General features: G+C 40.5%; 50 protein-coding genes (2 of these 50 cut by a window edge). 31 read left to right on the top strand and 19 right to left on the bottom strand.

The features are described from left to right. The 4 genes from M2448_RS04050 to M2448_RS04035 all read left to right on the top strand — a co-directional run. Nucleotides 1–2,015, top strand: partial view of a SusC/RagA family TonB-linked outer membrane protein gene (locus M2448_RS04050; RefSeq protein WP_280645011.1) — the 3' portion only. Its footprint begins 1,165 nt before the window's first position; the window shows 2,015 of its 3,180 coding nt (coding positions 1,166–3,180); the start codon falls outside the window, past its left edge; its stop codon occupies nucleotides 2,013–2,015. A gap of 13 nt (nucleotides 2,016–2,028) precedes the next feature. Further along, complete coding sequence (locus M2448_RS04045; RefSeq protein WP_280645010.1) at nucleotides 2,029–3,654, top strand: SusD/RagB family nutrient-binding outer membrane lipoprotein; 1,626 nt, start codon at nucleotides 2,029–2,031, stop codon at nucleotides 3,652–3,654. Nucleotides 3,655–3,931: 277 nt separating this feature from the next. Next, a complete protein-coding gene (locus M2448_RS04040) occupies nucleotides 3,932–5,917 on the top strand; it encodes a DUF3857 domain-containing protein (protein ID WP_280645009.1) in 1,986 nt (661 codons plus the stop codon). A 20-nt stretch (nucleotides 5,918–5,937) separates the two neighbouring features. Beyond that, entirely contained in the window at nucleotides 5,938–7,827 is a 1,890-nt protein-coding gene (locus M2448_RS04035) for a DUF3857 domain-containing protein (protein WP_280645008.1), read from the top strand. 11 nt (nucleotides 7,828–7,838) lie between these two features. Here M2448_RS04035 and M2448_RS04030 read toward each other — a convergent pair whose 3' ends face one another. Further along, nucleotides 7,839–9,842 carry a copper-translocating P-type ATPase gene (locus tag M2448_RS04030; protein WP_280645007.1) on the bottom strand — a complete coding sequence of 668 codons (2,004 nt, stop codon included), beginning with the start codon at nucleotides 9,840–9,842 and terminating at the stop codon, nucleotides 7,839–7,841. 295 nt (nucleotides 9,843–10,137) lie between these two features. Here M2448_RS04030 and M2448_RS04025 point away from each other — a divergent pair, with 295 nt between their 5' ends. The 6 genes from M2448_RS04025 to M2448_RS04000 all read left to right on the top strand — a co-directional run bounded on the left by M2448_RS04025 (nucleotide 10,138) and on the right by M2448_RS04000 (nucleotide 14,705). Next, nucleotides 10,138–10,716: a DUF177 domain-containing protein gene (locus M2448_RS04025; RefSeq protein WP_280645006.1), complete on the top strand. Its 579-nt coding sequence runs from the start codon at nucleotides 10,138–10,140 to the stop codon at nucleotides 10,714–10,716. Nucleotides 10,717–10,785: 69 nt separating this feature from the next. Further along, the gene (rpmF, locus tag M2448_RS04020) at nucleotides 10,786–10,971 is read left to right on the top strand and encodes a 50S ribosomal protein L32 (RefSeq protein WP_006842407.1); all 186 of its coding nucleotides are present in this window, start codon (nucleotides 10,786–10,788) and stop codon (nucleotides 10,969–10,971) included. Between the two features lie 73 nt (nucleotides 10,972–11,044). After that, the gene (locus M2448_RS04015) at nucleotides 11,045–12,025 is read left to right on the top strand and encodes a beta-ketoacyl-ACP synthase III (protein ID WP_280645005.1); all 981 of its coding nucleotides are present in this window, start codon (nucleotides 11,045–11,047) and stop codon (nucleotides 12,023–12,025) included. A gap of 165 nt (nucleotides 12,026–12,190) precedes the next feature. Next, a complete protein-coding gene (locus tag M2448_RS04010) occupies nucleotides 12,191–12,778 on the top strand; it encodes a hypothetical protein (RefSeq protein WP_280645004.1) in 588 nt (195 codons plus the stop codon). A gap of 604 nt (nucleotides 12,779–13,382) precedes the next feature. Continuing rightward, nucleotides 13,383–14,183, top strand: coding sequence for a threonine/serine exporter family protein (locus tag M2448_RS04005; RefSeq protein WP_280645003.1), 801 nt, complete (start codon nucleotides 13,383–13,385; stop codon nucleotides 14,181–14,183). A gap of 12 nt (nucleotides 14,184–14,195) precedes the next feature. Then, on the top strand, nucleotides 14,196–14,705 hold the full coding sequence (locus M2448_RS04000; RefSeq protein WP_280645002.1) for a threonine/serine exporter family protein: 510 nt from the start codon (nucleotides 14,196–14,198) through the stop codon (nucleotides 14,703–14,705). On the opposite strand, the gene M2448_RS03995 is transcribed toward M2448_RS04000, so the two are convergent. From M2448_RS03995 to der, 7 genes are all read right to left on the bottom strand, one after another. After that, on the bottom strand, nucleotides 14,702–15,538 hold the full coding sequence (locus M2448_RS03995) for a metal ABC transporter permease (RefSeq protein ID WP_280645001.1): 837 nt from the start codon (nucleotides 15,536–15,538) through the stop codon (nucleotides 14,702–14,704). The genes M2448_RS04000 and M2448_RS03995 overlap by 4 nt on opposite strands. Before the next feature lies 1 nt (nucleotide 15,539). Further along, complete coding sequence (gene metH, locus M2448_RS03990; RefSeq protein WP_280645000.1) at nucleotides 15,540–19,232, bottom strand: methionine synthase; 3,693 nt, start codon at nucleotides 19,230–19,232, stop codon at nucleotides 15,540–15,542. 8 nt (nucleotides 19,233–19,240) lie between these two features. Further along, complete coding sequence (locus M2448_RS03985) at nucleotides 19,241–20,626, bottom strand: DUF6056 family protein (protein WP_280644998.1); 1,386 nt, start codon at nucleotides 20,624–20,626, stop codon at nucleotides 19,241–19,243. Continuing rightward, nucleotides 20,623–22,014 (bottom strand): DUF6056 family protein, encoded by a 1,392-nt coding sequence (locus M2448_RS03980; RefSeq protein WP_280644997.1) that lies wholly within the window; start codon nucleotides 22,012–22,014, stop codon nucleotides 20,623–20,625. The genes M2448_RS03985 and M2448_RS03980 overlap by 4 nt, the downstream gene beginning before the upstream one ends. 11 nt (nucleotides 22,015–22,025) lie before the next feature. Beyond that, a complete protein-coding gene (locus tag M2448_RS03975) occupies nucleotides 22,026–23,429 on the bottom strand; it encodes a DUF6056 family protein (RefSeq protein WP_280644996.1) in 1,404 nt (467 codons plus the stop codon). A gap of 3 nt (nucleotides 23,430–23,432) precedes the next feature. Then, nucleotides 23,433–23,888, bottom strand: a complete 456-nt coding sequence (smpB, locus tag M2448_RS03970; RefSeq protein WP_280644995.1) for an SsrA-binding protein SmpB — start codon at nucleotides 23,886–23,888, stop codon at nucleotides 23,433–23,435. Between the two features lie 154 nt (nucleotides 23,889–24,042). After that, on the bottom strand, nucleotides 24,043–25,356 hold the full coding sequence (gene der, locus M2448_RS03965; RefSeq protein ID WP_280644994.1) for a ribosome biogenesis GTPase Der: 1,314 nt from the start codon (nucleotides 25,354–25,356) through the stop codon (nucleotides 24,043–24,045). Between the two features lie 937 nt (nucleotides 25,357–26,293). Between der and M2448_RS03960 the strand changes: the two genes are divergently transcribed. The 5 genes from M2448_RS03960 (at nucleotide 26,294) to M2448_RS03940 (ending at nucleotide 34,699) form a co-directional block, all read left to right on the top strand. Further along, nucleotides 26,294–28,960 carry a 4-alpha-glucanotransferase gene (locus M2448_RS03960; protein WP_280644992.1) on the top strand — a complete coding sequence of 889 codons (2,667 nt, stop codon included), beginning with the start codon at nucleotides 26,294–26,296 and terminating at the stop codon, nucleotides 28,958–28,960. An 83-nt stretch (nucleotides 28,961–29,043) separates the two neighbouring features. After that, entirely contained in the window at nucleotides 29,044–30,888 is a 1,845-nt protein-coding gene (locus M2448_RS03955; protein ID WP_280644991.1) for a glycoside hydrolase family 13 protein, read from the top strand. Nucleotides 30,889–30,920: 32 nt separating this feature from the next. After that, nucleotides 30,921–31,943 (top strand): LacI family DNA-binding transcriptional regulator, encoded by a 1,023-nt coding sequence (locus M2448_RS03950; RefSeq protein ID WP_280644990.1) that lies wholly within the window; start codon nucleotides 30,921–30,923, stop codon nucleotides 31,941–31,943. Between the two features lie 32 nt (nucleotides 31,944–31,975). Beyond that, on the top strand, nucleotides 31,976–33,310 hold the full coding sequence (locus tag M2448_RS03945; protein ID WP_280644989.1) for an SLC45 family MFS transporter: 1,335 nt from the start codon (nucleotides 31,976–31,978) through the stop codon (nucleotides 33,308–33,310). 18 nt (nucleotides 33,311–33,328) lie between these two features. Next, nucleotides 33,329–34,699, top strand: a complete 1,371-nt coding sequence (locus M2448_RS03940; protein ID WP_280644988.1) for an alpha-amylase family glycosyl hydrolase — start codon at nucleotides 33,329–33,331, stop codon at nucleotides 34,697–34,699. A 74-nt stretch (nucleotides 34,700–34,773) separates the two neighbouring features. Here the strand turns inward: M2448_RS03940 and M2448_RS03935 are convergent, their stop codons facing one another. The 5 genes from M2448_RS03935 to mce all read right to left on the bottom strand — a co-directional run bounded on the left by M2448_RS03935 (nucleotide 34,774) and on the right by mce (nucleotide 38,861). Next, a complete protein-coding gene (locus M2448_RS03935) occupies nucleotides 34,774–35,370 on the bottom strand; it encodes an NAD(P)H-dependent oxidoreductase (protein WP_280644987.1) in 597 nt (198 codons plus the stop codon). A gap of 662 nt (nucleotides 35,371–36,032) precedes the next feature. Next, on the bottom strand, nucleotides 36,033–36,482 hold the full coding sequence (locus M2448_RS03930; protein WP_280644986.1) for a biotin/lipoyl-containing protein: 450 nt from the start codon (nucleotides 36,480–36,482) through the stop codon (nucleotides 36,033–36,035). 16 nt (nucleotides 36,483–36,498) lie between these two features. Then, complete coding sequence (locus M2448_RS03925; protein WP_280644985.1) at nucleotides 36,499–36,675, bottom strand: hypothetical protein; 177 nt, start codon at nucleotides 36,673–36,675, stop codon at nucleotides 36,499–36,501. Between the two features lie 92 nt (nucleotides 36,676–36,767). Further along, nucleotides 36,768–38,318: an acyl-CoA carboxylase subunit beta gene (locus M2448_RS03920; RefSeq protein WP_280644984.1), complete on the bottom strand. Its 1,551-nt coding sequence runs from the start codon at nucleotides 38,316–38,318 to the stop codon at nucleotides 36,768–36,770. Between the two features lie 129 nt (nucleotides 38,319–38,447). After that, nucleotides 38,448–38,861, bottom strand: coding sequence for a methylmalonyl-CoA epimerase (gene mce, locus M2448_RS03915; protein WP_280644983.1), 414 nt, complete (start codon nucleotides 38,859–38,861; stop codon nucleotides 38,448–38,450). Between the two features lie 352 nt (nucleotides 38,862–39,213). On the opposite strand from mce, the gene M2448_RS03910 reads away from it, so the two are divergent. Beyond that, nucleotides 39,214–39,477, top strand: a complete 264-nt coding sequence (locus tag M2448_RS03910) for a hypothetical protein (RefSeq protein ID WP_280644982.1) — start codon at nucleotides 39,214–39,216, stop codon at nucleotides 39,475–39,477. A 111-nt stretch (nucleotides 39,478–39,588) separates the two neighbouring features. Here M2448_RS03910 and M2448_RS03905 read toward each other — a convergent pair whose 3' ends face one another. The 6 genes from M2448_RS03905 to M2448_RS03880 form a co-directional block, all read right to left on the bottom strand. After that, entirely contained in the window at nucleotides 39,589–40,317 is a 729-nt protein-coding gene (locus M2448_RS03905; protein WP_280644981.1) for a DUF2807 domain-containing protein, read from the bottom strand. A 103-nt stretch (nucleotides 40,318–40,420) separates the two neighbouring features. Continuing rightward, nucleotides 40,421–41,137 (bottom strand): head GIN domain-containing protein, encoded by a 717-nt coding sequence (locus M2448_RS03900; RefSeq protein ID WP_280644980.1) that lies wholly within the window; start codon nucleotides 41,135–41,137, stop codon nucleotides 40,421–40,423. Between the two features lie 82 nt (nucleotides 41,138–41,219). Further along, entirely contained in the window at nucleotides 41,220–41,609 is a 390-nt protein-coding gene (locus M2448_RS03895; protein ID WP_280644979.1) for a DUF423 domain-containing protein, read from the bottom strand. Then, a complete protein-coding gene (locus M2448_RS03890) occupies nucleotides 41,606–42,967 on the bottom strand; it encodes a citrate synthase (protein WP_280644978.1) in 1,362 nt (453 codons plus the stop codon). Before M2448_RS03890 ends, M2448_RS03895 begins: the two co-directional genes overlap by 4 nt. Before the next feature lie 7 nt (nucleotides 42,968–42,974). Then, nucleotides 42,975–43,430 (bottom strand): GNAT family N-acetyltransferase, encoded by a 456-nt coding sequence (locus tag M2448_RS03885; RefSeq protein ID WP_280644977.1) that lies wholly within the window; start codon nucleotides 43,428–43,430, stop codon nucleotides 42,975–42,977. A gap of 223 nt (nucleotides 43,431–43,653) precedes the next feature. Further along, nucleotides 43,654–45,921, bottom strand: a complete 2,268-nt coding sequence (locus tag M2448_RS03880) for an aconitate hydratase (RefSeq protein WP_280644976.1) — start codon at nucleotides 45,919–45,921, stop codon at nucleotides 43,654–43,656. 296 nt (nucleotides 45,922–46,217) lie between these two features. On the opposite strand from M2448_RS03880, the gene M2448_RS03875 reads away from it, so the two are divergent. The 15 genes from M2448_RS03875 to M2448_RS03805 all read left to right on the top strand — a co-directional run. Continuing rightward, entirely contained in the window at nucleotides 46,218–47,681 is a 1,464-nt protein-coding gene (locus tag M2448_RS03875; protein ID WP_280644975.1) for a hypothetical protein, read from the top strand. Between the two features lie 114 nt (nucleotides 47,682–47,795). After that, on the top strand, nucleotides 47,796–48,473 hold the full coding sequence (locus M2448_RS03870; RefSeq protein ID WP_280644974.1) for a hypothetical protein: 678 nt from the start codon (nucleotides 47,796–47,798) through the stop codon (nucleotides 48,471–48,473). Nucleotides 48,474–48,577: 104 nt separating this feature from the next. Beyond that, nucleotides 48,578–49,915: a triacylglycerol lipase gene (locus tag M2448_RS03865; protein WP_280644973.1), complete on the top strand. Its 1,338-nt coding sequence runs from the start codon at nucleotides 48,578–48,580 to the stop codon at nucleotides 49,913–49,915. Nucleotides 49,916–50,146: 231 nt separating this feature from the next. Continuing rightward, nucleotides 50,147–51,187, top strand: a complete 1,041-nt coding sequence (locus M2448_RS03860) for a tetratricopeptide repeat protein (RefSeq protein ID WP_280644972.1) — start codon at nucleotides 50,147–50,149, stop codon at nucleotides 51,185–51,187. 7 nt (nucleotides 51,188–51,194) lie between these two features. After that, the gene (locus M2448_RS03855; protein WP_280644971.1) at nucleotides 51,195–51,746 is read left to right on the top strand and encodes a sigma-70 family RNA polymerase sigma factor; all 552 of its coding nucleotides are present in this window, start codon (nucleotides 51,195–51,197) and stop codon (nucleotides 51,744–51,746) included. Nucleotides 51,747–51,803: 57 nt separating this feature from the next. Then, nucleotides 51,804–52,154: a hypothetical protein gene (locus M2448_RS03850; RefSeq protein WP_280644970.1), complete on the top strand. Its 351-nt coding sequence runs from the start codon at nucleotides 51,804–51,806 to the stop codon at nucleotides 52,152–52,154. 14 nt (nucleotides 52,155–52,168) lie between these two features. Continuing rightward, nucleotides 52,169–52,639, top strand: a complete 471-nt coding sequence (locus tag M2448_RS03845) for a hypothetical protein (RefSeq protein ID WP_280644969.1) — start codon at nucleotides 52,169–52,171, stop codon at nucleotides 52,637–52,639. A gap of 225 nt (nucleotides 52,640–52,864) precedes the next feature. Further along, nucleotides 52,865–53,719: an ATP phosphoribosyltransferase gene (gene hisG, locus M2448_RS03840; protein WP_280644968.1), complete on the top strand. Its 855-nt coding sequence runs from the start codon at nucleotides 52,865–52,867 to the stop codon at nucleotides 53,717–53,719. Next, on the top strand, nucleotides 53,716–54,243 hold the full coding sequence (locus M2448_RS03835; RefSeq protein WP_280644967.1) for a GNAT family protein: 528 nt from the start codon (nucleotides 53,716–53,718) through the stop codon (nucleotides 54,241–54,243). The genes hisG and M2448_RS03835 overlap by 4 nt, the downstream gene beginning before the upstream one ends. Nucleotides 54,244–54,262: 19 nt before the next feature. Continuing rightward, on the top strand, nucleotides 54,263–55,540 hold the full coding sequence (gene hisD / locus M2448_RS03830) for a histidinol dehydrogenase (RefSeq protein ID WP_280644966.1): 1,278 nt from the start codon (nucleotides 54,263–54,265) through the stop codon (nucleotides 55,538–55,540). Continuing rightward, a complete protein-coding gene (locus M2448_RS03825) occupies nucleotides 55,540–55,977 on the top strand; it encodes a GNAT family N-acetyltransferase (RefSeq protein ID WP_280644965.1) in 438 nt (145 codons plus the stop codon). The genes hisD and M2448_RS03825 overlap by 1 nt, the downstream gene beginning before the upstream one ends. An 11-nt stretch (nucleotides 55,978–55,988) precedes the next feature. Continuing rightward, on the top strand, nucleotides 55,989–56,435 hold the full coding sequence (locus M2448_RS03820) for a cupin domain-containing protein (RefSeq protein WP_280644964.1): 447 nt from the start codon (nucleotides 55,989–55,991) through the stop codon (nucleotides 56,433–56,435). A 112-nt stretch (nucleotides 56,436–56,547) separates the two neighbouring features. After that, entirely contained in the window at nucleotides 56,548–57,126 is a 579-nt protein-coding gene (locus M2448_RS03815; protein WP_280644963.1) for a DJ-1/PfpI family protein, read from the top strand. 164 nt (nucleotides 57,127–57,290) lie between these two features. After that, nucleotides 57,291–57,647, top strand: a complete 357-nt coding sequence (locus M2448_RS03810) for a hypothetical protein (RefSeq protein ID WP_280644962.1) — start codon at nucleotides 57,291–57,293, stop codon at nucleotides 57,645–57,647. After that, on the top strand, nucleotides 57,637–57,671 hold the 5' end (the start) of the coding sequence (locus M2448_RS03805) for a tRNA(His) guanylyltransferase Thg1 family protein (RefSeq protein ID WP_280644961.1). It continues 724 nt past the right edge of the window; only the first 35 of its 759 coding nucleotides appear in the window; its start codon is at nucleotides 57,637–57,639; its stop codon lies beyond the right edge, outside the window. The genes M2448_RS03810 and M2448_RS03805 overlap by 11 nt, the downstream gene beginning before the upstream one ends.

The raw sequence follows: 57,671 nt of genomic DNA, 5'->3' as shown, positions 1-57,671 counted from the left end.
GTACGGCTAAATTAACTGATAAATTATCTTTTGATGCGAAATTGACTTATGTGAATCAGAAAACTGAAAATCGTGTGAAACTGGCATATGACCCGGATAACGTTTTCCTTAACCATCTGATGATGCCGCGATCTTTCCATTTCAGTGACTTTACTGGAACTGAGGGGTATGCTTTCCCTAAAGGAACAATCAATCCTGTATCTAAAAATCCTTTATCCGGAATCCCTGTGGCTTGGACAGACGGTATAAGCGGGATGGTACTGAACCCGTATTGGGCAACAGAAAAAGATACGAATAGCGACAGAAAACATCGTTTTATTGGTTTCGCTTCATTGAAATATGAGTTCACCGAATGGCTGAATATACAGGGACGCTATGGTATGGATTATATGTCGTCACAATATAAAGACCAGTTGGCGGCAGGTCCTACCTACTGGTATCCTACCGGAGACTTTATGATGAGCAAAGAAGACTCGTATGAAGTGAATGCTGACTTCCTTATAACATTCAACAAGAACTTAACAGAGAAATTGGGCCTGGTAGCCACTGCCGGTGGAAACATTATGTACAGACATGGTGAGGGTATGCTGGGACAAACTACAGGCTTGATCAATCCTGCTTATGGCTTCACACTCGCAAATGGTAAGAAACAGGCTGTATCTAACAGTGCTTTCCGTAAGCAAATAAATTCGTTATATGCTACAGCATCTTTTGCATGGAATAATATGGTATATCTGGATCTGACAGCACGTAACGACTGGTCTTCTACATTGAACTCAGACAACCGCTCTTATTTCTATCCTTCGGTAGGTGCAAGCTGGTTGTTTACAGAGACATTCAAGAATACAGGTCCTCTAAATTATGGTAAAATACGTTTGTCGTGGGCGCAGGTAGGTAACGATACAGAAGCTTATCAACTATTCAATTACAGAACTCTGACCACGCAGTATGTTTATAATCCTGCTACAGAGCAGATTGAGACGATAATACAGCCATTGAAGAGTGATACAAAATCATCATATGACCTGAAAAACGAAACAATCAACTCTTATGAACTAGGTTTGGAACTGAAAGCATTCAACAATCGTCTCGGGCTGGATTTTGCTTACTATAATAAAGAAGCAAAAGATCAGATATTGAAAATGAACGTGCCTTCGGCAACAGGATATAATTATAAATATGTGAATGCTGGTAATGTAAGAAACAGAGGTATAGAATTGGTGTTGTCAGGTACTCCTGTACAAACAAAAGATTTTACTTGGGACGTAGCTTTGAACTTTTCTAAAAACAGTAATAAGATATTGAAACTGGCCGATGGTATAACTCAACAACAGCTGCAACATCCGAGTCTTACCCAGTTACTGAAGATTGTAGCTACCGAAGGTGGCGCCTATGGAGATCTGCTGGGTAAAGCTTATAAAAGAGATGATAATGGAAATATTATAGTAAATGAAAAAGGTTTACCTGAATTTGCCAGTGGTGATGTGAAACTGGGTAATAACAATCCTGACTGGATGGGTGGAATTAGCAATACATTCAAATACAGAGATTTCGATTTCGGTTTCCAGATCGATATGAGATATGGCGGAGAGGTTTATATGGGATCAATCAAAACAGGAGCACAATACGGAACACTTGATCTTACTTTGGATGGACGTGAGTCAATGGTAGTAAAAGGTGTAACGGCGAGTGGTGCTGAAAATACCGTAGCAACTACAGCTCAGGCTTATTGGGCTCATTTGCAGGACGGAGCTGAACCTTGGATATATGACGCAACTAACGTAAGGTTGAGAGAAGTTAGCTTAGGTTATAAATTGCCTCGTAAGGTTTTGGCAAAAACACCTATCTATAGTGTAAAACTTTCTCTCGTAGCCAGAAACTTATGGATGATATACAGTAAGACTAAAGGTTTTGATCCAGAGGCCGGATACACAACAGGTAATGCTCAGGGCTTTGAAATGGGTTCTATGCCAACTCTAAGAAGTATAGGATTTAATCTGAATGTTGCATTTTAAATAAAAGACACAAATGAAAACAAGAAATATATTATTATCATTTATTGTAGGTATCGGACTGCTTGGAGCAAGCTGTACAAATGGTTTTGACGCAATTAACGTAGATCCGGTAAATCCGCCTGATTCATTAGACTTTTCCAAGCCCGATCTTAGCGGTGTGCTTTGGGATGGTGCGACATATAATGTCGGTGAAAATGGAGCAGCTGACCTGCACCAACGTGTGAAAGCTTTGGGTTATGACATTTTCTCTCAATATGTGTTAGGAAACTCAGTACGTAAATATACTCCGAATGATGGATATTCAGATTTGTACTGGAAATCACATTATAATAACTATCTGGCTGTACTGAATATCGTGATTTACGATGCAAGAAGATACGGAGGCCGTGAAAATTCAATGGCACTGGCACGTATATGGAGAGTATATCTGCATTCAAGATTCGTAGATTTCTTTGGACCAGCTCCGTTTCCTAAATCTCCGGAAGATACTGATTCTAAATATGAAACGTTGGAAGACCAGTTTAAATTCTTCTTCAGTGAATTAGATGAGTCTGTGAAACAGTTTGACGTAAACGAAGAATTCCTATCTGGTGAAGATCAGGTGTATTGGGGTGGAATTACAAAATGGAAACGTTTTGCAAATACCCTACGTCTGAGGCTTGCGATGCAGGTATCGGAAATAGATCCGGCATTGAGTAAACAGCAGGCAGAAGCCGCATTGAAGGCAGACGGCGGTCTGTTGCAGGCCGGAGACGATGCTCGTATCGCTATGCGTTCGGCAGGTTGGGGTAATCAGTATCCATACAGAATGTATCAGGTTTCGTGGGGAGACAGACAAAGTTTGACTACTACAATGGAAAAGATACTGAAAGGTATCGGAGGCATGCCATACACAGGTACTGCGACAGTAAATCCGGGAAATGTAGACCCTCGAGGTGAAAGAATGTTTGACCCGAGCCTTCAGGGAAAATGGGTTGGTATAATACCGGGATATGATGATAATGCAAGTGTAACAACTGCTAAAGAAAATGCAGGGACAATGAGTACGACCTGGATTATTCCGAATGATACGCGTAAGACAGATATTATGCTGTATGCTGAAGCTTGTTTCTTAGCAGCAGAGGCGCTAGAGCGTTATGGTATTGCAGATCCAACAGGAAAAACAGCCAAGACCAGATATGAGGACGGAGTTGTAGCTTCATTCGGTTACCTGGGGCTTTCTGAAAGTCAGGCCAGAACTTATTTAGCATCAGATGCAAAAAATGACTGGGGTACATCGGCAAACTATGATGATGCAACCGGTGCGGGAAATACCAAACTAGAGAAAATCATTACTCAGAAATATATTGCAGGATATCCTGATATTTCGGCTCAGGCGTGGAATGACAAACGTCGACTAAATCTGCCTGCATTCGATATACCTGAGTCCAGAGATTCCGGATCGGGAACATATCCGAGTGACGGAGATATTCAAAATCCGGCTAACTATATTTCCAGAGTGATTTATCCTCAGAGTGAAAAATTGATCAATGAAACAAATTATAACGCTGGTGTTGCCCAACTGCAAGGTGGTGACAAAACATCATCAGCTCTATGGTGGGCATCGAAAAGAAGTAATTATTGCACATCAGCAAGATAAGGAAAGGTTCTTTTAAATCAAGTTTCGGGGCTACTCTGGTTGCAGGGTAGCCCCGATTGTTTTTATGTTCTGACATTATTAAGTCTACGTGTTGCTGAATATTTAATGCTATGAAAAGAAATGTATTGTTTCAAATATGGAATCTCAAATAGCGACAACTCTATTATATATATTGATATGTTATACGGCATGTCGCCTGAATTGGTGTTTTTTAGCATTTTTTATACTTTTGTTTTTCTGTAAGGAAACTCATAAATGTCTATATACCACTATTACGATGAAAAATATCTATACTTTGTACATTTTTATGCTGATATTCATTTGTTTTACTCAAAATATTCAGCCACAGTCTAAATTCGGAAATGTGACAATGGATGAAATGAATCTGTCTGTCTGTCCACTTGATACATCGGCTTCTGCTGTAATGCTGTTAAAGGTTGGCGATACTCGTTTTGTATATAATAGTATATATGGTTTTCAATTTGAATATACGATACAGACAAAAATAAAAATTCTGAAAAGTGAAGGTCTTGAATGGGCTGATCAGGAGGTGGGTTATTATCAGGAGAGTAATAGTAGGAAAGAAGATATAAGGGGTTTATCGGGGACGACCTATAATCTGGAAAATGGAAAGATTACGAAAACGAAACTGTCGAAAGAGCATATTTTCGACGAAGAAAGTGAAAAGAAACTGAAACTGAAGAAATTTACAATGCCTGCCGCTAAAGTAGGATCTGTGATAGAATATAAATATACTATCGTCTCCGATTTCTTTTACGATCTGAGAGATTTTAATTTTCAGGCATCTATTCCGATTCTTTATACATCATATGAAATAACGATACCTGAATATTTTAGATTTAATACCAACTATCAGGGGTATGTAAGGTTGGATACGCGTAGGACCCCGGAGAATGAGTCATTCAGTATCAATTATAAGGATGGTAGCGGGAGGACGCAAACCCATACCGAAAGATGTGCGGCTGAACGGATAAGCTACGAAGCAAAAGATGTTCCTTCCATAAAGAAGGAAGTCTATTTGTGGACAATCAGAGATTATATAACCAAAGTGTCTTTTGAACTTAAATCTATACAGTATCCACACTCTCTGATGAAAACATTTGCCATATCGTGGGAAAAAATTGATGAAGATCTGTTAGAAGCAAGCTATTTTGGAGGTAATGCTAAAAAAGCCGATATGTTCAAAAATGAAGTGTCGAAAGGAGAAACTACTTTAAGCAGAGCTAAAGAAATACAGGATATGATAAAAAATAAGGTGAAATGGAATGACAAGAATACGGCTTTCCCGAGAGATATGAAAAATGCCTTGAAGAATGGTACAGGCACTAGTGCCGAAGTAAATTTCCTGTTGATAAATGCCCTTCAGGCAGGAGGATTCGATGCTTTTCCTGTATTGATGAGTACACGATCTAACGGGCGTATGCCGATCACCCACCCAAGTGTCGATGCCTTTAATTATACAATTACGGGAATACGTATAGATACAATGACTTACTTTACCGATGCGGCAGCAAAATATGGAGATTGGAACCTGTTGCCGGAAAAGTGTATGGTGCCGCAAGCCCGCATCATGAAACGGAATAATACAGAATGGGTAGACCTCACTATGCTTGCAAACAGTTCTATATTGAAAACATCGATCTTCTCGTTTACTGATTCCAAGTATGAGGGAAAGGTGACTGATACGAGGAAAGGATGTACAGCTTATAATGCAAGGGCAAGTTATTCAAATCATAAAGATGAAAAAGATTACATCGAATCCTTAAAGAAAAACTTAGCTTGTGAAATAGATGGTTTCAGTATTACAAATCTGGAAAATACAGGTGAGCCTCTTAAAATGGAATATGTACAGTCTATTGATGCAGCTTTAGGCGATGAATTTCTATATATAAGCCCTCTGCAAGACAAACTGTATTCGGAAAACCCGTTTAAAGAAGAAAAACGAGTGTTTCCTGTTCAGTTCAATTATCCGATGAATTATGTGCAGCTTATTGAAATAGATATTCCTGAAGGCTATGTAGTAGATGAACTGCCAAAAGCCGAAAGAATACTATTTAACGAGAATGAAATAAGCTTTACTTACAGAATCGCTCAATCTGGCAATAAAGTCAAACTGCATTATCAATATCAACTTAGGAAACTTCAGTTTTTACCGGATGAATACGAGTCGTTACGGGATTTCTTTGCAAAAATCGTACTTAAAAATTCAGAACAAGTAGTCTTGAAGAAAGCTGCTATATAGATCAGATAAAGAAAGAAGCAATGTTCAAGTATATATTATTTACACTTTTTTTTACGTCGACAATAGTGATGCAAGCGACCGGAATATCCATATCTGCTATTCCGGACAGTTTATCAGAAAATGCTTTTGCCGTAGTTGACAACTATGAAGCCATTTTCTCCCAGACCGATCAGAATAATGCCACATATAAAGTGAGCAAGACTGTTACCATACTGAGCCAACAGGGAGAGGTATATGGGCATTTTTTTACTTATGGAGATAAATTCAGGGAGTTGAAAGATTTTTCAGGGATAGTAAAGAATGCAGTCGGAACAGTGATAAGAAAGATAGGTAAAAAGGACTTAAAGATATCTTCTTTTTCAGAACATATGGCAACAGATAACTATTCTATTGTTTACGAGTGTAAAGTTCCCGCCTATCCCTATACTGTGGAATATACATATACAATGAGGTGGAAGAACGGTATATTGGCTTATCCTGCATTTGTCCCTTTCGACGGTTATATGCAATCGGTTGTAAAAGCGAATTATACGTTAGAATTGCCCGCTGATAAAAATCTCAGACATAAGTCTAATTTTGGTGTACTTATCAGTGATGAGGTAGTTAATAATAAGCATGTGTACACATTCTCGGCTAATAACCTGAAAGCAATGGAAAAAGAGCCGTTAGCTCCTTCATACAGGGAGATATGTCCTCGTGTACTTATCGGGACATCCGATTTCTGTTATGATTCTTCCTGCGGAAATATGGAGGATTGGAAGAGTTATGGGCTGTGGGTAAACGGGTTGCTGACAGATAGGGATGTATTGCCCGAACCGGTGATCAGCAAAATAAAAGATCAGGTAAAAGATGCAAAAACAGAGAGAGAGAAAGTAGAGATACTCTATAAATATCTTCAGGATAATTCACGCTATGTAAGCATCCAGCTTGGTATAGGTGGTTTTCAGCCGATAGAGGCCTCCTCAGTGGCTAAAAGCGGATATGGTGACTGTAAGGGTTTATCTAATCTGATGAAGGCTTATCTGAATGTAGTAGGTATTGCGTCCAATTACTGTGAAATTAGTATGAAAGAGAAAAATTTACATAAGGATTTTGCTAATGTGTCGCAAACAGACCATGCCATCTTGCTGGTTCCACTCAGGAATGATAGTATATGGCTCGAATGTACATCCCAGACTTTGCCTTTTGGATACATTCATGATGATATTTCCGGACACGATGCTTTAGTTATAACAGCCGAAGGTGGTAAAATTTGCAGGCTTCCTGTATATTCGGATACAGACAATAAAACGATTTCAAAATTAACTCTCAATATTACAGAGGACGGGGCTGCTAAAGGCAATCTTACATTAAGTGAGTATCTTCATACATACGCTTATAATGTAAGCCGGATGACATCTAAAGACAGGGATAAGGTCGTAAATTACATAAACAAGAATGTAAAATTTCCGAAAGTACAGTTAGATAATATAAATGTGACTGAAAATAAAGCTTCTCAGCCATCGTGTACACTGACGGCCGACCTGACTGTCGGAGATTTTGTGAATAAGACAGGGACACGTTTGTTTATACCGATATGTCCTCTGAAAAAGGGTCACTATGAATTATTCTCTTCAAATAAAAGGACTTATGATATTTGTCGAGATTATGGATTCTCCGAATCCGATACAATAATATATATCATACCGGATGGTTATACTTTTGAATCTATACCTAAAGATATTGATCTAAGTACACCTTATGGAAAACTGAAAACGATTATAGAGCAGAGTGAAGGAAGAATTACATATACTCAGAATATAGATGTGTTTTCGGGAATTTATAGCAAATCAGTGTACAATGATATAAAAGCCTTTTTCGGAGAAATAGCGGCGGCGACCAAAAGACGGATTGTACTGAAAAAGATATAAACGATCTGTGTTTATATCTTTCTAAACCTCAGACAATAACTGCTGATAGCTACACTTATGGTGCTCAGAACTATTACGATACCGGCAATAGTAGGGTTCAGCGAAATGTTTGTGATAGGGTAGAGGATGCCGGCCGCGACTGGTATTCCTATAATATTATATATGAAGGCAAAGAATAAGTTTCTCTTCATGGTTTGCACTGTCGCTTTTGACAGTCTGATCGTCTGGCAAAACTTATTAAGATCGGACGAGGTAATAGTCATTTGAGCAACCTCCATTGCAATGTCACTTCCCTGCCCCATAGCTACACTTACGTCGGCAGCAGCCAGTGCGCCACTGTCGTTGATTCCGTCGCCGGTCATAGCCACTATTTCACCTTTGTCTTGTAATTCTTTTATAAAAGCTGCTTTTCCTGACGGCAGAGCTCCGGCTCTTACATTGTCGGTACTTACACCTACTTGCCGGGCTATCAGGTCGGCAGCCCGCTTGTTGTCGCCTGTAAGCATATATAGTTCCAATCCCATGTGTTTCATTGTGCCTATCGCTTCTAAGGATGTCGGTTTCACCCTGTCGGTAATTGCGATAATGGCAAGTAGAGAGGTCTCTTTGGCAAACAATACAATCATGTTCGAATTATCCGTTTCTTTCTCTATCCATTCCTGTTGACTATCGGTGAATACAATATGTTGCTCTTCCAACATTCTCAGCGTTCCAACATAATATTTATCACCATCTTTTTCACCCATCAGCCCGCGTCCCGACAGAGAAGATACTTTTATATCCGGTTCTGTCTGCAATTCGTTTTTCAGGTGTGACCTTACAGCATCGGCAAGTGGATGAGCTGAATAAGTTTCGATGGCATATAAGATGCCCTTTAGTTCAGGTGTTGTCGCTGTAAACCATTCCATATTTGTTACATAAAACACGCCTTCAGTGATTGTTCCTGTCTTATCGAGAACTACGGAGGTCAGCTTGTAGGCATTTTCAAGAGCCTCAGAGCCTTTTATCAGAATGCCTTTTGTCATCCCTCTGTTGATTCCCGCCATTATAGCAGTAGGAGCAGCCAAGCCTAATGCGCATGGACAAGCTATAATCAGTATATTGATAGCAGGTAGCATTCCCTGTGTGAAACGATCGGTCTCTGATGTGATGAACCAGAAAAGGAATGCCGTTATGGCTACTATGCCAACGATGGGAATGTAGACGACACAGACTTTATCTACCATCTTTTGTATAGGGCGCCGGCGCAGCTGAGCTTCCTGCACCATCTTTATCGTTTGCGCCAAAAGGGTTTCCTTGTCAGCCTTAGATGCTATAAAGTGGAATGTATTAGCTTCATTTACTGTTCCTGCAAATATTTTCTGCCCTTCACCTTTTTCTACAGGTAGAGGTTCCCCGCTTATCATGCTTTCATTTATAAAAGAAGTCCCTTTACATATCTTTCCGTCTGCAGGAATCCGCTCACCCGGTTTTACTATTATTTCATCTCCTTCGGCTATATCTTTGACACGTATTATCTGCTGAGTATTATCTCTTATAACTGTTGCTGTACGTGGTTGCAGACCTATCAGCTTTTTAATGGCCAACTCTGTGTTTTTCTTAGCTTTTTCTTCCATATACCTTCCCAGCAGTACAAATGCAACCACGATAGCCGAGATACTGAAATATACATGTACATCGGTTGTTTTGCCATCTCTGAAAGCGGGTGGTAATGTATTGAACACACTTACCAGATATGCGGTTCCTGTACTCAGGGCTACCAGTGTATCCATATTGGTCGAAAAACGCTTTAGTTGCTGCCATGCCCTGATGTAGAATTGTCTCCCGAAAATAACGACGACAGGAGTTGCCAGTGCCCACATAATGTAGTTGGCATAGGGGATTGGACGAAAGAATAAGGCTATTGTTACCAGAGGAATGCATAGGATAAGAGACAATATGCAGTTCTTCCTTAGTTCGCTCAGATTGCTGTCGGTAACGATATCTCTGGTTTCGGATATGTTTCTGTCTTTCATGGATATTCTGATTATCAATAAACTGTTACAAGCCGTTAAAATATAGAGAATTCTGTTTGAACGTTAAAAACAAGTGAAAATTCCGATACCTGAAAACAGGCAGGAGTCTGTCTCAGTGGGCTTGAATGGAATCTAAATAACGATTTAAAGTTAAATAAAGTTTCGGCTTAAATGCTTTTTTACGAAATAAATCTTTAGCTCCTAGACATTGTTTTAAGATTAGACTTAAAATCTTTATTTATTAAAAAAAACTTTGTACCTTTGTCGCCGTTCTTTTTTCGTTAAAATACAAGACGTGGGAAAGTTTAGCTTATACAATATTCCTTTGAGAGGCTTATCTGAAGGGAAACATGAGTTCAAATATGATTTGGACAATAAGTATTTTTCGCTGATTGACGACGGTACAGCCGATGTCAAGAGAGGTAGTTTGCAGGCGATCGTGTCTTTAAAGAAGACTTCGGTTACCTTCGAACTTAATTTTGAGATAAAAGGTACGGTACACGTTCCATGCGACAGGTGTCTGGATGACATTGCAATGGATGTAGATGTTAAAAATAAGCTGATCGTAAAGTTCGGGAAAGAGTATTCCGAAGAAAGTGACGAGATTGTTATTATCCCCGAAGAAGACGGAGAGATAAATATTGCTTGGTTTTTGTACGAATTTATAGTGCTGAGTTTGCCGACAAAGAAAGTGCATCCTCCGGGTACATGCAATAAAGCAATGTCTTCTAAGTTAAATAAGCATAGAGCTAAAAGTTCGGATGATGAGTCGGACGACGATATGGGTGATGATGATATAGATACCGATGATGATTCTTCTTTCTCCGATCCACGATGGGATGGGCTTAAAGATGTATCGGTAGACGAAGATTAAAAAACTAAAAGTAGAAATATATTTTTCTAATTCAGATAAATAAAAATAACTAAATAAAGAAAACGAAAAATGGCACATCCTAAACGAAGACAGTCGAAGTCTAGAACAGCTAAGAGAAGAACTCACGATAAAGCAGTAGCACCTACATTGGCAGTATGCTCTAATTGTGGATCATGGCACGTTTTTCACACAGTTTGCCCTGAGTGCGGATACTACAGAGGAAAACTGGCTATTGAAAAAGGAGCAGCGGTTTAAATAAAAAACCGTACCTTAAAGCCCTAACACAATAGGGCATTTTTTTTATTAATTATTCACAAAACCAGAAAAGATGATTCGAGCTGCGATTACTGCTGTTGGTGCATATGTTCCGGATGAGGTATTGACTAATGATGATTTATCAAAAATAGTTGATACTACCGATGAGTGGATCATGACACGTGTAGGCATCAAAGAGCGTCGTGTACTGCCTAAGGGGCAGGGGACTTCTGTGATGGGAGCAGAGGCTGTTAAAATAGTTTTAGAGAAATCGAATACTAAGCCTGAGGAAGTAGAGGTAATTATTTTTGCCACAACTACACCTGATTATATATTTCCGTCGACTGCTGCGATGACAGCCGAAGCTTGTGGTATAAAAAATGCTTTGGGCTTTGATATTCAGGCTGCATGTTCAGGATTTATATATGCTTTGGAGATAGGATCTAATTTTATCAGATCGGGACAATATAAAAAAGTTATTGTGGTTGCCGGAGATAAAATGACTTCTATTGCAAACTATAAAGACCGTACCACTTGTCCGCTATTTGGAGATGCTGCGGGAGCGGTAATGCTTGAGCCTACAACCGAAGAGGTTGGCGTAATGGACTCTATTCTGCATGTTGATGGTACAGGTAGACCCAATCTGCATATGTATGGTGGTGGCTCTGTATATCCTGCGTCATACGAAACTGTAGATAAAGATATGCATTATGTTTATCAGGAAGGACAGGTTGTTTTCAAACATGCTGTGTCTAAGATGGCAGATGTATCTGTAGAAATAATGGAGCGTAACGGTCTTACTAAAGATACAGTAGACTGGCTTGTTCCACATCAGGCAAATATTCGTATTATCGAAGCTGTTGGTAACCGTATGGGATTATCTTCCGAAAAAGTAATGGTGAACATACAGAAATACGGAAATACAAGCGCCGGAACAATACCATTGTGCCTTTACGAATGGGAACCAAAATTGAAAAAGGGAGATAACCTTGTTTTGGCAGCATTTGGTGGTGGATTTACATGGGGTGCTGTGTATCTGAAATGGGCATATTGATCTGTCTTTAATAAAATATAGAAGAGGATGACCTGATGGTTGTCCTCTTTTTTTGTCTGAGTACGGAAAAATGTTCATGTATTGTGGAAAATAGTATCTGTAAAAAGTCTTTTTATATATGCCTGTTTTTATTTATCTTTACAACCTTAAAAAACAGAAGAAATAATGAAAAAGATAATATATCTGTTCGCTGTGATTGTATTGTTCTTTGTCGCTTGTGGTGGTGATGATAAAGAGAGCAGTGTGATGATATGGACAGGAACTAACCAACTATCGGAAGTGGAATTATATGAAGGTTCCGCTGCCGGTGGTATAAAAAAGGATTATAGTGATATAGAGAATCAAGATAGCTTGCAGACAGCTTTAGTTCGTCGTTTTTTTTCAGGGTCGTATAATAGTCAGTTGTTTAAGGGTATGTATGTAGACTTCAACGAGGATAAGGTGACCTTTGTAGATTCTATATCCTCGCGTAAAATAGTGTCGAATTATGAATTTGACGGAGATTCACTCTTTGCTATTAAAACAGACGGAGGGCGGCGGTTTATAGGTGTCGGCAATATGGATAGCTTGTATCGGGTTAAAACATTTTCCCGTTACGCCAGTCCTAAGACAGGGAAAGACACTGTTGGCATATACGATGGGGAACCTACATTGGAAAAGCTGTTGAATGACGCCGGATATGAAAATCTCGGAGCTATGACAAACAAGACCGATACACTGATATGGTTCAGTGCTAAATATATATTTAAATAGAAGGAATTCTGCAATATAACTCTGTGATGGCTTGCCTTGTGCAAGCCATTTTTCGTTAATAGCATTTTTTTAGTGAATCTTTATCTATGTATTGGTTAACAGTGATCAGTCAGCAGTAAACAACAAAAAGCGTTCTTTGAAATAACATTCAGCGGAGCTAATTGGAAAACAGAAGGTAAAAAGTAACGAGAGATAAAAACAACGTAAATCCGTTACATTGACTCCGCTTCGCTCTGTCGAACGTTGTTTCGTTACTTTTTAGTTAAAATTTAAGTTGTCTCCTGTTTTAACCGAATAGTTTTGACTAAAGTCATTTTCGGGGCGGCTCACAGCCCACGACTTAAAAGTCGTGGCAACTAAGGGAAAGTAATGAAAAGCAAAATGATGAAAATTCGTTACCTTCGTTACATTTTAGTTAAAATTTCAGTGTTATGCGTAGGGGCGAAATAGAAAAGGTACGCGGGCGAAAAATATTTTGCCCCTACAGGTGCCGGAACTCATTATATAAATTTTGATGCGTTCCCCCCCTGATAGTTAACGGGCATCATTGAAGAATACAGAAAATTCTTAATATCTTTGCGCCAAAATTGTATTGCATACAACAATGCCAGAACTTACAGACAGAGTAGTACGGGAAAAGATACCGGCACAACGTTTTGCCGATCTTATATTAGACATAGGAACATATTTACTTGCTTCGGGTGCCCATTGCGGACGCATAAACAGTAATCTGGGGCGATTGGCCTCTACTTGGGAATTTGATATAAACATGAGTCTGACTTTTAAAGGACTACTTGTCACAGTCAGAGATATTAATGACCCTTCCAACTCGGTAACCTGCTATAAGAATTCGCCACCACACAGTGTACATTTAGCTGTACTGACCGAAATATCACATCTTTCGTGGAAGGTACAGGAAGAAAATCTCTCTATAACTGAGGTGGAAAAAGAGTTTGCCGGAATAAAGGAGAAACCCAACTATAAGGATATAGTGGTAGCCGTTGCAGTAGGATTTTCCTGTGCAGGCCTGTGTCTTTTCTCTATGGGTGATGAAAAGAATGCTATGGTAGCCTTTTGTGCTGCATTTATTGGCTTTATGGTAAAAAGCTTGTTTGCTAAAAAGAAGTTCAACCCGATGATATGTATTTCTATAGCTGCATTCGTTACTACACTTATCACCGGGCTCGGGCGTATATACGGCATTGGAGAACACCCTGAAGCGGCAATGGCTACGGCGGTGCTATACCTGATACCAGGTGTTCCGCTGATAAACTGTGTGATCGATCTCATCGAGGGTTATTTGTCCTCAGCTATCAACAGGGCGCTGTTCGGAGGATTTATCTTGTTATGTATTGCTGCGGGTATGACCCTGTGTATCACCCTTATGGGAATCGGTAACTTTTAAAGAAGAAAGAAAATGGAAGAACTTACCGTACTAAATATCCTGCGCGACTTCGGTATCGCATTTGTAGTAGGATTCTGCTGGGCTATTTTGTTTGGCGCACCTAAACGGCTGCTATGGGTAGCCGGACTACTGGGAGGAATGGGGCATTGCATACGGTTCATACTGGTACAGCTCGACTTTGGGCTTATTACGGCAACTTTGGCCGGTTCAGTATTGATCGGTCTGGTAGGAATATACGCTGCGCATAAGGTAGACAGTCCACCTGTGGTATTTACCATGCCGGCCTGCATTACAATGATACCGGGTATGTTTGCCTATAAAACCATGCTTGCGGGGATAAAGATAACCGATCTGCCAACAGTGGAGCAAAATCCGCATCTGTTGATAGAGATATCTCACAATCTGATGCTGACAATGTCACTGCTGTTTACGCTGGCAATAGGTATCTGTATCGGAGCCTTATTATTCCGCAAGCCGAGCGTGAAGAATATATCGTTTAAAGATGTAATAGGGAAGGGCTAAGCGATAGTCTTCTGCCGTTCATATTCTTGTTTCAGACGAACTACCCATCGGGAAACCAAGAACACTATAATCTGTGTGAAGATAATGAACACACCCGATGGCACATCCAGCACTGCAGACAGAAATAGTCCGACAACACAGCCAAGAAAGCCGATCAGAATGGATAGCAATATCATCTTCACAAAGCTAGACGTAAACAGATTGGCTGTCATCTGAGGCACAGTAAGTATCGACATCAGCAATACAATACCGACAAGCCTGATGGAGAGAACAATGGTAATAGCTATACCCATCATCATAGCATACTTTATCAGGTTGACAGGCAGATTGCGCGTCTTCGCGAAGTCGGGATCGAAAGCGGCAAAGAGTATCTGTTGTCCGAACAGCAGGAATACAACGATAAGAATCAAAGACAGAATCGCCAGATATACGATATCGGGCGTTGTGATGGTAAGTATGTTGCCGAAAAGGTAATCGGTGAGGTTCGGTGCAAAGCCAGGTTTCAGATAGATGAATATAATACCTATCGCCATCCCTAGTGACCAGAACGAGCCAATAGCCGAGTCTTCACGCACCCCCTGACGGGATGAAAGCCATTCGATACCGAAAGCGGAGAGAATGGAGAAGATCATAGCAGAGAAGATAGGATTCCACCCGAAGTAGAAGCCCATGCCTAGTCCGCCAAGCGATGCGTGGGTTATTCCCCCGCTGATAAATACCAACCGGCGGATTACAACATACGAGCCGATGATTCCACAGGCTATACTGGCAAACAGGCTACCCAGCAAAGCATTCTGAAAGAATGTATACGATAATAGATCGAAAAACTCCATACTATACCAAATTAGCCCCTAAGAACTTACGTATCAACTCAGCATCTTCGCCGCGTCTATCTACATAAGCATTAGCCTGATCTTCAAGGATATTACCTATATTGAAATATTTTGACTGGGGGTGAGAAATGATGATGCCACTCACCGAAGCATTCGGAATCATCACACCATTTTCAGTAAGGTCTACACCTATCTCTTTCGACTGCAATAAATCATTGTTCAGCAGGAAGTTGATGGACTGATCGGGGATAGACGGATAACCTACAGCTGGACGAATTCCTTGATATTTGAGAGCAAACATCTCATTCACAGATATGTTTTCATTGGCAGCGAAGCCCCAGTATTCTCTTCTTATTTTAGCATGCAACCACTCGGTAGTAGCTTCTGCAAGACGGTCTAAAACTGATTTCAACAACAAAACCTTGTATTCATCACCCTGACGCTCATAATCTGCCATCAGCTCATTTGCTCCTACTCCGGCCGTTACCGTAAAACCTCCGACGTAATCTTTCTTACCCGAAGACTTAGGTGCAACGAAGTCGCAAAGGGAGAGATATTCTCCTTTATCGTTCTTCTTCTGTTGGCGAAGCATTGGGAAGCAGACATCATTTATATACAAACTCTCGTTATCGCTGTAGGCCTCGAATACTCCAAATACAGCATTGATATAATCAGCCCTATTAAACACTAACTGGTCAAGTAAAGCTTTTGCATCTTTATACAACTGCATACCTTCAGCGGCCTTTTCTCGCTCCTGTTCGGAGAAAGAATCAAGCCATTGCTGCCTGCATGACGGGCAATCATCTATATGCTGAGCCGAAGCATAACGTGCAGATAGATTCCACGAATGAAAGAAGAATTTCCAGTCTACGTATGGAACTATTTCCTCTATCGGAATATGCTTCAGTGTCTGACGGCCTTTTACTTTCGGCTCGGGTGTTTTATAGTCAGTCCAGTCTATCTTCATGCCTTTACTCAATACTTCGGAGAAAGGGAGCAAATCGGCTTTCTTATCTCCTGCTGTATCGCGTAGTGAAGCATATTCGCTGCGAATCTCCTGTATATAGTCTCTCTTTGTGTTCGGATTGATCAGCTTATTTACGGCAGCAGGCGCTTGCGAAGCATCTTTCACATACACGACCGATCCGTTGTTGTATTTCGGATCGATCTTTATCGCTGTATGCAGCTTTGATGTTGTAGCACCTCCTATCATCAGTGGTATAGAGAAACCCGCCTTTTCCATTTCATGGGCAACAATGCTCATTTCTTCCAGCGATGGCGTAATTAGTCCACTAAGGCAAAGGATATCCGGTTGCTCTTCTTTTACTTTCTGAATGATCACTTCCGGCGGAGTCATTACCCCTAAGTCAATCACTTCGTAGTTATTACAAGCCAATATAATGCCTACAATATTCTTACCTATATCATGCACATCACCTTTAACAGTAGCAATCAAAAGCTTTCCGGCCTTGTTGCTTCCCGAAGACGACGCTTTCTGTGCTTCAAGTGTGGGTTGCAGGATAGCTACGGCGCGCTTCATGGTACGGGCGGTTTTTACTACCTGAGGCAAAAACATCTTACCCGAACCGAACAGGTCACCAACTTTATTCATGCCGTCCATTAAGGGCTTATCTATTATATCCACAGCTTTAGGATATACTTTCAATGCCTCTTCGAGATCTTCTTCGAGATAGTCGCTGATTCCTTTTATGAGGGCATACTGAATTCGTTCTTCAAGCCCGTAAGAACGCCATTCTTCAACTTTCTGCTCTGTCTGTCCGGTCTTTTCATTCTTTATCTTTTCCGCATATTCGATTAGTTCATCCGTAGCTTCCGCTCTGCGGTTGAAAATCACGTCTTCAATAAGGTTTCTCAGATCGAGCGGTATATCGTCATACACTACCGATTGTCCCGGATTAACAATTCCCATATCCATACCACGCTGAATAGCATAATAAAGAAATACGGCGTGCATTGCTTCACGTATATAATCGTTTCCTCTGAATGAGAAAGACAGATTACTTACTCCGCCGCTGATCTTGGCATGCGGCAGATTCTTTTTGATCCATGTTATCGTTTCCAGAAAATCGACTGCATAGCCTCTATGCTCTTCTATCCCTGTAGCAATAGCCAATATATTGGGATCGAAAATTATATCCAGTGGATTGAATCCGTCATTTACTAATAGTTTATATGCTCTTTCGCAAATCTCAATCCGGCGGGCGAAAGTATCGGCCTGCCCTGTTTCGTCGAAAGCCATCACTATGACTGCCGCACCGTATTCTCTTATCAGACGCGATTGACGTAAGAATTCTTCCTCGCCGCCCTTCAATGATATGGAGTTGACTATGGGCTTTCCCTGTACACATTTCAGTCCGGCTTCGAGTACTTCCCATTTTGATGAGTCTATCATTACGGGTACACGCGACACATCGGGATCGGAAGCCATCAAGTTGAGGAAAGTAGTCATTTCCTTCACTCCATCTAGCAAGCCTTCATCCATATTCACATCGAGTACTTGTGCACCGTCTTCTACCTGTTGGTGGGCAATAGTAAGCGCTTCTTCATACTTTTCTTCTTTTATCAGACGAAGAAATTTACGTGAACCGGCTACGTTCAGCCGCTCACCTATATTGATAAAGTTTATCTCGGGTTTGGCTTCGAGCAGTTCAAGCCCCGAAAGCCACATATATTCAGGTTTGCGAACACGCTTGTGAGGTGTTGCACCTTTTACCAGTTCTGCATATTTAGCGATATGTGCCGGCGTAGTTCCGCAACATCCGCCGATAATATTGATCAATCCTTCGTCTATAAACTCTCTGATCTGTCCTGCCATTATCTCCGGTGTCTGGTCATACTCGCCAAACTGATTTGGAAGCCCTGCATTAGGATAAGCTGAAATAAGTCCGGGAGCCATTCTAGCCAGTTCTTTCAGAAATGGCTTCATCTCCGATGCTCCGAAAGAACAGTTGAGCCCGACAGAGAGATAGTCGATATGACTTACCGACGCCAGAAAACCGCCAATCGTTTGCCCGGAGAGCGTGCGCCCTGCTTTATCGGACAGTGTTACGGAAATCATTATCGGCAACTCGATATTTCTCTCCCTGCGTACTTCATCGGCAGCAAACAAAGCAGCTTTGGCATTTAGTGTATCGAATATAGTTTCGATAAGCAACAAGTCTGAACCACCATCTACAAGCCCTTCTATCTGCTCTTTGTAAGCCACATACAGGTCATCAAAAGTCACCGCGCGGTAAATCGGATTTTCCACTTTAGGGCTCATTGATGCTGTCTTGTTGGTAGGACCTATCGAGCCTGCAACAAAGCGAGGCTTATCGGGATTTTGATTTGTATATTCAATAGCTACCTTTTTGGCAAGTTTGGCAGCTTCTGTATTTATCTCCTTTGCCAAATGCACCATATCATAGTCTTCCAGTGATATAGCAGTGGCATTGAATGTATTCGTTTCTATAATATCCGCACCTGCTTCGAGATATTTTCGGTGAATATCTTCAACCACATCAGGACGGGTAAGGCATAACAAGTCGTTATTCCCTTTTTGCAATATTGTTACATCCTTGAAACGCTCACCTCTGAAATCTTCCTCTGTCAGCTTATATTGTTGTATCTGACTGCCCATTGCGCCATCGAGGATAAGGATGCGCTCCTTTAATATATCTTGTATTCTATTCATATCGTTTACTATTCTTTATTGAGTGCCTTAACTGAACGGATACCATGAAACTTCGCATATTCTTTATTCATCCATGCGGTAGAATCAGATTCCAAATCCTGAAAACCATATTTCTCGTGAAAACCTATGCGCCCTTCAAAGACTATGTCTTGTATTCCTTTCGACTTCTGCTGTTCCAATAACAATTCTCTGTCTTTAAATGTTTCCGAGATCAGATGTATCGACGGATATTTGCGCCATACATCAAAGCTATACAGACAAAGCAGAAGAATTACAAATATACTATTTACAATCGCTTTACGCGAAGTGTCTATCTTTATTTCAGAATATAACAATCCGATAGCAATTGCCAGATAAAGAACCATTCCGAACATAGCCCTCAACGGAAATGTTGTAGATGCCAGCATAATGAAGAATGAAATATGTCCGCCAACAAAAAATGTGACGGAAGCATACATTTTCTTTCTTGTCAGACTGTTATCCGTATCTCTATACTTCTTATAGACAAAAAACATTATGATATATACAACAACAACCGGAAGCATATACAGCAGATAGTTCTTTGACATCATACGTCCCAAACGCCCTGCAAAGATAGAAAGCATGGAAGCATCCGACATTTTTTCGGCATGTACCAATTCAAATTCCATTCTCACATAGTTACCGGGAGCCAATACCATTACAGCATAACCGATACATAAGCCTATAAATCCGGCAACCATCCACTTAGGCAGTCTCTTCTTCCGGTATAGATAAATACCTAAGATAAATATCATCAATAATATCGGCGGAACAGTGTTCTCATTTGTCCAGCCTGCAATAATGCCAAACAGCAGCATCAAGGCAATCCGGACTATGCTGTCGTTCGACCTTTCATTTTTCAAAAAGCAGGTATAAAACGGATATGCGAACAACAAGAGTATCAACGTACCCCACAAGTAATTAGCACTTCCTGTTATCCAAAACACATTGCTGGTAAGCTGAGGTATGAATACCCATGAGAAACAAACTGCAAATATAAACACGCCTACATTTACCTTGCGTCCATAGTTCGCTATTGCATAAATAAGATATATATGGGCTATATATGCTAGACTATTCAACAGATCACATACAAGAGGATTGATAGAGAGCAAAAACTGGTCTATTGAGTGTACCACATTCCGCCCTCCCCAGAGAAAATAATGATTGTATTGCGATACAAATATATCTGAGACACTCGCGATAGGCTTCAACGAATGATCGAAAAATGAGTTCTCGAATATGAAGCTATATACCCAGTCGTCAGCAAACAAGGGGAATAGCCTATTGAACACAAATATCACAGCAAAGACAATCAAGGCAATAACAGCCATGAGTATTTTGCTTGTCCATATTTCATTCAACTTGTTCATTTACTAAACTGGCTTTCTATCTTTATCGATCTTATCCCGTAATACTTTGCATAGGCTTTCTCCCACAGATCGTCTCCTACATTAGGAATGTCATATACTTTTTGTGTGAAGACAGGCGCATCATAAGGCTCGAACCTGTCATAAAAAACAAAGTCCTCAATGCCCTTTTTCTTCTCTTCGCAAATATATGCTTCACGCCTGTCGAAAGTATCATTCAACCACATCACATCCCTGAGACTGTATAGATATGACGTTATAAAGAATATGATCAACGGAATCCAGATCACATAATTTGCAATACGAACCGGAGTATATGAAAAATCCAGATTAGCGCAAAGCAAAGATATGGCAATGATTATAAGTACAATGATTCCGAACCACACACGCTCGGGAAAAATAGGTGCAGCCGCCATCACCAACATAGCGACTATTGCCATACTGAAAAATAGCAGGGAAAGCCTTAGCACACTTCGTTTGTTTTCTTGTTGTCCTTTCCACCAGAAAGCAATAAGTGCGAGTATATATATAATAGTCGGTAGAATGCCATATACAAGGTAAGATTTAATCACCGAAACCATCCGGTAGAAGTAATACGAATAGTCCATTGTTTCCTTAGTGATACCATGCACTGTTTGTAGTTCTATCGCATTACGAATGAAGTTTCCCGGCGCCAGCAGCATAAACAGGCATCCGATGACAACACCAATAAAGCCCGAAATAACCCACTTAGGTATCGTCCTTTTTTCAAACTTCAAAATCACTATATACATGAACAGGAAGTATAACAATCCGGCTACCAGATTTTCATTTGTCCATCCGGCAACAATCCCCCAGAGAACGAGCAGGACGCAGCGGGCTATACGATCTTTCTTCTTGTGATGGTCTCCTTTCAGATAATACATACAGTAAGGAAAGGTAAACGACACTACGAGCATACAGCCCCACAGATAATTGGCACTACCCGTAATCCATGCAATACACACAAGCAGGTCGGGTATCAGAAACCAGATCATGGCACTTATTCCCAGATAAAGGAATATATTTACCCGCCATTTATAATCGGCGATGAGGTATATAAGGGTTATCAGTACAGCATAGGATATGCTATTCAGCAAGTCGCTCAGAAATGGCCCCATGTATAATAACGACTGTGCTATAGTATGTGCAACGGAACGGCCACCCCATGTAAAATAATGGTTGTATTGTGATTCTATAACATCGAGAAAACCGGCTACCCTGTCCCAGTCACGCCCGTAGACAAAGGCATATTTCCAGTCATCGGTATATAAAGGAAAGAAATGATTCAACGCAAAAATCCCAATGAATGTAATGAGCATCATTACTCCCAATGCAATATTCGCCTTTTTCCTGTTTATAGATTTATCCATTCTTCTGCATTTTAGAGGTTTCCCTCGTTCTTCTCTTTAAAAACAACCGTATTCACTCCGTAATATTTCCCGATTCGCTTATCCCATCCGGGATCGAGCATGAGCCAGTCCTGTAAATCAAGTACGATAAGACACGATTGCTTTTCCTGAAAAAGATGATCGTATATAACGATATCCCGTACTCCTTTGTTTCTTTCTTCAATTATCATCTGATCTCGTTGCCTGCTGATCTCACTGAATTTTGATAGCTCCACATAGTTGTCCTTGCAAGAGACAACATACACAATAAGAACTACAGCAAACAAGACATAGTTAACAGACCGAAAAGCTATTCCGCTAAAATCTATATTGGCATATAATAGCATTGCAGCTATAACCAACAGTATAAGAATACCAAACCATGCCCTCTCGGGAAACATCGGCGAACCGGCCATTACGGCTGTTGCTACAGCAGATGTGCAAACAAAAAGCATGGATAACAGAAAGATCTCCTTTCTACTTTCCTGCTTCCCCTTCCACCAGTACAAAGCTGATAAGGCTGCATAAATAAGAACAGAATATAACAGATAGCTACTAGCCAGTTTCGTTACTGTAACAAACCGATAGAAGTAAAATGACAGGTCTGTTTCACGCAACTGATGGGCAACCCAAAGATCATTCTTACTTCTTACCATGTTACCCGGTGAAAGCAGCATAAGGACACAACCTATAACAGCTCCAGCCAACCCGAACAGCATCCATGTAGGAATTCGCTGCCTCTGATATTTCAGCAAAAGAATTAACCCAGCAAGGAAAAACAAGAGCGCAACACTCATATTCTCATTTGTCCATCCGGCAAGAATACCAAAGAACAATAGTCCTGCGCTTTTCGCGACACCGTCTTTCGACACTTTTGCTATATAGTATGACACATAATTGTATATAAAGCCAAAGAGGATCACTCCTCCCCACAAATAATTGGCGCTACCGGTTTTCCACAAAAGGTTCTGAGACAACGACGGCAACACAAACCAAATGAAGATATTGATATACACAAACAGCACCGGATTAGCCTTATTCTTCTTATTAGCTATAAAGTAGATAAAGAAAGTCAGAACCAGATAGGCCAGAGTATTGAGTACATCTGCCCACGACTTGCCAAACCACAGTAATGCTTGTGCGATACTGTGCAATACCACCCTTCCGCCCCACTCGAAATAGTGAGCATACTGGCTATGAAAGATAGAAATGAATCCGTCTATCTTTTCTCCTCCATCGAGATTGAAGGTATAAAACCAATCATCAAGGTACACAGGATACAATACATTCAGCCCATAGAAGAATACGCCTACAACAATACCCGCTATAGCTAGCATTATCTTAGTGCCATTATCTTTTATCCAATCGGCAGTAACGTATTTCCTGGGTGTACTCATCCCTTATTGCTCCTTCATTGCCCTGTCCATAGCTCTCTTATCGTCTTTCTCGCGAAGAGACTGGCGCTTATCGTATTGCTTCTTCCCTTTGGCTACGGCAATGTTTACCTTTGCCAGTCCGCGATCGTTGAGGAAAATACGCGTAGGCACGATGGTATATCCGGTTTCCTTCACCAAACGCTCCATCTTTTTCAGCTCCTTTTTGTTTAATAACAACTTACGGTCACGTCGTGCCACATGATTATTGTAAGAGCCGTAAAAATATTCGGCAATGTACATATTGCGTACCCAAAGCTCTCCTTTTTCGAAGATACAAAAGGTATCTACCAGACTGGCTTTTCCCAACCGGATCGATTTAATTTCGGTGCCCGTAAGGACAATGCCGGCAGTGAAAGTCTCGATAAACTCGTAATCGAAACTGGCACGCTTATTCTTTATATTGACGTTAGTCTGACTCACTGATAGTTATATAAAAGTAATATTCATAATTCCGGAACCTACAAAAGTACAAATTTCAGAAGAATTTTCGATGATAATATCGATATATCAATCAAATAAGAGAACAAAAGGCAGACTTTATCTAAATCTGCCTCTATTCCTTATATTCTGAAACTTATTTCTCCCTGATAAAAATATTGATCGGTGTGCCCGACAAGTCCCAGTTATCTCTGATACGATTCTCCAGGAAACGCCTGTACGGTTCTTTTACCCATTGAGGCAGGTTACAGAAGAATACAAAAGATGGTACCTGAGTATTAGGTAATTGCGTAATATATTTTATCTTTATGTACTTCCCTTTATTTGCCGGAGGAGGAGTATGTTCTATTATCGGCAGCAACACCTCGTTCAGTTTATGAGTAGGTATCTTCGTCTTTCTGCGTACATAAACATCCTTTGCCGTCTCCAACACCTTCAGTATGCGTTGCTTAGTTAGTGCAGAGCCAAATACAATCGGGAAGTCGGTAAACGGAGCCAATCGGTCGCGGATAGCATTCTCAAACGTTTTGATAACGATCTGCTCTTTATTTTCTACCAAATCCCATTTGTTGACACATACGACCAGGCCTTTATTGTTCTTCTGGATCAATGAAAAGATATTCAAATCCTGGCTTTCTATCCCCTGTGTAGCATCGAGCATCAGCACGCAAACGTCTGAATTTTCGATGGCTTTAATAGAACGGATCACCGAATAATATTCCAGATCTTCTACCACTTTACCCTTTTTACGGATACCGGCAGTATCTACCAGATAGAAGTCCATGTTGAACCTGTCGAAACGGGTATAAATAGAATCCCTTGTCGTACCTGCTATATCGGTTACAATATTCCTTTCTTCATCCATCAGCGCATTTACAAACGAAGACTTTCCGGCATTTGGACGCCCTACTATAGCAATACGCGGGATATCTTCAAGAGGTTCATCTTCTGCTTTTTTTGTGAACTTGGAGATGACAAGATCAAGCAAATCACCGGTACCGGAACCGTTTATTGCAGATATATTGATCGGATCGCCCAAACCTAAAGCATAAAACTCTGCCGACTGTGCATGCAGATTGAAATTATCTGCCTTGTTGGAGACCAGTATGATAGGCTTCTTAGAACGGCGAAGCATATTACCCACACTCGAATCCAGATCGGTAAGCCCGTTCATTACATCCACAACAAGAAGGATTACCTCCGCTTCTTCGATAGCAATAGCTACCTGCTTATTTATCTCGCTTTCAAATACGTCTTCTGAATTGACAACCCAACCTCCTGTATCTACAAGAGAGAATTCCTGTCCGCCCCATTCTACTTTTCCGTACTGGCGGTCACGGGTTGTACCCGATGTTTCATCAACAATAGCTTGCCGGCTTTCGGTCAAACGGTTGAAAAGTGTTGATTTGCCCACGTTAGGCCTACCGACTATAGCTACTAAATTTCCCATAATGCTTATCTATATTCTCAATATTTTGGTGCAAAGGTACGCTTTTTTCAGTAAATAATAACTGTATAAAGGGTTAACAATAAATAGCAAGCAATACTTTTGTCAGTTAAAAGTCTACAGTGATCAGTTAACAAAAACTTGACAATTGAAAATCGACAAAGTGGAAACAAGGCAAACTTGACACTCTTTACACTATTCTTATACCTATCCTTTCCGTTCTCTTTTACAGGTACTTTGTCCCTCAGTATGGCTAGTCAGATGAATTTTAACTAAAAAGTAACGAATGTAATAGATTTGCATCCTTTTTACTTTTTATTACTTTCTCTTAGTTGCCACGACTTTTAAGTTGTGGGCTGTGAGCCGCCCCGAAAATGACTTTAGTCAAAACTATTCGGCTAAAGCAGGAGACAACTTAAATTTTAACTAAAAAGTAACGAAAGTAATGAAAAAGTTACAAGTTACTTCGCCCTATCGGACAGTTACAAGTTACAAATATTTCCCTTTGCATCTTAGCGCCTTTGACTCGCCTTCGCTTCGTCGATTTTCAATTGCGTGAGAAACATTTTAACTAAAATGTAACGAAACAACGTTCGACAGAGCGAAGCGGAGTCAATGTAACGGATTTACGTTGTTTTTATCTCTCGTTACTTTTTACCGCCCGTTTTCCAATTAGCTCCGCTGATTTTTATTCAAAGATCGCTTTCTGTTGTTAACTATTGACTGATCACTGTTAACTGCTATATAGATAAACCGATAAAGAAAAAATAAATTCCTCTATCCGACCAAATAATACCCGACAGTATGCAATCGTTTGCAAATTATTTTCGGTGAAAAGATAATCATATTGACTATAAGGTCATTTATAAATATGTAGTTTTGTTTAGCAGATATATTCTCTGTAGAGAGACCAATAATCTATAACCATAAAAATACAGCAATGAAACTGAAATTACATATTGATTACCACGCTATCTGGGGCCAGACACTTTGTGTTTGCGGATCGGCTGCCGTACTTGGCAAATGGGATGAAGGCAAGGCCTTGGAAATGATATGTATCTCTCCTAACGAATGGATCATAGAAATAGATACGGAAGAAACATTCCTTGAATACCGCTATCTGGTAAAAGAAAACAACATGGTTGTTGCCAGAGAATGGGGAAATCCGCATACAATGCAATTAGGACAAGGCAAGAAATTCGATATGCGGGATATCTGGTATGGGCTTCCCCAACAGAAGTTTCTGCATACTTCCGGTTTCTCCGAAAGCTTTTTCTATCATCCGGTAAATCGCGATCTGACTTACTTTAAAAGAACAATTCTGCTAAAAGTAAACTGTCCGCAGGTAAAGAAAGGGCAAACACTGATCCTTTCCGGAGCATCGGCTACGTTGGGCGATTGGAATATTGAGAAGGCTTTACGCTTTGAGCCTGTTGCATACGGAGAATGGCAACTTACACTGAATGCCACATCGGTAAAAGCACCTTTAGAATACAAACTTGCAATCTATGATGATGCAGAAAAGAACGTAGTACATTGGGAGATCGGTTATAACCGGATTCTGAACCCTGTAGCCGAGAAAGGGGATATTGTAAGAGGTGAATCCATACAGTATGATTATGGTTGGATGAACTGGAAAGCTGCCGGAGTAGCTATTCCTGTTTTCTCTCTACGTTCAAATGATAGTTTTGGAGTAGGAGAGTTTTCCGATATCAAAAAACTTGTAGACTGGGCAGCCGTAACCAATCAGAAAATTATACAGGTGTTGCCTATCAACGATACCACTATTACGCATACATGGCTCGATTCGTATCCATACAATGCCATATCCATATATGCGCTTCACCCGATCTATCTGGGATTGAAAGACTATCCGCTAAAAGATAAAGCTAAATATAAGAAGTACGAAGCAGAAGCAAAAGCACTGAATGCACTGACGGAACTCGATTATGAAAAAGTGTTGGCTCTGAAGTGGGCTTATCTTAAAGACTTGTTTGAGGAATCGGGTGCAGAAACACTCAAGAGTGAAGAATATCTTTCGTTCTACAAACAAAACGAAGAATGGCTGTTCCCTTATGCCTGTTTCTGCTATTTCAGAGATAAATACAGTACGGCTGATTTTTCGGTGTGGAAAACATACAGCACGTATGATAAGAAGAAACTGAAAGCCTTTGTTGATTCTAATAATGATGCGAAACAAGCGGTAGAACTGGCTTGTTTTATCCAATATCTGTCACACAAGCAACTTGTAGGAGTAAAAGAATATGCACATCGGCACAGTGTGATACTCAAAGGGGATATACCTATCGGTATCAGCCGCAACAGTGTAGAAGCATGGGTAGAACCTCACCTGTTCAATCTCGATGTGCAAACCGGAGCGCCACCCGATGATTTCTCTTTCTACGGACAAAACTGGGGATTCCCTACCTACAACTGGGAAGAAATGGCTAAAGACGGCTATCAGTGGTGGGTAAAACGCTTCCGTAAGATGGCCGATTATTTCGATGCTTATCGTATCGACCATATCTTAGGCTTCTTCCGTATATGGGAAATTCCGTTGTCGTCTGTTCAGGGATTGTTGGGGTATTTCAGTCCGGCACTGCCTATGTCCGAAGACGAAATACGCTCGTGGGGAATGTGGTTTGACGATTATCGCATGACAAGCCCATACATTCACGAACATTTCTTGGGAGATATATTCGGTGAGTACACAGAAGAAGTTATAGCTAACTATCTGAATCCGATAGCATGGCAGCGTTTCGAACTGAAAGAATTCTGCAATACGCAGGTAAAAATAAAAGGTCTGTTCAGCGGACAGACTGATGAAAAGAGCTTGCGGATGCGAGACGGGCTTTACAGCCTGTGCAACGAGGTGTTGTTTATAAGGGATAAACGCGAACCAGACAAGCTTCATCCGCGTATTACGGCACAATTCAGCTATTCATATAAAGATTTAGACGATGCTGCAAAAACAGCATTCAACCGCTTGTACGATGAATTCTTCTATCGCCGTCATTCTCAGTATTGGCGCGATCAGGCAATGACTAAATTGCCGTCACTCATATCTTCTACTTCCATGTTGGTTTGTGGCGAAGACTTGGGTATGGTCCCCGAATCTGTACCATCCGTTATGCACGAATTGCAGATTCTGAGCCTCGAAATAGAACGTATGCCTAAAGTGCGTGATATGCTTTTCAATTATCTCGGAAATTTGCCATATATGAGTGTTTGTACAACATCGACACACGATATGGCTCCGATACGGTCTTGGTGGCGCGAAAACAGAGAACTGACACAACAGTATTATAATTATGTGCTGTGGAGGAACGGAGCTGCTCCCGAAGATTGCGATTCAGACCTGTGTTGGCAAATCGTAAGCAATCATCTGAATTCACAGTCTATGCTTACAATTCTTCCGTTGCAGGACTGGCTTTCAGTAGACGATAATTTGAAAAGGGCGGATGCCGAAGAAGAACGGATAAACATTCCGGCAATAGCACAACATTACTGGCGATACCGGATGCACTTGTCCCTAGAAGAACTGATAAAAGCCGATACCTTCAATGCCCGTATACGGTCTATTGTAGAATCGTCAGGTAGAAAATAAACACCCCACCTGACCTCCCCAAGAGGGGAGGTACTGGGCCCCTCCTTTTGGAGGGGTTGGGGAGGTGGTAAATATAATATTTCATGAAAAAAAACTATTTATTCTTATTGTTTCTTGTCTTTATAGCACCATCACTTTTAGCTATCGAGATTAAGACCATAGATCCTGCATTTTGGTGGGCAGGAATGAAAAATCCCGAACTGCAAATCCTTATACATGGAGATAATGTAGCTAAATCGGATGTAACGATTACTTCTAAAACCGCGAGGCTGAAGGAAGTGGTGAAACTGGAAAGCCCGAACTATCTTATTCTATACCTTGATGTATCCGATGCTCAGCCCGAGAAGTTCGATGTAGTATTACAACAGGGTAAAGACAAAAAGGTAGTTCCATACGAACTGAAACAACGTAAACCGGGATCGTCAGACAGAGTCGGATTCAATTCCAGCGATGTGTTGTATCTGATCATGCCCGACCGTTTCGCAAACGGAGATCCGTCTAATGATGTAGTTGCGGGAATGAAAGAAGCAAAAGTCGATCGTAACGAGCAGTATGCCCGTCATGGAGGAGACTTTAAAGGTATCAGCAATCATATAGACTATATTCACGATCTGGGTGTCACCGCTATCTGGTTCAATCCTGTATTGGAGAACGATATGCCCGAAGGTTCGTATCATGGCTATGCTACAACAGACTATTATAAAGTAGACCGTCGTTTCGGATCGAATCAGGAATTTGTAGATATGGTAGATAAAGCACATGCTAAAGGAATGAAAATCGTAATGGATATGATCTTCAATCACTGTGGCAGCGAGCATTTCTTCTTTACCGACAGGCCGTCTAAAGACTGGTTCAACTATCCTGAGAAATATGTGCAGACTTCGTATAAAACAACGACACAGCACGACCCTTACGTGTCGGCAGCAGACAAGAAACTGGCTATCGATGGTTGGTTTGTAGAGTCGATGCCCGATCTTAATCAGCGTAACCGTCATGTGGCGAAATATCTGATACAAAACAGTATCTGGTGGATCGAATACAGCGGGCTCGATGGTATTCGTCAGGATACGCACCCTTATGCCGATTTCGATATGATGTCGCGCTGGTGCAAAGAAGTAACAGAAGAATACCCTGATTTCAATATTGTCGGCGAAACGTGGTTGAACAATAATGCTGCTATTGCTTTCTGGCAAAAAGACAGTAAGCTGGCTGCTCCGCGAAACTCCAATCTGCGTTGTGTGATGGACTTTCCGTTGCATGGGGTAATGGATAAGGCATTCGATGAAGAAACAACATGGGATATGGGTATGTCCCGTATATACGAATATCTGGGACAGGACTTTATCTATGAAAATCCGCACGAATTGCTGATATTCTTAGATAATCACGATACATCGCGTTTCTATAGGAATATAGAACAGACTTCTAACCTTAACCGTTACAAACAGGCTATTGCTTTCTTGTTAACCACACGCGGAATCCCTGAATTATATTACGGTACAGAGATATTGATGGCTGCCGATAAGAGCGAAGGTGACGGTTATCTGCGCCGCGATTTTCCCGGAGGATGGGGCGGTGATCAGGTTAATGCCTTTAATGCAAACGGACGCACAGCCGCACAGAACGAAGCTTTCGATTATATGCGTAAACTGCTGAACTGGCGCAAAGGCAACGAAGTCATTGCTAAGGGTACATTAAAGCATTTCGCTCCTACGAATGGGGTTTATGTGTACGAGCGTAAATACAATGGTAAATCAGTCGTTGTTATACTCAGTGGATCGGATAGCGAAAAGACAATCGATCTTTCATTCTATAAAGAAGTTCTGCCAAAAAATCAGGCAAAAGATATAATTAGCGGAAATACGATAAACTTAAATGAAACAAGTCTAACAATCAGTCCGAGAAGTGTCTTTGTATTAGAATTTTGATTACTTTTATAGGGTAATCAAAATAGGAATCCATGAAAAAGGGACCACTTACCATTAAAGACATAGCCAAAGACTTGAATATATCGCCCTCCACAGTCTCGAGGGCACTGAAAGATAATCCGGACATTAGTCCTGAAACAAGAAAACTGGTTCAGGACTATGCCCAAAAGCATAAGTATAAGCCAAATGCGTTGGCTTTAGGGTTGAGAACCCAGCATAACAATATTATTGGAGTAATTGTTCCCGAACTGGCCAATCATTTCTTCTCGGGTGTACTATCGGGAATGGAAACGGTGGCCGAAGAGAAAGACTACCATGTGATTGTCTGTCAGTCATTGGAAGACTATAAGAAGGAGGTACGTAATGTGCAGACGCTTATAAAAGCGCGTGTGTGCGGTGTACTGATCTCCCAGTCGAAGACAACAACCCAGTACGATCATTTTCAGGAATTGCTGGATAACGATATACCTGTTATTTTTTTCGATCGTATTTGCACAGGTATAGACAGCGATAAGGTCGTTGTCGATGACTATTCGGGGACATTCACTGCCGTAGAATATATGATAAAGACAGGCTGTAAGCGAATAGCCTTTTTCTCGGCACCTTTACATCTTGAAATATCGAAGAACCGCAAGAACGGATACTTAGATGCACTCCGGAAATATCACTTGCCTGTAGACGAAAGCCTTATGCGCATAGCCGATACAAAGCAACTGGGTTATGAGCGCGCTTTGGAGATATTACAGGAACCGAATCGTCCCGATGCTTTTATGGCGATGAACGATTATACTGCTTCGGGAATTCTGCTGGCTGCTAAAAAACTTAAATTGAAAGTGCCGGAGGAGATTTCAATATTCGGATTCTCTAATTCTAATATATCGCAGGATACCGATCCTATGTTGACTACAATGGATCAGCATCCGATAAAAGTAGGAGAGGAGGCAATGACCCTTATATTGGAAAAGGTAGAAAATCCGGAAAATACATCGCGGAAAAACAAGATAATAAAGACATCGCTGATACCACGTCAGACAACACGTCCGCTGCCTGACTAAAACGGATAAAAGTTTATAAACATACTATAACCATGAAACAAAAACCAACACTCACCTTCTGGCAAATCTGGAACCTCAGTTTCGGATTTTTTGGTGTACAGATTGCATATTCATTACAAAGCGCTAATATCAGCCGTATCTTTGCAACTTTAGGGGCTGATCCTCACAACCTGAGCTATTTTTGGATATTACCACCACTGATGGGGATGGTTGTACAACCGATTGTTGGTACATTGAGCGATCGTACATGGACTCGTTTTGGCAGGCGGATTCCGTATCTGTTCGTGGGAGCTTTGGCATCCATTGTTGTTATGTGTTTATTGCCTAATGCCGGTAGTTTTCATTTTACTATTGCAGGGGCAATGCTCTTTGGACTTATAGCATTAATGTTTCTTGACACATCTATTAATATGGCTATGCAGCCTTTCAAGATGCTAGTGGGTGACATGGTGAATGAAAAACAAAAAGGATTCGCATATTCGATCCAGAGTTTCCTGTCAAATGCAGGTAGCCTTGTCGGTTATTTATTCCCTTTTGTATTTGCTGCGATAGGTATATCTAATGTAGCGGCGGAAGGTGTAATCCCCGATTCTGTCATTTATTCGTTCTATGTGGGTGCGGCAATACTTATATTATGTGTAATATATACTGTGGCAAAAGTAAAAGAAATGCCACCCCGCGAATATGCTGAGTTTCATGGTATTCAGGAGAAAAGTGAGAAGAAAGAGAAATCAGACTTTATAACATTGTTGAAGAAGGCTCCTAAAGTATTCTGGACAGTCGGTTTGGTACAATTTTTCTGTTGGGCTGCATTTATGTATATGTGGACTTATACTAATGGAGGAATAGCCGAAACTGTATGGCATACGACCGAAGCAAAAAGTGCGGGGTATCAGGAAGCCGGAAACTGGGTTGGAGTTTTGTTTGCTGTACAGGCGATAGGCTCTGTATTGTGGTCTTTACTTATTCCAACATTCAAATCTCATAAGGTAGCCTATACAATAAGTCTGTTGTTGGGAGCTGTCGGTTTTATGTCGACGGTATTTATTGATAATCAGTATTTATTGTTTGTATCCTATTTGTTGATAGGATGTGCATGGGCAGCAATGCTAGCTCTTCCATTTACGATACTTACCAATGCTCTTAGCGGAAAAAACATGGGAGCTTATCTCGGTCTATTCAATGGCACAATATGTTTGCCTCAGATTGTAGCAGCAGCACTGGGCGGAGTTATATTGAAATATGTGGCAGGGGGAAGCTCAATTATAATGCTTGGTATTGCAGGAGCCTTATTGGTATTGGGTGCTATTGCTGTTAGGTTCGTAAAGGAAACAAGCGGAGAAAAAGAATTGGAAACAAATAGTTAGTCACCAAAATAGAACCATATGAGAAATCGACTATTATTATTGGCTGTTGCAGCAATTACCTTTATCGGTTATTCCTGTGATCCAAAAACAAAACCGGCAGCAGGACCTGTCGAAAAATGTACTGTGAAGCATGAAGACTGGACACGCAATGCAGTGATCTATGAAGTAAATGTAAGGCAATATACTAAAGAAGGTACTTTTGCGGCTTTTGAGCAGCATCTCCCACGACTGAAAGAACTGGGGGTAGATGTACTGTGGTTTATGCCGATACATCCTATTTCGGAGAAAAATCGTAAAGGAACTCTGGGCAGTTATTATGCAGTGAAAAATTATAAAGAAGTAAATCCTGAATTTGGAACAAAAGAAGACTTCAAAAGGGTAGTGGATAAAGCGCATGAAATGGGCTTTAAAGTGATACTTGACTGGGTAGCCAATCATACCGGAGGTGATAATGTGTGGTTAACTGAACATCCGGACTGGTACGTGAAAGATGAAGCCGGAAATCCGAAAAGCCCGTATGACTGGACAGATACTTATGAACTGGATTATGACAATCAGGAAATGCGTGCCGCTATGACCGACGCATTGAAATACTGGATAACCGATTTCGGAATCGACGGCTATCGTTGCGATATGGCACACGAAGTTCCTACCGATTTCTGGAATAGTGTACGCCCTGCATTAGACAGTATTAAGCCTGTATTTATGCTGGCAGAGTCGGAGGAATACGATCTGCTTGATCATGCTTTCGATGTTAATTATTCATGGGAACTGATGCACATGATGGCGGCTATCTACAAAGGGGAAAAATCAGCCGATGATATTGCCACATATCTGCAAAAACTGGATACAATAAAATGTCCGGACGGATTTAAAATGAATTTCCTTACCAACCATGACGAAAATTCATGGAACGGAACGGAGTTTGAACGTTACGGCAAAGCAGTAGACGCTTTTGCTGTATTGACATACACATTGAATGGTATGCCGATGATCTATACAGGGCAAGAGGTGGGATTGAAGAAACGCCTGTCTTTCTTCGAAAAAGATATGGTGCCTTCATGGAATGCCAATGCAACCACAACTTTCTATAAGAAGCTGAACGAACTGAAACATACACATCCTGCGCTTCGTGCGGGAGAAATGGGGGGGGACTTCAGGCGTTATAGCACTAACTATGGAAAAGAACTGCTTATATTCTCAAGAGAGAAAGCCGGAAAGGAAATAATGGTAATGCTCAACTTGTCGGATAAGAATCTTACCTATGCCAGCAATGATGCATTGGGACGAGACAATTATATAGATTATTTTACGGGTAAACTGGTCGGTAATCTGCCTAAGACTCTGAAAGCTTGGGAATACAGAGTGTTTACGCGAAACTCGTTGTAATAGATAATATTAAGTTATATAACAAAAGAGTCCGAAGCAGGTGTTTCGGACTCTTCTTATTATAGATGTGTTCCTTAAATGGACTTGCCTATCTTTTCCAAATGTGCCAGATAATTTTTCTCCGATTGCTCTATATTCGGATTTTTCATCACATCATAAAAATGAAAGCTCTCTAACTTACTTAATCCGATAAAAGCATTCATGCGATGGAATCCGAACATGACTCCTTCATCGACACTCTGTTGATGGAAAAACTCATCTTCAAGCGTAAACGCTTCCACAGGTGCATTCCATGTTGTTGTCAACATATATTTGCGTCCTTGCAATAGACCTCCTGTTCCATAGTTTCGTGTCGGATTTGCGGAGCGTCTGCCATCACTGAAATAGATTCCTTTCTGATGTCCTTCGGTAAGGACTTCGTCGAAGTATTTTTTAAAGTCGTTAGGCATAGCAAACCACCAGATAGGAGTGTGGTAAATGATAATGTCTGCCCATACAAATTTTTCTACTTCTTCGTTCGGATCATATCCGTTGTTTATGTCTGTGTATTTTACCTCTGTATCCTTTTGTTGGCGAAAGTAGTTGATAGTCCATGCCGACAATGTTTTATTGAATTCTCCGCCAGAGTGTGCAAATTTTGGGGCACCGTTTATTACAAGTATTTTCTTCATAATTTTATGTTTTGAGAATATTTTACAGTATATAATGACTAAAGTTATTCTTTAGTGAGATAATCCAATCAGTATTTGATATTGTATTAAATAAACGTTCAATTTCATTAGTCATTTTACATACGTTTCACTCCTGTGACCGTTGGTTGGCATTGCCCAAAACGAAACAAAAGGCTAGTGCTCCGCTCCTCAGCGACCTGTCAACGGCTTGCCGGCTGAAGGGGACAAACGGGCTATCGCCCTATTCCCTTCTACGCCGCCTGCACCGGACAGGTACCCGCTTGCGGAGCTAATGCACAGAGTCGCAACGCGCTGACGAAGCAGCATAATTGCCAGCCAATCGTGCGTTAGCCCGCGCCGTTAGCTTTATGGACGGGGTACCCGTAGGGTGAAAAAGGCGTGAAACGAAAACGTGTTTGAGCTTAACTTCAAATGAAGATTCTACAAACTTCTGAGCGAGTTTTTTCGTTTAGACTTTAAGCCCTTCTACGGGTCGTCCTATGAAGCGGGGCGCAAAAGACTTTTTGGTTCCTTTTGGGGCTTAGGCCAAAAGGAATGCAAGCAATCTGTGATTGTGCGCAGGAAGAAATTGAATCTTTAAAATAAAGCAAAACGCTGTATGAAAAAATCATACAGCGTTTTTATATAGTATTCCTGACCTATTATCCGATGGTAACAAGCGCTACTCCCTCAAGTACGGAATCACCTTTGGATACGTGTATCCCTGTGACTTTCCCATCTTGTGTGGCCTGTATAGCATTTTCCATTTTCATGGCTTCCAGCATAACTACAGTTTGTCCTTTCTTCACCTCATCACCTTCATTCACCAGTACATCGATGATGATACCCGGAAGAGGCGATTTTACACTGCCGGCACCGCTGCCACCCGCAGGTTTTGTTGGAGCAGGAGTTGTGGCTTTAGGAGCAGAAGCAGTCGTCGCAGCCGGAGCTTTTGCAGCCGGACGGCTAACAAGGCTTACTTCCTCATCATTGTTTACTAGTTCTACCTTGTAGTTAGTTCCGTTTACAGCAACTTCTGCAAGGTCACCTTCCATTTTATTAACGGCAACTATATATTCCTGACCGTTGATTCTGTATATGAATTGTTTCATAATGATTTTCCGAATTTTATTTTCTTACTGGCATTTGAAGCATAGACTCCCTTTTATCTGCCCAAGGCAAATAGTCTTTCGATACATGTTTTATAGTCAGTACATTACTTTCTATATCATGTTGATGTTGTGTATCATATATAGCCAATGCTATAGCAGCCAATACTTCTTTTGATATATTCTGATCACTCATTTCCTTTTAGTTTACTAGTTTTTAGTTATTTAGTTTACTAGCCTTAATGATTCTTGTAAACTAGTACACTTATAAACTTAAATACTTAAATATTATAGAGGCAGGTTATCATGCTTCTTAGAAGGATTCACTTGCTTTTTAGTTCTCAGTTGCTCCAAAGCGCGGATCACACGGAAACGAGTGTTACGCGGTTCGATAACATCATCGATATAACCATAGCGTGCAGCATTGAAAGGATTACAGAACAATTTATTATATTCTTCTTTCTTGGCAGCAAGAGCTTCAGCAGGATTTTCTGCTTCTTTGATTTCTTTTGCATAAAGTACTTCGGCAGCACCATCGGCACCCATTACTGCGATTTCGGCAGTTGGCCATGCGTAGTTGATGTCTCCGCGAAGTTGCTTACAGCTCATTACGATGTGTGAACCACCATAAGATTTACGAAGTGTAACTGTTACCTTAGGCACAGTAGCTTCTCCATAAGCGTAAAGCAGTTTTGCACCGTGAGTGATCACACCGCCGTATTCCTGTCCTGTTCCCGGAAGGAATCCCGGTACATCGACAAGCGTTACTAAAGGAATATTGAAAGCATCACAGAAGCGCACGAAACGTGCAGCCTTACGCGAAGCATTAATATCAAGCACACCTGCAAGATATTTCGGCTGGTTAGCCACAATACCCACTGACTGACCGTTCATGCGGGCAAAACCGATGATAATGTTTTTAGCGTAATTGCCATGTACTTCAAGGAATTCTCCATTGTCGATAACAGCACCGATAACTTCAAACATGTCGTATGGCTTGTTCGGATTGTCAGGGATGATTTCATTCAGCAGATCGTCCATTCTAGCGATAGGATCGGTACACTCTCTGCGAGGAGCTTCCTCCATATTGTTTTGAGGAAGGAAACCATATAGTTGGCGGATAAGCGCAAGACCATCGTCTTCGTTTGCTACTGAGAAATGAGCTACACCCGATTTAGTAGTATGTACGCTTGCACCACCCAGCTCTTCCTGTGTAACGTCTTCACCTGTTACAGTTTTCACTACTTTAGGGCCTGTAAGGAACATGTAAGATGTACCTTCTGTCATCAGCGTGAAGTCTGTCAGAGCAGGAGAATAAACGGCTCCACCGGCACAAGGGCCGAAGATCCCGGAAATTTGAGGGATAACACCCGATGCAAGAATGTTGCGTTGGAAAATTTCAGCATATCCGGCCAGGGCATTTACACCCTCTTGGATACGTGCGCCACCCGAGTCGTTGATACCGATTACAGGAGCACCCACTTTCATTGCCATATCCATTACTTTGCATATTTTCAATGCCATAGTTTCAGATAGTGATCCACCGATAACAGTGAAATCCTGAGCAAAGATGTATACAAGACGTCCGTCAATAGTTCCGCATCCGGTTACAACACCGTCGCCAAGAAACTTTTGCTTGTCCATACCGAAGTTTGTACTACGGTGTTCTACAAACATGTCGAATTCTTCGAAACTGCCTTCGTCAAGCAATATTGCTATACGTTCGCGTGCTGTGTATTTGCCTTTCGCATGTTGAGCTTCAATTCTCTTTTCGCCTCCCCCTAGACGGGCTTTAGCGCGAAGTTCCATAAGCTCTTTTACTTTTTCAAGTTGGCCCATATTTTAATATATTTTTTTATTAGTTTAAAAGTTGTAAAAGTATACTAGTGTACTAGAGTCTAGGCATATATTACGATTACATTAATGTTTTTCTAGTAAACTTGTAAACTCTAATACTTCAATACTTATTTATTTTTTTGGAGTCTCACAGAATTCAGTTAGTACACTGCCTGTAGATTTCGGATGTAGAAACGCGATATCCAATCCTTCTGCACCACGACGTGGAGCTTTGTCGATAAGTTGAACACCTTTAGCTTCTACCTCAGCCAGAGCATTAGCAACTCCGTCTTCGATGCACCATGCAATGTGGTGAATGCCTTCTCCTCTTTTTTCTATAAACTTAGCGATTGTGCTGTCGGGACTAGTTGGTTCAAGAAGTTCGATCTTGGTTTGTCCCACTTTGAAAAATGCTGTTTTAACTTTTTGGTCTTCTACTACCTCAATGCTATAACATTTCAGACCCAAAACTCCTTCGTAGTAAGGAAGCTGCTCTTCGATGCTTTTTACAGCAATACCTAAATGTTCGATGTGCGAAATATTCATGATTTTATCTGAATAAAAAGTTATTATTTAGTTCCGCGCAAAGGTACTACTAAATTATAAGACAAAGAAATTAATAACATAAAAAAACTTATTTTATGCACAATGCGGCGAGAAGTGTGCATAAGTGGAAAACTGTTAGCTAAACGCCTTGCTGTTAGGTGTAAGATGGTGTATTGTGTTTGATTAATGATAGCTTGTAAGTCTTAAAATAGAAAATAGTCAGAATGATATAACCTGCTAAAAACAGTACGCTTTTTTTTGTTAAAATGTTGGTTTTCATACAACAAAATAGCTATCTTTAGCATTATACAATATACACCATATATGTGCCACTCCCTAAAGCCAGATTGCGATGAAAACAAAAAGTGCTTTAAAAGTTGGGGATATCTTGTATAGAGTAGATCCCCGCAGATTGTCGATCAAGTTGTTTCGCATAAGCAAACCGGATGAAGTGTATAACTATACAGCGACTACTTATGAAAACTTTTCGTTAGAGTGCGAAAAAAAACGCTTCAGTCTGCCGTTCGACAAATTTCCGTTCGAGTTCAGAGGGCTTCTGTATTTCCTGACCGAAGATGAAGCTAAAGAGTACATCAGAACTCAGGTCGGAATGTAACTGTTTTGATCCGGATAATATACTATAACTTAATAGTGTAAATCCTTGAGGCATATGAAATAAAGGAATCGGTTGGCAGCATATCCGGTTCCTTTATTCTTATGGTGTGTCCTAGTCTATTTTTTCTACTCCTCCGAGTCCTGAGACTTCTTGTTCTACTTTCGCGTTACCTTTATAGTTTACTTTTCCCATGCCCGAGATATTTGCTTTAAGGTACTTGTCGGCATATACACGGAAATTGCCCATACCTTCACCTGTACACGATACAGAATCTGCGTGAAGAGCAAATGCGTCGATTTTACTTTTTCCGGCTATATAAGCATCAAATTTGTTGACCTTTCCTGTTAATATGACATCTGCCATGCCAAAAATTTTCGCTTCCAGCCTATCGCATATTATACTGTCGTTCGTAATATCTCCCATACCATACGACTCCAGTAATAGTTCCGGTGTTTCCAGTTTGCCTTTCAGCAGGACTTTGGCATAGCTGACGATAACCATCTTTCTCAGATCAGATGAATTTGTATATATCTCCATTCTGGAAGGGGTGATCTTTACATTGTCTTTTATAGACAAACCGCTGCTGTCCGATACTATATCCAGTAGGTCATAGATATTCTCATCAGTTACAATCCGCAAATAAGGAGTAGCATCCGGGCGTTGTTGATAGATTATTTTTGCCATTTTGCTGCCCCTCATCTGGAAAGCAAAACTATTGTAATCTTTTATGTCGACTTCATATTCTTTTACTTTCTTATTTCCCCTCACCGCTTCGGGGTCGCAGGAATATAGCATAGCTGTAAGTGCGATGACACCAAGTATGTATAGAATGGTTTTCATATGTCTGTAATTTTAAGTTACTTTTATCGATAGGCACGAGTCGATTTGATAAAAGGGTAACAAGGTGCCTTTTATCTTATAGATAAGGTTGTCCGAAAATAATTCAATCAGCTTTGATAACTTTGCCAGAACCTGAAATGGACTGATCAATCTTAGGATCACCTTTGTATTTTACATCACCGCTACCCGATACTCTTACTTTAAGGTGTTTTTCGGCATGTACAAAGAAGTTGCCACTGCCGGATACGCTGCATTCGACAGTATCGGCAACTAAAGATGCTGCATTTACTTTGCCACTACCGGATATCGAGCTATCGACAAATCCTGCTTTTCCCACTAATGTAATATTTCCAGAACCGGAAACGCTCGATCTGATAATGTTGCTTATAATACTATCGGCCTGTATATTTCCACTTCCCGATACGCAGAAATTAAATTCGGGGGTGGTTACTTTTCCTTTCAGGTGTGCTTTGATAGAGCCACTGGCAGTGATACCCTTCAGTCCGGATGAATTTGTATATATATTATATCTTGTTGGGCTTATGTTTTCTTTGCTCTTGATAGATAGCGTATTGTCTCCACTTTCGATGATCAATAGCGGGAAAATGTTATCGTCTACTTCTATACGCAGGTAAGGTGTTGTATCTGCTTTTTGTTCGTAAACAAGTGTCGCTCCACCACTGAATTTTATTTGATTGTAATCAGAAATATTTACAATATTCTCGGTTACATTCCCATTTCCTCTAACCGACTTGAAATTACAAGACTGAAGTGCAATAGCCAACAGAATAATAGTTGTTGTGTATAAAAAAGTTCTCATTCTATAAATATTTTAAGTTATTAGTATTTATAATGTATGACTACGTCTTGTTCTGTTTGGTTACAAAAAATGGTAATAAAATTTAATTTAGCTTCATTTTTACAAAAAATACGACCAGTAGAAGCCATCCAACGATCATGAACATACCGCCGATAGGCGTTACAGGACCCAGAAAACGAAGATTAACTCCCCAGTATTCCGAAAAGGCGAGAAAGTAAATACTGAAAGAAAACAGGAAAACACCGATCATGATACATATTGCCGACCACTTTTCGATAGACGATGTAAACGACAGTGTAAGCCCGATGATGAGCAATACGATGGCATGATACATCTGGTAACGTACTCCTGTGTCGAAACTGATAAGCTTCTCAGGTGATAATATTGCCTTGAAGGCATGAGCGCCGAATGCTCCCAGTATTACTGAGAGCATTCCATATATACTAGCTATAATTAATACGAGTTGTTTCATTTTCTTTTTCCAATAGGTGTATATTCACGTATTTCCGAAGCATTCTTGTATGCAGGGCGGATAATACGCTTTTGTCTGAAATTGAGTTCTTCGATGCGGTGGGCAGTCCATCCTACAATACGTGCCATAGCGAACAAAGGCGTAAATATTTCCTGTGGAAGCCCGATCATATCATATACAAATCCCGAGTAGAAGTCCACATTGGCACAAACTTGCTTCTTGACATTCTTTCCCTTCAACTCCATGAAGTTGTATATGGCACGTTCTTCGAGCAGGCTCATAAAGTTGAACTCGTCTTCGCGCCCTTTCTCTATTGCCAGATCGCGTGCCATTTCTTTCAGCAGCACTGTACGCGGATCGGATATTGTATAGATGGCGTGCCCCATGCCATAGAACAGGCCTGTTTTGTCATAAGCTTCCTTTTTCAGTATTTTGAGTATATACGCATCTACTTCATCTACATTTTTCCAGTCTTTTACATTGCGTTTAATGGTCTTCAGCATATCCACTACTTTCAGATTAGCACCTCCATGCAGAGGCCCTTTCAGAGAGCCGATACCTGCTGCTATAGCCGAATATGTATCTGTGCCGGCAGAACTGGTAACGCGCACTGTAAATGTCGAGTTATTTCCTCCCCCATGATCGGCATGTACCATCAGTGCCAGATCGAGTATCTTTACATCCAGCGGAGTGTAGTGGTGTCCTTTCATCATATACAGGAAATTCTCGGCAAGAGACAGGTCTGGCTGCGGATGCCTGATGTGCAGCGATAAGCCTTTGCTGTGCCTTAGTGCGTTATGAGCATAAGCTACTATGGTAGGGAAGGTAGCTATCAGGTTTAATGATTGTTTTATCAGGTTTTCAGGTGTTGTATTGTCCGGATCTTCGTCGAAAGTATATAGTTCCAGTACACAGCGCGACAAGTAATTCATAATGTCATTCCCCACAAGGTCGAGGATGTGCATCACTATTTTCGGATTCAGATCCATTGTTTTACTCAACAGATCGGAAAAGTCAGTCAGTTCTTTTTTGTCGGGCAGATTTCCCGAAAGGATAAGATATACAACTTCTTCAAAGCCAAGCCTGTTTTCCTTTTGTGCTCCGCGCACAATATCTTCAACACTGATGCCTCTGTACATCAGCCTGCCGGGTATCGGGTAGGTATTGCCATTCTCGTCGCGGTCATATCCTACCACATCACCTACTTTGGTAAGGCCTACCACCACGCCTGTATGGTCTTCGTTGCGCAGGCCGCGTTTTACATTGTTTTTTTGAAACAACTCATTTTCTATGCTGCACGTATTCTTTACGGTATCCGATATCCGATTTACTATTTCATTATTATTTAATCTTTCCATAGTATGTTTATTTTATGTTATTCTCGAAAACTAAATCGCAGTTCATTTCTGTCTTATTTATCTCAGCGCCCAGACTTTCATAAAACTTTATAGCAGGTTGGTTCCAGTGGGATACCTGCCAGCGCAGCCTGTTGCAATTCTCGGTTTCAGCTACAGTTATTACTCTTTTTATGAGTGAAGAGCCGATTCCGTTGCCTCTGTATTTTTCTCTCACATACAGATCATCCATATATAGAGACTTGCCCACCCATGTGTAATAGGCGTAGAAATAGGTAACATACCCTGTCAGATTCCCATTCTCATCGCGAGCTGTAAAGCCTTTCAGATATTCTTTCTCTGCTTTCATTTTACTCACAGAGTTTGTCATCTTATCCGGAAGCTTTTCAAATATGGCAAATTCCTGAAAGAGAGAAACGAGTTCCTCAAAATCACTTTCGGCTATGGGCTGTATGCTTATATTCATATATTTTTTAACTAAAACCTGACAAGTCTGACAAATTTCCAATATGTAGGGGCGAATTGCATTCGCCCATCTATCCGATTTTCGGGCGGATGCAATTCGCCCCTACGCACAATACTCAATTTTAACTAAATTCTCACAAACCTGACAGTTTTCACAGTCTTTTTCTTGTTAACTGCTAACTGTTGACTGTACTCGTTATAGATAAAGTTTCCAGAAACTTATATCACTTTCTTTTCATATAATTCAGTGCACTACCTGCTTTAAACCATTCTATCTGTAGCTCATTATAAGTATGGGCTACATCAAAGCGGTCTTTCGTTCCATCTTTGTGGGTTAATTCAATAGTGAGGTTCTTACCCGGTGTAAAATCAGTCAGGCCAAGAATACTGATCGTGTCATCTTCGCGTACTTTGTCATAATCATCCTTATTGATGAAAGTCAGTGCCAGCATACCCTGTTTTTTCAGATTGGTTTCGTGTATGCGGGCAAACGATTTCACAAGAATAGCTTTCACGTTCAGAAAACGGGGTTCCATAGCCGCGTGTTCGCGCGACGATCCTTCACCATAGTTTTCTTCGGCTACAACTACTGATCCCAACCCTTCGGCCTTAAACTTACGTGCTAATTTAGGAACGGCAATATATTCACCCGTTTCTACATCGAGTACGGCATTTGTTTTGTCGTTGAATGCGTTGACCGCGCCTATCAGCATATTATCCGATATATTATCGAGATGTCCGCGAAAACGTAGCCAAGGCCCTGCCATAGATATATGGTCGGTTGTACATTTCCCTTTCGCCTTTATCAGTAATGGCTGCTCTGTAATATCTTTCCCATCCCATACCGGAAAAGGTTTCAGCTCTTGCAAGCGTTGCGAATCTGGTGCTATTTTGATCTCTATAGCCGAACCGTCAGTAACGGGAGCCTGATAGCCTGCGTCTTCCATCGAATAACCATTTGGCGGTAATTCATAACCTTTTGGTTCCTGTAGTTTTACCTTTTCCCCGTTTTCATTAACCAGTGTATCGGTCATCGGATTGAAACAAAGGTCTCCGGCAATACTCAGTGCCGCCACTATTTCAGGCGATGTTACAAAAGCATGCGTATTCGGATTACCGTCATTCCTTTTGGCAAAGTTACGATTGAAAGAAGTTACAATAGAATTGGGGCGATCGGGATTTTCGCTTTCGCGCTTCCATTGTCCGATGCATGGGCCACAGGCGTTTGCCATGATAGTAGCGCCTGCCTCTTCAAAAACAGGAAGAATACCATCCCTTTCGGCTGTATAGCGTACCTGCTCCGATCCCGGATTGATAATGAACTGCGCTTTTACTTTAATGTGTTTGTCTTTAGCGTCCTGTACAATAGATACGGCTCGCGACAAGTCTTCGTATGATGAGTTGGTACACGAACCGATCAGTCCTACTTCCATTTGTTGCGGGTAACCTTTTTCTTTTACCACTTTGGCAAATTCCGAAATCGGATGTGCGGCATCAGGGGTAAAAGGCCCATTGACATAAGGCTCAAGAGTAGAAAGATTTATTTCGATGACCTCGTCAAAATATTTTTGAGGGTTGTTTACTATTTCTGCATCAGGTTGCAGGTATCCGAGTATATTGTCCGCTAATGCGGCAACATCTGTTCTGCCTGTTATTTTCAGGTATTCAGACGATTTCTTGTCATACGGGAATATAGATGTTGTAGCACCTACCTCGGCACCCATATTACATATCGTTGCTTTTCCTGTAGCAGATAGAGACGCCGTTCCTTCACCAAAATATTCTATAATTGCGTTTGTTCCTCCTTTTACGGTGAGTATGCCTGCCAGTTTTAGGATCACATCTTTCGGAGAAGCCCATCCCGATAGCTTTCCGGTTAGTTTCACACCTATCAGTTTTGGCATTTTCAGTTCCCAGGGCATTCCCGCCATCACATCTACAGCATCGGCTCCGCCTACTCCGATAGCTACCATTCCCAGTCCGCCCGCATTTGGTGTATGTGAGTCTGTACCTATCATCATCCCTCCCGGAAATGCGTAATTCTCCAATACTACCTGATGGATAATGCCTGCTCCGGGTTTCCAGAATCCGATTCCGAACTTGTCTGATACGGCGCTGAGAAAATCATAAACCTCTTTGTTTGTGACTTCAGCTGTATTCAGGTCTTCCTTTGCCGATTTGTATGCCTGTATGAGGTGGTCGCAATGTACGGTAGACGGTACGGCAACTTTGGTACGTCCCGAGTTCATCAGTTGCAGCAAAGCCATTTGTGCCGTAGCATCTTGCATGGCTACCCTGTCGGGGGCAAAGTTGACATAATCTGCAACCCTTACAAAGTCTTTTGTTTTCTCATCGGGAGACAGATGGGCATATAATATTTTTTCACTCAGGGTTAAAGGACGGTTCAGTGTTTTTTTTGCGTTCTCTACCTTCGTAGGATAAGAATCGTAAAAGTTTCTGATCATCTCTATGTCAAAAGTATTACTTTTCATTATGATATTCTTTTTTTAGTTTCAATCTTGATTTCCGGATTGTAACAAAAATAATAAAAATATTCCGTTAAAAAGCACTCGCCTGATATCATTTTTCTATAAGCCATTTGGTGAAATTTATATATTGTAACATTTTTGTCTCTAAAAGTGTGTTATTGGTCAATTAGTCGAGCTTAATATTGTTTATATTAAAGTTGATCAACAGGTATAAAACAAAATCCTTGCGAGATGTGTTTTTATGAGAAGAAAAGATAATGTCGTAATGTCATTATTAATAATTATTTCACATTCTCACAATGAATAAATATTTAAATCTGGCTATAACTTTGATAGCATGTATTATTTCAATTCCTGCCTTGTCGCAAGTAACCATCGGCATGGGGGAAGCTCCTGCTAAGACAGCTCTATTACAAATAAAAGATCAATCGGCTGATGGTAATAATATAACCAGCAAAACGGGAGGGGTTTTATTACCTCGTGTAGGGCTGATTAATTTAAAAACTCTACAACCGTTTATGGATCCATCTGATACCGGTTATGCAGATGAAAAGAAGGCGAGTATAGGATTGTTTGTATATAATATGAACAAGTCGGAGCCCGATAGCATATATCCGGGACTTTATTATTGGGACGGAGAGCAATGGGATTTACTTAATGCACGAAAATCGGGCGGAGGAGATGTTGGAGGAACTGTTGACCCCGTAGAGCCTCCTATTGCTAATCTGGAAGACCCCGAAGCACTTAAGCTATCGAACTGCTATATAGTAGGAAATGGTTCGACAGTCGATATTCCAGTAATAAAAGGGTATGCTGTGTGGAATCAGCTGTTAAATGTAGATAGGCTTGACCTGGAAGGAACTACAACAGTCGACCTGCTATGGCAGGATCATGACAATCTGGTAACCAGTGTCAGTTTAGCTGACGGAGACAAAGGGCCTCTTTCCTATATACGTGTGAAAGTAAACAGCCAGAGCTTAGTTGGTAATGCGATTGTCACGCTAAAGATAAATGGGCTTGTGTATTGGAGTTGGCATATATGGGTGACGGATTACGACCCTACTCAAACCAGCGGACAAAAAGCTTATAACGGGTCAACCTTTATGGATCGTAATCTGGGTGCTACCAATGCAACTCAGGGAAATATCGGATCGAAAGGATTATTTTACCAGTGGGGACGTAAGGATCCTTTTCCAGGTTCGTCTACTACAGTGAGTACTCAGGAGAAAACACTTTATACAATAGCTAACAGTAATTTTAATATTCTCAAAGTAGAAATGCAGACTATGCCTGCCATACAGGGAAATTATATTCAGAATGCAATAAGAAATCCGGGTACATTCTATTTTAGTTCAGGTAGGCTTGGCGACTGGTACACAGATGATAAAACAGTGAAAAATGACCATCTTTGGGAAAACTCAGATGGAACCAAAGCACCGAATGATCCTTGTCCCCCGGGATGGCGGGTTCCAGCTTCGGGGACAGGCGATACTACGCCGTGGGCAGGATTGGTTAGCGGTGGAAACTTTGATGCCGGTAAAGGCGAGGATTATCCCGATGCGGGATATTATCCTGCGGCCGGCTATAGAGCAGCCGATACTGGCGAGTTGATCAGTGTCGGTACTCAGGGGAATGTATGGTATGGTTCGGCCCTAGCTGAAGAATCAGAGAGCTTCCGTTTAAAGTTTGAGGCTTATTCTACATTGCCAAGTGAACGCGGTGCGCGTGCCAGTGGTTTCTCGGTACGTTGTGTGAAAGAGTAGGAAAACATGATAATATAAATATTAGATGAGAGCGTAAATCCATAGATTTGCGCTCTTGTTGTTTTTAGGATATTATAATAAAACACTATATTTGGGTGTTTTATATTTATAAGTATGAAAATCAATAAGGAAGGTAGGATGGTATTAGAATTGGAAGAAAATACTATGGAAGAGGAACTGTATCTTATAGAAAAAGGTCTCAATATTAAATTTGAAGGGAATGAACTATCGGATACACATACTTTCGATGATTTGACCAATCTTATAATTAGTAAAATACAATTGGAGAATGACTCTGTTTGCACCTCATCACGTATGTTTTATAAATTGAAAAGATTTATTTCAGCGACAAGTACTTTTGATGTTAAACAATTAACTCCTGATACAAAACTAAAAGATATTTTCCCTTCGAAAAAAAGGAAACGGAGGGTTAAGGCTTTGGAGCATTATTTAGGATTTAAACTAGACCTATTGGCTCCAAATCACATCCTTCTGATATTTCTGAGAGCCTTGTTTATCGTAGGAGTTTTAAATTTGTTTTCTTCGGTTATTGTTGGATTGATAGCTATGACTTTGGCCGCTTTAGGTTTTTATCTGGCTTTTGCATTTGGCAAAACTTTATGCTATGATACAGTGCGCAATTTGATAGAAGATCAGGTTTTATATAATTATCTAAAAATGCGGGAAGGTGAGCAAACTGTTAATAGAAAAGAAATAGAAAATTTATTGAATAAGCATTATTGTGGGATAATGTGCGTAGATAAAAGTGAATTATCACAAATCCGATTTTAGATTCAGTGACTTTAACCCTATACATACTCTGTTTTCTGTTTGTATCTTCAATTATAGTATTGGATATATTCCGAAAGATTCTCAATAATAAGATATTATCTTTCTTGTTGATATTCTGTGCTGTTAATAGTATTCTATATATCTCGCTTATAAAGACATGGGCTTTAGCCGAAGGTATTTCATTTGGCATTCTGGGATATTCATTGCTTATTCTTCTGTCCCTGTATGTATGGCTAAGAATACAAGCAATTCCCTGCTCCACAGATAAGGAAGTGGCAACGAGGGTTAAGGTCGTTTATCAGGGGAGATTCCTCTTGATTTTATTTTTTGCTCTTCTTGTAGCCCAACTTATATTATTTTTGCTTTACTATCAATTTAATCCCATTACTTCAATTCCTTCCGATACATTCCGAAACAATAGCATACTTGCTTTTGTACTCATAATACTGACATTTCTGAATGGATTTTACAGAATACTCATCTTTTCTACAAGATTACGGATTGTCAGACGGATTGTAGTATGCTGCCTTATCTGGATACCCGTTGTAAATATATTCGTTATCATATATTTATGCCGTATAGCATCTAATGAATATGATCACGCATGCAATAAAGCCTATAACGAAAATATGCGCAAAGATTCATCGGTTTGTGAGACGAAATATCCGCTGTTAATGTTGCATGGAGTTGGCTTCCGCGATTACAGCTATATAAATTACTGGGGGCGCATACCCAAAAATCTGGTAAAGAACGGAGCCAGCCTCTATTACGGACACCAGCAGGCATTCGGCACAATAGAGGGTAACGGGCAAATGATCAAAGAAAAAATACTGGATATAGTTGACCTTACAGGTTGTGGAAAAGTAAATATTATCGCACACTCTAAAGGAGGGCTCGATGCCAGATATGCAATAAGTACACTTGGTATGGGCGATTATGTTGCCTCTCTGACCACTATCTCGACACCACACAGGGGGAGTGCTCTTGCCGATTATGGAAATAAGCATGTTTCAGATAAACTATATAGGTCTGTTGCAAAGTTTTTTGATAAATATTTCCTGAAAATTGGTGATCTGAATCCTGATTTTTATACCGCAACACATCAGTTGACAAAAGAATATTCCCTCAGATTCAATGAGAATACTCCTGATGTGGACAGTGTGTTCTATCAAAGCTACATGTCTCTGATGAAAAACTGCTTCAGTCACAGCCTACTGTCTGTAACCTATCTGATAATGCGCATGTATGATAAACAAAACGATGGTCTCGTGGCATTGGATTCTGCCCGGTGGGGAGAGTTTCGGGAAGTTTTCGAAAATAAGAAACGCAGAGGTATTTCACATGGTGATATGATAGATATCACTCGTGGAAATTATAAGGGTTTCGATGTTATTGAAACGTATATAAATATTGTTTCAGACTTGAAAAATAAAGGATTCTAAAGTTGGTAAATAATAAAGAATAAAAATAAGAGCCAAAGAATAATCAGAAACAGTTATATGAAATATTTTCGGTCAAATTTAAACAGTTACTAAGATGTATTCCTATTTTCCTGACTGTGTTTTAGCTATCCACTTTAAACCTACGATCTTTAAAAAAGTCAAAGAAGTAAAAGAAAAGTCGCTTATTTAGACAATTTTCTTACTTTTGTAGTTTCAAAAATTCTTAGTTGCATGAAAAATTACCTGATTATATTTTTCTTATTATTCACAACTTTAACTGTTTACGCACAACCCTCATCCGAAAAACTGATTAGACAAGGAGTTGCTTTACACGATAAAGGACGTTATAAAGACGCTATTGCAAGCTACGAAGAGGCACTGAAAGTGAATCCGTCTTCCATGTCGGCCGTTTACGAAATGTCTTTGTCCTACCTTCAACTGAAAGATTACAATATGGCGATAAAGCTCAGTTCACTGGTCATATCGGCAAACTTTCAACCGTTGCTGATGGATGCCTACATCGTAAAAGGAACAGCGTTGGCCAATCAGAATAAAATGGGTGATGCCATCAGGCTGCTTAACGAAGCTCTTGAAAAATGCGGAGATGAATACCTTCTTCATTTCAATCTGGGGCTGTGCTATTTCAACAATAAAGATAACAAAATGGCTGTGCAGCACTTGCGCAAGGCAATAGAAATAGATGCCACACATTCCAGTACTTTCCTGTTGTATGGCTATGCCCTCAACGATTTGGGACGGTGGACGCAAAGTTTTTACGCTTTCCATTTCTTCTTGCTGCTAGAACCCAATACAGAACGGTCTAAAGATGCTTTCGGCGAAATGTATGATATCATTACAGCCAATCTGGATAAAGAACCGGATAAATTAACCCCCGAAGATGGGATAGACCGAAAGCAGTTATATGAATTATTGAAGAAGAAAAGAACTGGGGCTACAGATGCAGCTTCTCAATATAAATATTTCGTAGAGGCTTCAAAACAGATATTTTTCACATTAGGACAGATGCAAAATGATACCCAAAGCGGTTTGTTGTGGTATTTCTTTGTGCCAACGTATGATGAAATATTAGGTTCGGGGCATTTCGAAACATATTGCCGCTATGTAAGTGTATCCTACTTCCCCGAATCACTTGCATGGTGGGATCAGCATAAGACGCAGGTCGATAACTTTATCGAATGGTTCGAACACGGACAAGGTAGCGGAGACGATGAAGAAGCCGATTTTGGTGATGATTCCGATTTAGAAGAATAAGTAATAAATGACACAAGAAGCAGAGAATAAGTTAATCGCAGGACTAGCCGACCCGAAAACGCAGCAGGCTGCATTTTCGGAATTGGTAAAAGAATTCAGCGAGCCTTTGTATTGGCAGATACGTAAAATCGTATTGAGCCATGACGATGCCAATGATGTCTTGCAGAATACATTTATAAAAATCTGGACTAGTATAGAGAATTTTCGGGGCGATTCTAAACTCTCCACATGGCTTTATCGTATTGCTATAAATGAAGCCATTACATTTCTGAACAAGCAGAAAGCAGCAAATAATATATCAATCGACGATGCAGATACATATCTTGTTTCCCGTCTCGAAGGAGACGAGTACTTTGATGGAGACGAGGCGCAACTCAAATTACAGAAAGCAATACTGACGCTCCCCGAGAAACAACGTATCGTATTCAATCTGAAATATTTCGATGAAATGAAATATGAAGAAATGTCAGAGGTACTGGAAACATCAGTAGGTGCATTAAAAGCATCATATCATCATGCCGTAAAAAAAATAGAAGAATTTTTATCGGTAGAACATTAAACCTTTTTCAATTATTATAGTCTATATAACAGATAGAGAACTAAAGAAGTAGTGATTATGTTGGATAACTTAGACAAAAACAAAAATCCATTCAAAGTACCTGAAAATTATTTTCAGAACTTTAATGCTGAAATAATGGAGAAGCTTCCTGCTAAAGAAATTAAAACAGCGAAGATAGTACCATTGTGGAAAAAGGTGATTCCATGGACAGCTGTAGCAGCTGCATTTGTCGGCGTCCTCTTCCTGACCGGAGTTTTCGATCAGGGCAGTCAGGCTGATCCCGGTTCTATTCCGGCAACAGTGTCTGCATCCGGAATCGCTTCGTCCGAAGAAGAAGATTTTTACTACTCATTTTTGGAAGACGAAATTGTGAAGGCAAAGTATAAGGAAATGTTATATAATAATTAAAGAAAAAGGTTGATATGAAAATAAAAGCTATCCTGATTTTAGCATTGATATGTCTTACTTTTTCAGTAACAGCTCAGGATAAACCTAGAAAGGGGCGGTTCGATGTAGAAGCCCTTAAAAAAGAAAAAAGCGATTATCTGAAGAAAGAACTGAATCTGACCGACAAGGAAATAAAGGAATTTATACCACTTGAAGCTGAATTTACAACAAAAAAATTCGAGATCTACAGAGAGGCGCGTATGAAGACACGTGAACTGAGACGGAAAGAGAATAAGACAGATGCCGATTATCAGAAAATAACTCAAACAAATCTCGAAGCAGAACAACAAGATGCTAAACTGCAAATGGAGTATTTCCAGAAATTTAGCAAGGTGTTGCCTGCCGAAAAAGTAGAGAAGTACCGAAGTGCAGACCTCAAGTTTAAAGAAGCAGCCCTGAAACGTCATCAAGAGCAGCATCACGGACGGAATGCAAAACGTAAATAATATTTTTAGAAAGAAAAAGTGTCATAAAGTTTGTTTTGTTCCGATTATTATATACTTTTGTTTTCATAAAAGTTATAAGAATGAACAAAACAATGCATCATCATCATTTTATTTTACTGCCATGTGGTAAGTAACATATATTGATGTGTGTCTGCAAAAATATAGAAAGAGCTTACCTGTACAGGTAAGCTCTTGTTTTTTATAAAAATATAAAACTAATATACAATGGTACTAAGAATTGCAGTTCAGTCTAAAGGCAGACTATTTGAAGAAACAATGGCTCTTTTGCAAGAAGCCGGTATCCGGCTGAATAATATAAAGCGCACACTACTTATCCCCGCTAAAGATTTTCCGGTCGAAATCCTATTTCTGAGAGACGACGACATACCGCAGGCGGTAGCTACAGGTGTAGCCGATATCGGTGTAGTAGGAGAGAATGAACTGAGGGAAAAAGAAGAGGTAGCCGATATTATAAAACGGCTTGGTTTTAGTAAATGCCGTCTGTCACTTGCCATACCTAAAGACGAAAAATACGAAGGTGTAGAATGGTTTAACGGGAAAAAGATAGCGACATCTTATCCACACATCTTAAATAAATATCTTAAAGAACAGAATATTAGTTCAGATATTCACATCATAACAGGATCGGTAGAAATATCACCCAGTATAGGTCTTTCGGATGCTATCTTCGATATTGTCAGCTCGGGCGGAACACTGGTTAGCAACCGCCTCAAAGAGGTGGAAGTTGTAATGCAGTCCGAAGCGGTACTGATTGCTACTCCTGACTTGCCGGAAGAAAAAAAGGCCATTCTTGAAGAACTTATATTCAGAATAGAAGCAGTACAGAATGCAGAAGGAAAAAAATATGTACTTTTGAATGCACCGGAAGATAAACTTGACGAAATATTTGATATCTTGCCGGGTATGCGCAGCCCTACTGTTACAGCATTGGCTACCAAAGGCTGGTGCTCTGTACAGTCGGTTGTGGAAGACAAGCGTTTTTGGGAAGTGATAAGTAAACTGAAAGCTTCCGGCGCAGAAGGAATAATTGTGTTACCAATAGAAAAAATGATATTATGATTCAAGTATCGGATGATATCGTATTATACCCCTTATCGGTAGACGATATTTTTAAGATATTCAACACACTGGATAGCGAGCGCGATTATATGCGTGAATGGCTGCCATTCGTAGACACCACCAAAGGTGCCGAAGACACCGAGAACTATGTGAAATATGTTCTGCAAACAGCAGACAAACAATTCACCATTTATTACAAAGAACAGTTTGTTGGTCTTGTCGGCTATAAAGATACCGACTTCGACAATCATAAAACCGAGATTGGTTACTGGATTTCGCAGTACGCACAGGGTAAGGGGATTATGATACAGTCAGTGAAAAAACTGGTCGAACATGCCTTTACCGAAATGGATATGAACCGGGTGCAGATCAAAGTTGCCATAGAGAATAAGAAAAGTAGGAGGATACCGGAAAAACTTGGATTTCAGATTGAGGGTATAGAGCGTGAAGGAGAACTGTTAGTCGACAATGTCTATACCGATATTGCAATTTATAGTTTGTTGAAAAGGGAATATCTAAAATAAATACTAACAGCTCAGGAAAATGCAGATTATAATATATCCCGAACGAAAAGATTGGAAAAATATCCTTACACGTCCGACTTTCGATACTTCTTCACTGAACGACACAGTCGGTAAAATTCTCTCCGATGTAAAAGCGAGAGGGGATGAAGCGGTTCTGGAATATGAGGAAAAATTCGACAAAGTCAGGCTTTCCTCTCTGGTCGTATCTCAGGCTGAAATAGAGGAATCTGAAGAACTTGTTTCAGAAGAGTTGAAAGCCGCTATTCGCCAGGCAAAGCAAAATATCGAAACTTTTCACCGCAGTCAGCAATCAGAAACAAAGAAGATAGAAACAACTCAGGGTGTGAGCTGCTGGCAAAAATCTGTTGGCATAGAAAAGGTCGGGTTGTATATTCCCGGAGGTACAGCTCCTCTATTCTCTACTGTATTGATGCTGGCCGTTCCTGCAAAAATAGCAGGTTGCAAAGAAATTATTCTCTGTTCACCACCAAATAAAGAAGGACAAATACATCCGGCAATCCTGTTTGCAGCAAAAGAAGCAGGAGTAAGCCACATATTCAAAGCGGGCGGAGTGCAGGCTATCGGGGCAATGGCTTATGGAACAGATACTATACCGCAGGTTTATAAAATATTCGGGCCGGGCAACCAGTATGTCATGGCTGCCAAGCAACTGGTAAGCCTCAAAGATGTTGCTATCGACATGCCTGCAGGGCCATCCGAAGTGCAGGTGATAGCCGATGAAACATCTATTCCGCAGTTTGTAGCCGCTGACCTGTTGTCACAGGCAGAGCATGGTGCAGACAGTCAGGTTATACTTACTACCACTTGTGAGCCGTTTATATCGGAAGTGCTACACGAGATAGAAAAACAATTGTTTGAACTGCCTCGCCGCGAAATAGCAGAAAAGGCCTTGCAAAACAGTAAGCTGATATTGTTAAGAGACGAGCAGGAGATTATAGATATGACTAACCAATATGCGCCGGAACACCTGATAATAGAGACGGCAGACTATATAGATATTGCCGATCAGATTGTAAATGCAGGTTCTGTTTTTCTCGGAAATTATACGCCGGAGAGTGCAGGTGACTATGCCTCCGGTACAAACCATACATTACCTACCAATGGGTATGCTAAGGCATATAGCGGGGTTAATCTGGATAGCTTTGTCAAGAAGATTACATTCCAACGAATCACAAAGCAAGGAATAAAAAATCTGGGGCCTACAATCGAAATCATGGCCGAAAATGAAGAATTGTTTGCACATAAGAATGCAGTAACTTTAAGACTGAAAGGATAATGGACTTTAAAATAATAGGCTATAAAACTGCTGAATACGACCAGATGGTAGCTTTGAGGACAAAAATCCTTAGAAAACCTCTCGGTATAAGCTTTTCAGAGGAAGATTTAGAGAGGGATAAGAACGATTTGTTGCTGGCAGCATACTTTCCCGGTTCCGATCAGATGGTAGGTTGTTGTATTCTTACACCTATATCAGAGGTAACAATCCAACTGCGACAAATGGCTGTCGATGATTTTTATCAGGGTAAAGGGCTTGGTAGTGAACTCCTGCAATATTCGGAACAGGTAGCCACTGAGCGCAATTTTGAATATCTCTACCTTCATGCCCGTAAAGTAGCAGTCGATTTTTACAGGAAACATGGCTATACTATAGAAGGCGATCAGTTTACAGAAGTAGGGATTCCTCATTACGAAATGATAAAACGATTAAAATAAAATACAATACAATGGAAAACGAAAAAAAGCAAGTATTAGAAACTGTATCAAAATATGTTGATATTACATTAACTCCTTTCGGTAAGCCACAACGTACAGTTATAGATATAGAGAAGCGCGATCCGATGTACGATGGCAACGGAGTAGTATATATGCTCTCTATATTCGAAAAAGGGGAACTTGTAAACAATCGCATCGGCACATACATGGTACTGCTGAACAAAGGAGACCAAGCCGGTTTTCACGAGCATGGCAGCAAGAAGGAGCAGGAGCTTTATATATTGGTGCATGGACAGGGTGAATACATCGAACGTGAAGGACTGGATAAGATCACACGCAAGTTCGATCTGAAAAAAGGAAATGTAACCTCTATACAAGGTGATAACAATTATCATTCCATTATCAATACCGGAGACGAGCCGTTGATAATATTCGTGGTCACTACCTACGAAAAGTAATAGTAGAGAGACTGTTAAATATTTTTCAGATAAAAGAATCCTGAATTTTAACAATTATCACTACATTTAAAGAGTTAACTGAATGTTGAATTTCTAAAATCTGTTTTTAATTATGGGTAAAAGAATATTGATGCTGGCAGGCGACTTTGTCGAAGATTATGAATTGATGGTGCCATATCAGGCATTGGTAAGTGTAGGATTTAGTGTAGATGTAGTTTGTCCCGGCAAAAAGGCAGGAGAACAGGTCGCTACAGCTATTCACGATTTTGTAGGTTTTCAGACCTATGTAGAATTGCGCGGGCACAATTTTACACTCAACAAGAGTTTCGATAGTGTAAAACTCGAAGGTTATGCAGGACTTTATATTACAGGTGGGCGTGCTCCCGAATATATACGTCTCGATCCTAAAGTAATAGAATACACCAGATATTTCTTTGAAAAGAATCTGCCTGTGGCAGCTATCTGTCATGGAATACAGATTCTTACGGCAGCCAATGTTGTAAAAGGCAGAACACTGACCTGTTATGTAGCAGTCGGTCCTGAAGTTACGCTGGCGGGAGGAAATTATAAAGACATTCCGGCAACAGAAGCCATAACAGACGGAAATCTGACAACATCACCTGCATGGCCGGGACATCCCGCAATACTCAGGGAATTTTATAAATTATTGGGTGTGAAAATTGAATTGTAATCTACCGAAATTATAAATGGAGTAGCTACAATAATTTGACAATACTATTTTATTGTAGCTATTATTATATATCTATGGAAGCTGTTTTATTTTGTGGAATTCAAGCTACTGGGAAAAGTTCTTTCTATAAAGAAAAGTTTTTTCATACACATGTGCGGATTTCTATGGATTTGTTGAAAACCAGAAACAGAGAATCCCGCTTTATAGACCTATGTATAGAAACGCAACAGGCTTTTGTTGTAGATAATACAAATCCATCAAAAGCAGATAGGGAAAAATATATAAGCAAGATTAAAAACGCAAAATATAAGCTGATCGGTTATTACTTCCAATCTAAGATAGAAGAATCTTTAGCAAGGAATGAAGGCAGACAGGGAAAGCAACGAATACCAGATGTCGGACTTAGGGCAACATATAGCAAGTTGGAGCTGCCATCATACGAAGAAGGCTTTGATGAATTATATTATGTCGAACTAGAGAACGGGAGTTTTATTGTAAAAGACTGGAACGATGAAGTTTGATGATTTAGATAAGAAAATGCGGGT

The sequence above is a fragment of the Dysgonomonas sp. PF1-14 genome (genome assembly GCF_029892965.1).
Classification (GTDB): domain Bacteria; phylum Bacteroidota; class Bacteroidia; order Bacteroidales; family Dysgonomonadaceae; genus Dysgonomonas.
This window is presented reverse-complemented; position numbering and strand designations above follow the sequence as displayed.

Coding starts and splice junctions, on each gene's coding strand:
- M2448_RS04045 (WP_280645010.1), top strand. CDS start 2,029: ATGAAAACAAGAAATATATTATTATCATTTATTGTAGGTATCGGACTG.
- M2448_RS04040 (WP_280645009.1), top strand. CDS start 3,932: ATGAAAAATATCTATACTTTGTACATTTTTATGCTGATATTCATTTGT.
- M2448_RS04035 (WP_280645008.1), top strand. CDS start 5,938: ATGTTCAAGTATATATTATTTACACTTTTTTTTACGTCGACAATAGTG.
- M2448_RS04030 (WP_280645007.1), bottom strand. CDS start 9,842: ATGAAAGACAGAAACATATCCGAAACCAGAGATATCGTTACCGACAGC.
- rpmF (WP_006842407.1), top strand. CDS start 10,786: ATGGCACATCCTAAACGAAGACAGTCGAAGTCTAGAACAGCTAAGAGA.
- M2448_RS04015 (WP_280645005.1), top strand. CDS start 11,045: ATGATTCGAGCTGCGATTACTGCTGTTGGTGCATATGTTCCGGATGAG.
- M2448_RS04010 (WP_280645004.1), top strand. CDS start 12,191: ATGAAAAAGATAATATATCTGTTCGCTGTGATTGTATTGTTCTTTGTC.
- M2448_RS04005 (WP_280645003.1), top strand. CDS start 13,383: ATGCCAGAACTTACAGACAGAGTAGTACGGGAAAAGATACCGGCACAA.
- M2448_RS04000 (WP_280645002.1), top strand. CDS start 14,196: ATGGAAGAACTTACCGTACTAAATATCCTGCGCGACTTCGGTATCGCA.
- M2448_RS03995 (WP_280645001.1), bottom strand. CDS start 15,538: ATGGAGTTTTTCGATCTATTATCGTATACATTCTTTCAGAATGCTTTG.
- metH (WP_280645000.1), bottom strand. CDS start 19,232: ATGAATAGAATACAAGATATATTAAAGGAGCGCATCCTTATCCTCGAT.
- M2448_RS03985 (WP_280644998.1), bottom strand. CDS start 20,626: ATGAACAAGTTGAATGAAATATGGACAAGCAAAATACTCATGGCTGTT.
- M2448_RS03980 (WP_280644997.1), bottom strand. CDS start 22,014: ATGGATAAATCTATAAACAGGAAAAAGGCGAATATTGCATTGGGAGTA.
- M2448_RS03975 (WP_280644996.1), bottom strand. CDS start 23,429: ATGAGTACACCCAGGAAATACGTTACTGCCGATTGGATAAAAGATAAT.
- der (WP_280644994.1), bottom strand. CDS start 25,356: ATGGGAAATTTAGTAGCTATAGTCGGTAGGCCTAACGTGGGCAAATCA.
- M2448_RS03960 (WP_280644992.1), top strand. CDS start 26,294: ATGAAACTGAAATTACATATTGATTACCACGCTATCTGGGGCCAGACA.
- M2448_RS03955 (WP_280644991.1), top strand. CDS start 29,044: ATGAAAAAAAACTATTTATTCTTATTGTTTCTTGTCTTTATAGCACCA.
- M2448_RS03950 (WP_280644990.1), top strand. CDS start 30,921: ATGAAAAAGGGACCACTTACCATTAAAGACATAGCCAAAGACTTGAAT.
- M2448_RS03945 (WP_280644989.1), top strand. CDS start 31,976: ATGAAACAAAAACCAACACTCACCTTCTGGCAAATCTGGAACCTCAGT.
- M2448_RS03940 (WP_280644988.1), top strand. CDS start 33,329: ATGAGAAATCGACTATTATTATTGGCTGTTGCAGCAATTACCTTTATC.
- M2448_RS03935 (WP_280644987.1), bottom strand. CDS start 35,370: ATGAAGAAAATACTTGTAATAAACGGTGCCCCAAAATTTGCACACTCT.
- M2448_RS03930 (WP_280644986.1), bottom strand. CDS start 36,482: ATGAAACAATTCATATACAGAATCAACGGTCAGGAATATATAGTTGCC.
- M2448_RS03925 (WP_280644985.1), bottom strand. CDS start 36,675: ATGAGTGATCAGAATATATCAAAAGAAGTATTGGCTGCTATAGCATTG.
- M2448_RS03920 (WP_280644984.1), bottom strand. CDS start 38,318: ATGGGCCAACTTGAAAAAGTAAAAGAGCTTATGGAACTTCGCGCTAAA.
- mce (WP_280644983.1), bottom strand. CDS start 38,861: ATGAATATTTCGCACATCGAACATTTAGGTATTGCTGTAAAAAGCATC.
- M2448_RS03910 (WP_280644982.1), top strand. CDS start 39,214: ATGAAAACAAAAAGTGCTTTAAAAGTTGGGGATATCTTGTATAGAGTA.
- M2448_RS03905 (WP_280644981.1), bottom strand. CDS start 40,317: ATGAAAACCATTCTATACATACTTGGTGTCATCGCACTTACAGCTATG.
- M2448_RS03900 (WP_280644980.1), bottom strand. CDS start 41,137: ATGAGAACTTTTTTATACACAACAACTATTATTCTGTTGGCTATTGCA.
- M2448_RS03895 (WP_280644979.1), bottom strand. CDS start 41,609: ATGAAACAACTCGTATTAATTATAGCTAGTATATATGGAATGCTCTCA.
- M2448_RS03890 (WP_280644978.1), bottom strand. CDS start 42,967: ATGGAAAGATTAAATAATAATGAAATAGTAAATCGGATATCGGATACC.
- M2448_RS03885 (WP_280644977.1), bottom strand. CDS start 43,430: ATGAATATAAGCATACAGCCCATAGCCGAAAGTGATTTTGAGGAACTC.
- M2448_RS03880 (WP_280644976.1), bottom strand. CDS start 45,921: ATGAAAAGTAATACTTTTGACATAGAGATGATCAGAAACTTTTACGAT.
- M2448_RS03875 (WP_280644975.1), top strand. CDS start 46,218: ATGAATAAATATTTAAATCTGGCTATAACTTTGATAGCATGTATTATT.
- M2448_RS03870 (WP_280644974.1), top strand. CDS start 47,796: ATGAAAATCAATAAGGAAGGTAGGATGGTATTAGAATTGGAAGAAAAT.
- M2448_RS03860 (WP_280644972.1), top strand. CDS start 50,147: ATGAAAAATTACCTGATTATATTTTTCTTATTATTCACAACTTTAACT.
- M2448_RS03855 (WP_280644971.1), top strand. CDS start 51,195: ATGACACAAGAAGCAGAGAATAAGTTAATCGCAGGACTAGCCGACCCG.
- M2448_RS03850 (WP_280644970.1), top strand. CDS start 51,804: ATGTTGGATAACTTAGACAAAAACAAAAATCCATTCAAAGTACCTGAA.
- M2448_RS03845 (WP_280644969.1), top strand. CDS start 52,169: ATGAAAATAAAAGCTATCCTGATTTTAGCATTGATATGTCTTACTTTT.
- hisG (WP_280644968.1), top strand. CDS start 52,865: ATGGTACTAAGAATTGCAGTTCAGTCTAAAGGCAGACTATTTGAAGAA.
- M2448_RS03835 (WP_280644967.1), top strand. CDS start 53,716: ATGATTCAAGTATCGGATGATATCGTATTATACCCCTTATCGGTAGAC.
- hisD (WP_280644966.1), top strand. CDS start 54,263: ATGCAGATTATAATATATCCCGAACGAAAAGATTGGAAAAATATCCTT.
- M2448_RS03825 (WP_280644965.1), top strand. CDS start 55,540: ATGGACTTTAAAATAATAGGCTATAAAACTGCTGAATACGACCAGATG.
- M2448_RS03820 (WP_280644964.1), top strand. CDS start 55,989: ATGGAAAACGAAAAAAAGCAAGTATTAGAAACTGTATCAAAATATGTT.
- M2448_RS03815 (WP_280644963.1), top strand. CDS start 56,548: ATGGGTAAAAGAATATTGATGCTGGCAGGCGACTTTGTCGAAGATTAT.
- M2448_RS03810 (WP_280644962.1), top strand. CDS start 57,291: ATGGATTTGTTGAAAACCAGAAACAGAGAATCCCGCTTTATAGACCTA.